This window comes from Stenotrophomonas sp. GW821-FHT09E08, assembly GCF_059416125.1.
On the sequence record NZ_JBWKOO010000007.1, the window covers coordinates 172,181 to 229,182 of the forward strand.

49 protein-coding genes (2 of these 49 running past the window's edge) are annotated in these 57,002 nt (G+C 66.5%); 19 read left to right on the forward strand and 30 right to left on the reverse strand.

The window, feature by feature from the left end; genetic code table 11:
- The 11 genes from AC07M7_RS11480 to dnaA all read right to left on the reverse strand — a co-directional run.
- A protein-coding gene (locus AC07M7_RS11480; protein ID WP_004132666.1) for an ExbD/TolR family protein crosses the window boundary here: on the reverse strand, positions 1-290 show its 5' portion. It extends 124 nt beyond the left edge of the window; only the first 290 of its 414 coding nucleotides appear in the window; it begins with the start codon at positions 288-290; its stop codon lies off the left edge, out of view.
- Positions 291-293: 3 nt separating this feature from the next.
- Complete coding sequence (locus AC07M7_RS11485) at positions 294-719, reverse strand: ExbD/TolR family protein (RefSeq protein ID WP_012509603.1); 426 nt, start codon at positions 717-719, stop codon at positions 294-296.
- A gap of 60 nt (positions 720-779) precedes the next feature.
- A complete protein-coding gene (gene exbB / locus AC07M7_RS11490) occupies positions 780-1,541 on the reverse strand; it encodes a TonB-system energizer ExbB (RefSeq protein ID WP_004132614.1) in 762 nt (253 codons plus the stop codon).
- A gap of 95 nt (positions 1,542-1,636) precedes the next feature.
- Positions 1,637-2,305, reverse strand: a complete 669-nt coding sequence (locus AC07M7_RS11495) for an energy transducer TonB (protein ID WP_012509602.1) — start codon at positions 2,303-2,305, stop codon at positions 1,637-1,639.
- Between the two features lie 143 nt (positions 2,306-2,448).
- Positions 2,449-3,642 (reverse strand): tetratricopeptide repeat protein, encoded by a 1,194-nt coding sequence (locus AC07M7_RS11500; RefSeq protein ID WP_046983847.1) that lies wholly within the window; start codon positions 3,640-3,642, stop codon positions 2,449-2,451.
- 132 nt (positions 3,643-3,774) lie between these two features.
- Complete coding sequence (locus AC07M7_RS11505) at positions 3,775-4,581, reverse strand: M48 family metallopeptidase (protein ID WP_046983846.1); 807 nt, start codon at positions 4,579-4,581, stop codon at positions 3,775-3,777.
- A gap of 71 nt (positions 4,582-4,652) precedes the next feature.
- A complete protein-coding gene (locus AC07M7_RS11510) occupies positions 4,653-5,498 on the reverse strand; it encodes a CPBP family intramembrane glutamic endopeptidase (protein WP_495207428.1) in 846 nt (281 codons plus the stop codon).
- 67 nt (positions 5,499-5,565) lie between these two features.
- Entirely contained in the window at positions 5,566-8,025 is a 2,460-nt protein-coding gene (gene gyrB / locus AC07M7_RS11515) for a DNA topoisomerase (ATP-hydrolyzing) subunit B (RefSeq protein WP_253077912.1), read from the reverse strand.
- 112 nt (positions 8,026-8,137) lie between these two features.
- On the reverse strand, positions 8,138-9,232 hold the full coding sequence (gene recF / locus AC07M7_RS11520) for a DNA replication/repair protein RecF (RefSeq protein WP_295381836.1): 1,095 nt from the start codon (positions 9,230-9,232) through the stop codon (positions 8,138-8,140).
- 999 nt (positions 9,233-10,231) lie between these two features.
- Entirely contained in the window at positions 10,232-11,332 is a 1,101-nt protein-coding gene (gene dnaN, locus AC07M7_RS11525; protein WP_006404569.1) for a DNA polymerase III subunit beta, read from the reverse strand.
- A 276-nt stretch (positions 11,333-11,608) separates the two neighbouring features.
- The gene (gene dnaA, locus AC07M7_RS11530; protein ID WP_046983842.1) at positions 11,609-12,940 is read right to left on the reverse strand and encodes a chromosomal replication initiator protein DnaA; all 1,332 of its coding nucleotides are present in this window, start codon (positions 12,938-12,940) and stop codon (positions 11,609-11,611) included.
- Between the two features lie 254 nt (positions 12,941-13,194).
- On the opposite strand from dnaA, the gene rpmH reads away from it, so the two are divergent.
- From rpmH to AC07M7_RS11560, 6 genes are all read left to right on the forward strand, one after another.
- The gene (rpmH, locus tag AC07M7_RS11535) at positions 13,195-13,335 is read left to right on the forward strand and encodes a 50S ribosomal protein L34 (RefSeq protein ID WP_006404565.1); all 141 of its coding nucleotides are present in this window, start codon (positions 13,195-13,197) and stop codon (positions 13,333-13,335) included.
- Between the two features lie 5 nt (positions 13,336-13,340).
- Positions 13,341-13,835, forward strand: a complete 495-nt coding sequence (gene rnpA / locus AC07M7_RS11540) for a ribonuclease P protein component (protein WP_495207429.1) — start codon at positions 13,341-13,343, stop codon at positions 13,833-13,835.
- A complete protein-coding gene (gene yidC, locus AC07M7_RS11545) occupies positions 13,835-15,550 on the forward strand; it encodes a membrane protein insertase YidC (protein WP_046983841.1) in 1,716 nt (571 codons plus the stop codon). The genes rnpA and yidC overlap by 1 nt, the downstream gene beginning before the upstream one ends.
- A gap of 119 nt (positions 15,551-15,669) precedes the next feature.
- A complete protein-coding gene (locus AC07M7_RS11550) occupies positions 15,670-18,342 on the forward strand; it encodes a polysaccharide deacetylase family protein (protein WP_046983840.1) in 2,673 nt (890 codons plus the stop codon).
- A gap of 3 nt (positions 18,343-18,345) precedes the next feature.
- Positions 18,346-19,695 (forward strand): tRNA uridine-5-carboxymethylaminomethyl(34) synthesis GTPase MnmE, encoded by a 1,350-nt coding sequence (gene mnmE, locus AC07M7_RS11555; RefSeq protein ID WP_495207430.1) that lies wholly within the window; start codon positions 18,346-18,348, stop codon positions 19,693-19,695.
- 292 nt (positions 19,696-19,987) lie between these two features.
- Positions 19,988-21,103, forward strand: coding sequence for a glycerophosphodiester phosphodiesterase (locus AC07M7_RS11560; RefSeq protein ID WP_046983838.1), 1,116 nt, complete (start codon positions 19,988-19,990; stop codon positions 21,101-21,103).
- A gap of 127 nt (positions 21,104-21,230) precedes the next feature.
- On the opposite strand, the gene AC07M7_RS11565 is transcribed toward AC07M7_RS11560, so the two are convergent.
- The gene (locus AC07M7_RS11565; RefSeq protein WP_495207431.1) at positions 21,231-22,001 is read right to left on the reverse strand and encodes a rhomboid family intramembrane serine protease; all 771 of its coding nucleotides are present in this window, start codon (positions 21,999-22,001) and stop codon (positions 21,231-21,233) included.
- 94 nt (positions 22,002-22,095) lie between these two features.
- Entirely contained in the window at positions 22,096-23,058 is a 963-nt protein-coding gene (locus AC07M7_RS11570; protein WP_495207432.1) for a TerC family protein, read from the reverse strand.
- Between the two features lie 348 nt (positions 23,059-23,406).
- Between AC07M7_RS11570 and AC07M7_RS11575 the strand changes: the two genes are divergently transcribed.
- Both AC07M7_RS11575 and AC07M7_RS11580 read left to right on the forward strand, forming a co-directional pair.
- On the forward strand, positions 23,407-24,576 hold the full coding sequence (locus AC07M7_RS11575; RefSeq protein ID WP_046983836.1) for a class I SAM-dependent rRNA methyltransferase: 1,170 nt from the start codon (positions 23,407-23,409) through the stop codon (positions 24,574-24,576).
- A gap of 94 nt (positions 24,577-24,670) precedes the next feature.
- On the forward strand, positions 24,671-25,912 hold the full coding sequence (locus tag AC07M7_RS11580) for a dipeptidase (RefSeq protein WP_495207433.1): 1,242 nt from the start codon (positions 24,671-24,673) through the stop codon (positions 25,910-25,912).
- A gap of 58 nt (positions 25,913-25,970) precedes the next feature.
- Here the strand turns inward: AC07M7_RS11580 and AC07M7_RS11585 are convergent, their stop codons facing one another.
- The 4 genes from AC07M7_RS11585 to AC07M7_RS11600 form a co-directional block, all read right to left on the reverse strand.
- Positions 25,971-27,398, reverse strand: coding sequence for an amino acid permease (locus tag AC07M7_RS11585; protein WP_046983834.1), 1,428 nt, complete (start codon positions 27,396-27,398; stop codon positions 25,971-25,973).
- Positions 27,399-27,556: 158 nt separating this feature from the next.
- The gene (locus tag AC07M7_RS11590; RefSeq protein ID WP_495207434.1) at positions 27,557-27,979 is read right to left on the reverse strand and encodes a hypothetical protein; all 423 of its coding nucleotides are present in this window, start codon (positions 27,977-27,979) and stop codon (positions 27,557-27,559) included.
- A complete protein-coding gene (gene leuE, locus AC07M7_RS11595) occupies positions 27,976-28,605 on the reverse strand; it encodes a leucine efflux protein LeuE (RefSeq protein WP_046983831.1) in 630 nt (209 codons plus the stop codon). Before leuE ends, AC07M7_RS11590 begins: the two co-directional genes overlap by 4 nt.
- A 15-nt stretch (positions 28,606-28,620) precedes the next feature.
- The gene (locus tag AC07M7_RS11600) at positions 28,621-29,592 is read right to left on the reverse strand and encodes a LysR family transcriptional regulator (RefSeq protein WP_495207435.1); all 972 of its coding nucleotides are present in this window, start codon (positions 29,590-29,592) and stop codon (positions 28,621-28,623) included.
- A gap of 91 nt (positions 29,593-29,683) precedes the next feature.
- Here AC07M7_RS11600 and AC07M7_RS11605 point away from each other — a divergent pair, with 91 nt between their 5' ends.
- Entirely contained in the window at positions 29,684-30,691 is a 1,008-nt protein-coding gene (locus tag AC07M7_RS11605; RefSeq protein WP_253077903.1) for a zinc-binding alcohol dehydrogenase family protein, read from the forward strand.
- Between the two features lie 121 nt (positions 30,692-30,812).
- On the opposite strand, the gene AC07M7_RS11610 is transcribed toward AC07M7_RS11605, so the two are convergent.
- On the reverse strand, positions 30,813-31,418 hold the full coding sequence (locus tag AC07M7_RS11610) for a glutathione S-transferase family protein (protein ID WP_495207436.1): 606 nt from the start codon (positions 31,416-31,418) through the stop codon (positions 30,813-30,815).
- 45 nt (positions 31,419-31,463) lie between these two features.
- Between AC07M7_RS11610 and AC07M7_RS11615 the strand changes: the two genes are divergently transcribed.
- The 3 genes from AC07M7_RS11615 (at position 31,464) to AC07M7_RS11625 (ending at position 34,173) form a co-directional block, all read left to right on the forward strand.
- Positions 31,464-33,020: a DNA recombination protein RmuC gene (locus tag AC07M7_RS11615; RefSeq protein WP_046983827.1), complete on the forward strand. Its 1,557-nt coding sequence runs from the start codon at positions 31,464-31,466 to the stop codon at positions 33,018-33,020.
- 71 nt (positions 33,021-33,091) lie between these two features.
- Entirely contained in the window at positions 33,092-33,490 is a 399-nt protein-coding gene (locus AC07M7_RS11620; protein ID WP_046983826.1) for a hypothetical protein, read from the forward strand.
- A gap of 137 nt (positions 33,491-33,627) precedes the next feature.
- On the forward strand, positions 33,628-34,173 hold the full coding sequence (locus AC07M7_RS11625) for a glutathione peroxidase (protein ID WP_046983825.1): 546 nt from the start codon (positions 33,628-33,630) through the stop codon (positions 34,171-34,173).
- Positions 34,174-34,273: 100 nt separating this feature from the next.
- Here AC07M7_RS11625 and AC07M7_RS11630 read toward each other — a convergent pair whose 3' ends face one another.
- From AC07M7_RS11630 to AC07M7_RS11655, 6 genes are read right to left on the reverse strand one after another with little or no spacing between them, the layout of a single operon-like run.
- Complete coding sequence (locus AC07M7_RS11630) at positions 34,274-35,284, reverse strand: MlaA family lipoprotein (RefSeq protein ID WP_426354619.1); 1,011 nt, start codon at positions 35,282-35,284, stop codon at positions 34,274-34,276.
- Position 35,285: 1 nt separating this feature from the next.
- A complete protein-coding gene (locus AC07M7_RS11635) occupies positions 35,286-35,597 on the reverse strand; it encodes an STAS domain-containing protein (RefSeq protein WP_012512544.1) in 312 nt (103 codons plus the stop codon).
- Positions 35,587-36,249: an MlaC/ttg2D family ABC transporter substrate-binding protein gene (locus tag AC07M7_RS11640; RefSeq protein WP_046983823.1), complete on the reverse strand. Its 663-nt coding sequence runs from the start codon at positions 36,247-36,249 to the stop codon at positions 35,587-35,589. The genes AC07M7_RS11635 and AC07M7_RS11640 overlap by 11 nt, the downstream gene beginning before the upstream one ends.
- On the reverse strand, positions 36,246-36,770 hold the full coding sequence (mlaD, locus tag AC07M7_RS11645) for an outer membrane lipid asymmetry maintenance protein MlaD (protein ID WP_010487482.1): 525 nt from the start codon (positions 36,768-36,770) through the stop codon (positions 36,246-36,248). The genes AC07M7_RS11640 and mlaD overlap by 4 nt, the downstream gene beginning before the upstream one ends.
- Positions 36,771-36,829: 59 nt before the next feature.
- Positions 36,830-37,579, reverse strand: a complete 750-nt coding sequence (locus AC07M7_RS11650; RefSeq protein ID WP_046983822.1) for an MlaE family lipid ABC transporter permease subunit — start codon at positions 37,577-37,579, stop codon at positions 36,830-36,832.
- Positions 37,579-38,367 carry an ABC transporter ATP-binding protein gene (locus AC07M7_RS11655; protein WP_046983848.1) on the reverse strand — a complete coding sequence of 263 codons (789 nt, stop codon included), beginning with the start codon at positions 38,365-38,367 and terminating at the stop codon, positions 37,579-37,581. The genes AC07M7_RS11650 and AC07M7_RS11655 overlap by 1 nt, the downstream gene beginning before the upstream one ends.
- Before the next feature lie 193 nt (positions 38,368-38,560).
- On the opposite strand from AC07M7_RS11655, the gene recC reads away from it, so the two are divergent.
- Genes recC through recD form a run of 3 tightly spaced genes read left to right on the forward strand, consistent with a single transcriptional unit; the run spans position 38,561 to position 47,459 of the window.
- Entirely contained in the window at positions 38,561-41,905 is a 3,345-nt protein-coding gene (gene recC, locus AC07M7_RS11660) for an exodeoxyribonuclease V subunit gamma (RefSeq protein WP_495207448.1), read from the forward strand.
- Positions 41,902-45,582, forward strand: a complete 3,681-nt coding sequence (gene recB / locus AC07M7_RS11665) for an exodeoxyribonuclease V subunit beta (RefSeq protein ID WP_495207437.1) — start codon at positions 41,902-41,904, stop codon at positions 45,580-45,582. The genes recC and recB overlap by 4 nt, the downstream gene beginning before the upstream one ends.
- Positions 45,579-47,459, forward strand: coding sequence for an exodeoxyribonuclease V subunit alpha (recD, locus tag AC07M7_RS11670; RefSeq protein WP_495207438.1), 1,881 nt, complete (start codon positions 45,579-45,581; stop codon positions 47,457-47,459). Before recB ends, recD begins: the two co-directional genes overlap by 4 nt.
- 106 nt (positions 47,460-47,565) lie before the next feature.
- Here the strand turns inward: recD and AC07M7_RS11675 are convergent, their stop codons facing one another.
- The 6 genes from AC07M7_RS11675 to AC07M7_RS11700 form a co-directional block, all read right to left on the reverse strand.
- Positions 47,566-47,964: a hypothetical protein gene (locus tag AC07M7_RS11675; protein ID WP_495207439.1), complete on the reverse strand. Its 399-nt coding sequence runs from the start codon at positions 47,962-47,964 to the stop codon at positions 47,566-47,568.
- Between the two features lie 94 nt (positions 47,965-48,058).
- Entirely contained in the window at positions 48,059-50,098 is a 2,040-nt protein-coding gene (locus tag AC07M7_RS11680; protein WP_046988843.1) for an FUSC family protein, read from the reverse strand.
- Positions 50,099-50,101: 3 nt separating this feature from the next.
- Positions 50,102-51,562 carry an efflux transporter outer membrane subunit gene (locus tag AC07M7_RS11685; RefSeq protein WP_495207440.1) on the reverse strand — a complete coding sequence of 487 codons (1,461 nt, stop codon included), beginning with the start codon at positions 51,560-51,562 and terminating at the stop codon, positions 50,102-50,104.
- Entirely contained in the window at positions 51,559-52,476 is a 918-nt protein-coding gene (locus AC07M7_RS11690) for an efflux RND transporter periplasmic adaptor subunit (protein ID WP_495207441.1), read from the reverse strand. The genes AC07M7_RS11685 and AC07M7_RS11690 overlap by 4 nt, the downstream gene beginning before the upstream one ends.
- Positions 52,473-52,682 (reverse strand): DUF1656 domain-containing protein, encoded by a 210-nt coding sequence (locus AC07M7_RS11695; RefSeq protein WP_010487502.1) that lies wholly within the window; start codon positions 52,680-52,682, stop codon positions 52,473-52,475. The genes AC07M7_RS11690 and AC07M7_RS11695 overlap by 4 nt, the downstream gene beginning before the upstream one ends.
- A gap of 108 nt (positions 52,683-52,790) precedes the next feature.
- On the reverse strand, positions 52,791-53,246 hold the full coding sequence (locus AC07M7_RS11700) for a MarR family winged helix-turn-helix transcriptional regulator (protein ID WP_012481667.1): 456 nt from the start codon (positions 53,244-53,246) through the stop codon (positions 52,791-52,793).
- A 598-nt stretch (positions 53,247-53,844) separates the two neighbouring features.
- On the opposite strand from AC07M7_RS11700, the gene folE reads away from it, so the two are divergent.
- The 4 genes from folE to AC07M7_RS11720 form a co-directional block, all read left to right on the forward strand.
- Positions 53,845-54,456, forward strand: a complete 612-nt coding sequence (gene folE / locus AC07M7_RS11705; protein ID WP_004141296.1) for a GTP cyclohydrolase I FolE — start codon at positions 53,845-53,847, stop codon at positions 54,454-54,456.
- Positions 54,457-54,568: 112 nt separating this feature from the next.
- On the forward strand, positions 54,569-56,038 hold the full coding sequence (locus AC07M7_RS11710; protein ID WP_046985163.1) for a DUF3375 domain-containing protein: 1,470 nt from the start codon (positions 54,569-54,571) through the stop codon (positions 56,036-56,038).
- Positions 56,025-56,726: a DUF4194 domain-containing protein gene (locus tag AC07M7_RS11715; RefSeq protein ID WP_046985162.1), complete on the forward strand. Its 702-nt coding sequence runs from the start codon at positions 56,025-56,027 to the stop codon at positions 56,724-56,726. The genes AC07M7_RS11710 and AC07M7_RS11715 overlap by 14 nt, the downstream gene beginning before the upstream one ends.
- Positions 56,727-56,742: 16 nt before the next feature.
- Positions 56,743-57,002 carry the 5' portion of an ATP-binding protein gene (locus tag AC07M7_RS11720; RefSeq protein WP_046985161.1) on the forward strand. 3,121 nt of this gene lie beyond the right edge of the window, so the window shows 260 of its 3,381 coding nt (coding positions 1-260); its start codon is at positions 56,743-56,745; the stop codon falls past the right edge of the window.

The window sequence follows — 57,002 nt, forward strand, 5'->3', positions numbered from 1 at the left end:
TCACGCTGGACCTCCTGCTCCATCCGCTGCTGCAGCTCGCTCGCATTGATCGGGCTGTTGTTCCACGAGACCTGGTTGCTGGCGTCGATCTTCAACTCGATCGGCGGCGGCGGTTCGACCAGCTGCGGCGGTGGGTTGAGCACGCGCTGCGGCAGGTCCACGGCGATCGGGTACGTCATGATCGGCGCGGTCACGATGAAGATGATCAGCAGCACCAGCATCACGTCCACGAGGGGCGTGACGTTGATGTCTGCCATGGGGCCCTTGCCACCACCACTACTGAATGCCATGGCTTATTGCCCCTTTTCTTTGGTCGCAACGAAGCCGACGTCCAGCATGCCCTGTTCCTGCGCGATCTTGGTCATCTCGTTGATGACGCGCATCTTGGTGGTGCGGTCACCACGCAGGTTCAGCGGCGGCTGCGGGGTCTGCTGGGCGGCGGTCGCCAAGCGCGACTCGAGAGTCTGCTTGTTGATTTCTTCGTCGTTCCAGTAGATCGAGCCATCTTCCTTGACTGCCAGGGTGATGGGACCCTTGCGATCGTTGGTGTCGTCCGGCTTCTGGACCAGGTTGGCCTCCGGCAGATCCACCTTGACCTTGTGGGACATCAGGGGCGCCGTGATGATGAAGATGATCAGCAGCACCAGCATCACGTCCACGAGGGGCGTAACGTTGATGTCGGCCATGGGGCCGCCGCTGTTACCACTACTGAAAGCCATAACGGGCTCCGTCTAGATCTTGGTGACTACTTACTTCGTCGCAGGTACAGCGCGTCGCAATTAGCGGACGCGCGAACCGGTGGCGAAGAAGTCGTGCAGGTCGTGCGCGAAGGTATCGAACTTGCTGATGGTCGCGCTGTTGATCTTGCTGAAGAAGTTGAAGGCGAACACGGCCGGGATCGCGACGAACAGACCGATCGCGGTCATGATCAGCGCTTCACCCACCGGGCCGGCAACGGCGTCGATCGAAGCGGAGCCGGTGGCACCGATCTTGATCAGCGCGCCGTAGATGCCCCACACGGTACCCAGCAGACCGACGAACGGAGCGGTCGCACCGACGGTGGCCAGCAGGGTCATGCCCGACTGCAGCTTGTTGCTTTCGCGGGTCACGGCCTGGCGCAGGGCGCGGTCGACGAACTCCGAGCGGCTCAGGTTCTCACCCACGCCACCGGTGGCGCCGCCTTCAGCGCGCTGGTGGTGGGCAGCTGCCTGGGCAGCGTCCAGAGCGATCTTCGAGAACGGCTCCGAAGCCGGCTGCTCTTCCATCGCACGGATGGCGTCCTGCGCGTTCGGGGTATCCCAGAACAGGCTGACGACGCGATCAGCGGCGCTCTTCAGGCGGGTAGCACGGAAGATGTTGATGACGGTCCAGTACCAGGACATGGCCGACATCACGACCAGGGTCAGCAGCACGACCCAGGAGACCGCGAAATCACCCGGCTTGGTGGTCATTTCGTGGATCAGATGCTCGAAGCCCATCTGCGACAGGGCGTTGGACGGATTGCCCCCGGCAGCAGCGGCGATGAAAATTTCCTGCAGCATGACGCTTACCTTTGTTGTGTGTGGTGATAAAGGGTGTAGCTAAGCTAAACAATCGAACCAGGGGCGAGGGTGGCCAGCTGGCCACCCGGGCCGCATCAGTTCAGTGCAAAGTTGACCGGGACGCGGACGCGGCCAGCAGCCTTCTTACCGCCAGCTTCGGCGGCGTTGAAACGCCACTTCCGGGCAGCTTCCATCGCAGCACGGTCCAGGTCGCGGTTACGGCTGGACTTTTCCACCGTGACATTGGTGACGTTGCCGCTGGCATCGACATCAATGATCAGGATCACTTCGCCCTGGATACCAGCGCGGAAGGCTGCCGGCGGGTAGCGCGGCGGGTTCATGGCCTTCGACGAGATGTCCACGCTGGCCTCGATCGAGGTCGGCGGAGCCGGCGGCGACGGCGGCGACGGCGGGGTGACGATGTCGCTTGGGCGCGGCTCCGGCACGTCCACGACCGGCGCCTGCGGCGGCGGCGGAACCGGCGACGGCTTCGGCGGCGACAGGTTCTTCACCGGCGGCGGCGGAGTATCCGTCGGCGGCGGCGGCGGCGGCGGCGGGGGTGGCGGCGGCGGCGCGTCTACGATGGTCACCATGACGTTACGCTCCTTCTCAGCCACGGCCTTGGGAGCCACGGCGGGGATGAGGAGCATCATGAAGGCGGCCAGATGCAGGGCAATTACAAACGCGATGCCGACGATGCGAGGCCAGCTCAGCCCCTTGTCATCGGGTTGTTCGTACCGGTGAACGACTAGTTGTTCCGTCATGCGCCAAGAGCTCAATAGTGGGGCCGGGATGCCGGGGGCGGAATCCCTGATCAGCGGTGCATGACACCGCAGGAACCTCCAAGCTTATACCAATCCTGAGCGCCTGCGCATCAACTGTGCAGGCATTCAGGCGTTATTCCTACTTACTTCAGGTTGATGATTTTCTTGGCATCAGCCTGGTTCTTCACGCCCTTCGCCAGCGCCTGCTGGGCGGCCTGCCTGGCCTCGGGGACGCGACCTTCGGCATGCAGGACGCGTGCCAGGTTCAGGTAGGTCTCACCGTCCTTGGAAAGCGGGGCGGCCTTCTGCCACGCATCGATCGCCTGCGGCACCTGGTCGGAGTAGTAGTAGGACTGGGCCAGCGCCAGGTAGACCTGGTAGTCCGGCTTCAGGATGCCCTTCTGCAACCCTTCGTTGATGACCGCGATGACGTCCTTTTCCTTGTGCTCGGTATTGGCATAGATCGAGTACAGCTGCTTGTACTCGCGCTCTTCGGTGAGCTGGCCGCTGCTGCGCAGCTTGTCCATCACCGTGGCAGCCTTGTCCATCTGATCGGCCTGCATGTACATGTTGGCCAGGTTCAGCTGGGCCTTCTTGTCATTCGGATTCTTGGCGGCCAGCGCCTCGGCTTCCTTGACCGCTTCGCCGGACTGGCCGGCTTCGGACAGGGCCGCCATCAGCAGCTGGTTCCAGTTGTCCTTCGGCTCGGCGGAGCCGGCGATGGCCTGCTTCAGCACCGGGATCGCTTCCTGGTAGCGCTCCAGCTGGTACAGCGCCTGGCCCTTGGCAATCAGTTCTTCCGGCTTGGTGGACTTGCTCTCGGCGAAGTACTTGTCCAGGGTCGCCAGCCCTTCGGCGGTCTTGTCTTCCTGCAGCTCCAGCTGGCCGAGCATCAGCATCGACTGGAAGTGGCCGTTGTTGTCCAGGCCGTTGAACTGCAGGACCTGCTTCAGGTAGGCGACGGCAGCCGGGGTGTCGTCGGTCTGGTAGGCGGCCTGCGAGGCCAGCTGCGCGGCCAGCGACTTGTCGTACTCGTTCGCGGCGCTGTCAGCCAGGATTGCGTCGGCCTGGGTACGGGTCTCCGGGAACTTTTCCTTGTTGTAGCTGTCGATCATTTTCTGCAGCTTGCTGCCCATCTTGGCCGAGGCCTTGACCGACGGCTCCTGGCGGGTCGCGTTCGGGTACAGCGCCTCGGCCTTGGCCTGCTTGCTGCTGCCACCGCGGTTGCCGCGCTCGGAGGAACGCGAGGACTGCGCGAAGGCATCGGTGACCACGGCGCCGGTCAGGGCGGTCGCGACGAGGACGGAAAGCACTGCTTTGTGGTTACGGAAAATCATCGTTCACCTCGATCGAACCGCCGGTTAGCGGCAAAGTCGGACTGTCAGAAAAATCTGAGCCGCCAAACGTATCAGAAACAGATGGCGTGAGAAATCGTTTTATGTGCTGCAATACAGCATGAAACTGCGCACTCATCCGCACTTTGGCCGCAGCCCACCCGCCTGCGCCTGCTGATAGACCGGGGTCAGGCCCGGTGCATCGCGTCGCAGTTCCTGGATCCGGTTGGCCGGATCAGGGTGGGTGGACAGCCATTGTGGGCTACGACCGCCACTGGCGGCCATCATGTTCTGCCACAGATCGACGGCCTGCGCCGGGTTGAACCCCGCCTGCGCCATCAGCCGCTGGCCGATCACGTCGGCTTCGCTTTCCTGGGTGCGCGAACCTGGCAGCAGGAAAGCGGTCTGCGCACCCATGCCACCGAGCTGGTTGACCGTACTGGCGGCGCCTTCCCCGTAGGCGGCACCGGCCAGCGCACCGAGCACGGCCAGGCCGGTCTGTGCGCCCATCTGGCGGGTGATGCGTTCTTCGTGATGGCGGGCGATAACGTGGCCGATTTCATGGCCGATTACGGCAGCCAACTGATCCTGGTTCTTGGCCACGGTGAAGATGCCGGTGTTCACACCAACCTTGCCACCGGGCAGGGCGAAGGCGTTGGGCTCCTTGTCGACGAACACCGCCGTCTCCCACCGTACGCCACGGTATTGAGGCGGCAGCTGCGCGACAAGGGCGTTGACCACGCACTGCACATAGCCGTTCTGGCGGCCATCGGTGCTGATCTTTTCCTTCTGCTTGGTCTCGGCGAATGCCTGCGCACCGAGCTGGTCCAGCTGCGCCTGTGACACGCCACCGACCATCTGCCGACGGCCAGTGGGTGACGTCGTGGTCGCACAAGCACTGACCAACGTGGTGATGACAAGGGCCAGCAGCAGGTGTTTCATGGGTGCACCCCCGTGTTCATATGCGCAGTGTGTAGCGTAACGGCTTAATCTTTCGTCAAGCGGACACGGCGTTACGTTGATCCCAGGAACACCATAGCGGCAAGTGCAACAGCGTTGTTCAGTGCATGGGCTGTGATCGCCGCCCACAGCGTGCCGGTGCGCTGGTACAGCCAGCAGAACGCGGCGCCCATGCCGCCGTAGACCAGCCACAGCTGGGCCATGCCCAGCAGTGAATTCCTGCTCAGCCCTGGTACTTCGTGGACCAGCGCGAAGGCCAGGCTGCTGAGGATGACACCCAGCCAGGGACGGCCAGCCTGCCACAGGCGGCCGAACAGCACGCGGCGGAACAGCAGCTCCTCGTAGGCAGGCGCCAGCACGACTGCGAACAGCACCAGGAACAACGGGAAACGCGCGATCGCGTTCTGCATCAGTTCCACGTTGGTGGGCACCGGCGCGATGCCAAACTGTTTGGCCAGAAAGGCGATGCCGTTGCTGCCCAGCACGATCAACAGGGCCACCAGCACGGTCCAGCCCCAGGTCGAGGGCCGCCGCAGCGCCTGTCGTGAAGCCAGGCGTTCGGCCGCATTGGCCGGGCGTCGCCAGAAGTACAGGAGCAGGGCGGCTCCACCGGTGGCGATGAGGGCCATCAGGATCTGCGCCAGGGCCCCGGGCTGGCCGACGGCCGCTGTTGTTTCTGCCGGCGACAGGGCGCCGCCATTTGCCTGTGCATTGGCATAACCAACCACGATGGCGCGATAGAAGCCCCAGAGCAGGCCGGTGACCATGCTCAGGCCGAACAGGGTGACCGCGGCAATGCCCAGATCGATGAAGAAGCCCGCCAACGGGGAACCCGCGCGCGGCGCGACTGAGGCCGGCGGAACCGGGGGCGGGGCGGAAACCGGGGCGGAAGCGGACATCAGGTACCTGCGTTCAAGGGTCGAAAGCCGGTGCACCTCCCCGCGCACCGGCCATGATCCGATTGTGTCAGATATCCAGGTTTGCGACCTTCAGCGCGTTGTCTTCGATGAAATCGCGACGCGGTTCGACGACATCACCCATCAAGGTGCTGAATATCTGGTCAGCTGCGACGGCATCTTCGATACGCACCTGCAGCAGTCGGCGGGTCTCCGGATTCACCGTGGTGTCCCACAACTGCTCCGGATTCATTTCACCCAGACCCTTGAATCGCTGGATCTGACGGCCGCGCTTGGCCTCCTCGAGCAGCCAGTTCTGTGCCTTGGCGAACGTGTCCACTTCGATGGACTTGGCGCCACGGGAAATGATCGCGCCTTCGCGGACCAGGCCATGCAGCAGCGTCGACGCCTGGTGGATCGCACGCAGTTCACCGCTTTCGAAGGCCGACAGCGGCAGCACCTGGATGAGCTCTTCGCCCATGTGACGGCGGGTCACCAGCACGGCTGCCGGGCGCTGCTCGTTGGCTTCCTGCAGCTCCAGGGTGAAGCGCGGGCTGCCCAGGCTGCCCTGGTTGAGGCGCTTGGCCAGTGCATCCAGGCCTTCGCCTTCGCCAGCATTGCGCAGGCTGTCCATATCCATCGGCACGAAGTCGACCAGTGCTTCGAGCACGTTGCGGTCGTAGCGGTGCGCGTTGCGCTCGATCGAATCCTGCGCGGCGGCGTAGGTCAGCAGCAGCTTTTCCAGCGCCAGGCCTTCGATGCCCGGTTCACCGGTAGCCGGAACCAGCGCAGCGTTTTCCACCGCACTGCTGGCCAGGTAGCTGTCCAGCGCCGGGTCATCCTTCAGGTACAGCTCCTGCTTGCCCTGCTTGATCTTGTACAGCGGCGGCAGGCCGATGTAGACGTAACCACGCTCGATCAGCTCCGGCATCTGACGGTAGAAGAACGTCAGCAGCAGCGTGCGGATATGGGCGCCGTCAACGTCGGCGTCGGTCATGATGATGATCTTGTGGTAGCGCAGCTTGTCCGGGTTGTACTCGTCACGGCCAATGCCGGTACCCAGCGCGGTGATCAGCGTACCGACCTGGTCCGAGGCCAGCATGCGGTCGAAGCGCGCGCGTTCCACGTTGAGGATCTTGCCGCGCAACGGCAGCACCGCCTGGTTCTTGCGGTTGCGGCCCTGCTTGGCCGAGCCACCTGCCGAGTCACCCTCGACGATGAACAGTTCGGACAGTGCCGGATCCTTTTCCTGGCAGTCGGCCAGCTTGCCCGGCAGGCCGGCGATGTCCAGCGCGCCCTTGCGGCGGGTCAGGTCGCGGGCCTTGCGCGCGGCTTCACGGGCACGCGCGGCGTCGACGATCTTGCCCGCGATCGCCTTGGCTTCGTTCGGGTTTTCCTGCAGGAACTCTTCCAGCCGCGCGCCGAAGGCGTTTTCCACGGCGGGGCGCACGTCGGAGCTGACCAGCTTTTCCTTGGTCTGGCTGGAGAAACTGGGATCGGGCACCTTCACCGACAGCACCGCGATCATGCCTTCGCGCATGTCGTCGCCGGTCAGGTTGATCTTGGCCTGCTTGGCGATGCCGTTCTGCTCGATGTAGTTGTTGAGCACACGGGTCAGCGCGCCACGGAAGCCGGCCAGGTGGGTACCACCGTCCTTCTGCGGGATGTTGTTGGTGAAGCAGTACATCGTCTCCTGGTAGGAGTCGGTCCACTGCAGCGCCACATCCACCACGATGTTGTTGTGCTCGCCGGTGACCGAGATGACATTCGGGTGCAGCGGGGTCTTCAGCTGGGCCAGATGCTCGACGAAGCTGCGGATGCCGCCTTCGTAGTGGAAGTCATCGCGACGGCCATCACCACGCTCGTCGGCCAGCACGATCTTGACGCCGGAATTCAGGAACGACAGCTCACGCAGGCGACGGGCCAGGATGTCGTAGTGGTATTCCACGTTGTCGTGGAACGCCACGGTCGAGGGCCAGAAGCGCACGGTGGTGCCGCGCTTGGTGGTGCTCTCCAGCTTTGCCAGCGGGGTGACCGCGGCGCCGTTGCTGAATTCCTGCTGGTAGTGGAAACCGCCCTGGAACACGTCCACCAGCAGCTTCTGCGACAGCGCGTTGACCACGCTGACGCCGACGCCATGCAGGCCGCCGGAAACCTTGTAGCTGTTGTCGTCGAACTTGCCGCCTGCGTGCAGGACGGTCATCACCACTTCGGCAGCGGACACTTCCCGGCCAAGCTTGGCGCTCATCTGCTCGTGCTTGCCCGTCGGAATGCCGCGACCGTTGTCGGACACCGAAACCGAGCCGTCGGCGTGGATCGTCACCGCCACGTGGTCGGCATGGCCGGCGAGGGCTTCGTCGATGGAGTTGTCGACCACCTCGAACACCATGTGGTGCAGGCCGGTGCCGTCATGGACGTCACCGATGTACATGCCTGGGCGCTTGCGGACAGCCTCCAGGCCTTCCAGGGCCGTAATGCTGTTGGCGTCGTAGTTGCCGTTGTTTGCCGGGGTGTTCTGTTCGTCGCTCATTGCGCTTGCCGTAGGCTCCGCAGGTCGGGCACCGCTTTGGGCGATGCGCCGAGAATGAAAGGATTCCAACCCGAATTATACCAGCCGGGGTCGAGCGGCCCTGTTGTGCCCACTATGGCACAGCCACGATCTGTGCATGTTCCACGTGGAACCGGGCGATGTGGGTCAGTTCCTGCAGCGCCACCGGGGTTTCGGTAGCGGTGACGAAAATCTGGGCCGGCCCGCCAAGCAGCCGCTCCAGTACCCGTGCCTGGTGGGTGCGATCCAGCTCCGAGGCCAGATCATCCAGGGCGATGACCGGCCACTCCCCGCGCTGTTCCGCATAGTCTTCGGCCTGGGCCAGCAGGCAGGCCAGGGCTGTCAGCTTGGCCTGGCCACGGGACAGCGCATCACGGCCAGGAATACTGTGGAAGTCCACGCTCCAGTCCGCCCGGTGCGGCCCAACCGAGGTATAGCCCGCTTGGCGGTCGCGTTCGCGGGCCAGCAGCAGCGCATCGGCCAACGGCAACTCGTGGCGACGCCAGCCCGGACTCAGTTCCATCGCTTGGATACCCAGCTGGGGAGCCAGTTCCGCCGCAAGTGCCACGGTTCGTTGCTGCAGCCGTTCCAGATAGTGCTGGCGGCGGCTGGTCAGCGGTTCGCCTGCCTCGGCCAGCTCGTGGTCCCAGGTATCCAGCATCCGCGAAGGCCCGCCCTGTTTGAGCAGTGCATTGCGTTGCTTGAGCGCCCGGGAGTAGCGGCGCCACAGGGATAGAAAATCCGGTTCCACGTGGAACAAGCCCCAATCGAGGAACCGGCGGCGGGGTTCGCCGCCCCCGCTGACCAGTGCGTGGCTGCCTGGTTCAAAGGTCACCACCGCCAAGGCAGCACAGAGGTTGCCGAGCTGGGCAACGTCTTCGCCATCCAATCGTCCCTTCCAGTCCTGGCCACTGTGGCGCAGACCGGCCTTTCGCCGATGAGGAGGGTGGCTGGCGCGCTGTTCATCCCATTCCACGAAGATCTCCAACGCTTCCTGCCCCTGGCGGACCAGGCCATCACGTACCCGGCCGCGGAAACTGCGCCCATAGGCCATCAGGTGCAGGGCCTCAAGAATGCTGGTCTTGCCGGCGCCATTGTCTCCGGTCAGCAGGTTCAAGCCCGGCTGCGGAGAGAGGTCCACCGCATTGAAGCGACGCAGTTGGTGCAGGGCGAGGCGGCGGATCTGCATGGGGCGCGAAGGACCATCCGCACAGGGCGGTAGAGGAGCGGGGAATCCATCAGCTTACTGCATCGGTCAAGCCCAGCGGCTGCAGCTGGATGCTTGGCACACAGGACACCGTTGGCGCTGACCCAATGCTGGGTTCCACGTGGACAACGGTTGCCGTAGCGGCGATGCCAAGGCCCGCACCCAGCGAAAAATCCTTCAAATCTGTGCGCCGTGGCAGGGGGTTGACCCGCAGTTTTCAACGATTTCAGTGCCACTTACAGGATCTTCAGCAGCCAGCACCAGCCGCCACCGGATCTACACCTGCAGATTCCTTGAAATCCGGGAAGCCCTGGCCCGCGAGGTTCCACAGATTTCAAAGAAATTCGCATTGCCGTTTCACGCTATCCACAGCAGGACTGTATGACTTATACACAAGGTATGGGCAATCTGTGGATAAAAAAGGCCTTCAGCGCTCAGTTCGAAACTATCCACAGGTTCCCCCCCAGCCCCAGGGCCCGCTATACAGGGGGTTTCAGGCCAACAAATCTCTTTTAAATCATAAAGATAGGCTGTTTTTCCACGAAATCTGGCCCTACCATCACCACCATGCTTTAGATTTATACCCAGATTTAGAAGCTTGGCAGGGCCCGAATCTCCCGGAATCAACCCTGTGGACAGTCGCGTCAGCAGGCACTGCAGATCGATCGTTGAGCCATACCCAAATCGTCGCGACTTCCACTTTCTTGGAAGCGCTCCCTCGATCTGCGGATTCACCCGCACAACTCGCCCTCGACATGATCGCAATTGCGTTGGAAGCAGGCCTCGAGGTGAGTGAAGCTCTTCGTCAATGCAGGCAGCACTTCACGCCACGAGTGATCGAAGAGAAGCGGAGCATCTGAAAGAACCAGCGGGCATGACTCAGCTCCGCAAAGATCCAGGTGACGATGCTCCACGTGGAACAAAAAAAACGCCCGGGAAGATCCCGGGCGTCGTTCGGTTCCACGTGAAACAGCGCTGATGTCAGAGACGCAGCGGCATCACCACGTGGCGCGACTTCTCGCTGCTGGATTCACGCACCAGCGCCGAGGAGTTGGAATCGCGCAGCTGGATGATGACTTCCTCGTCGCGCAGGGCGGACAGGGCATCCAGCAAGTAGTTCACGTTGAAGCCGATGGCCAGGTCGCTGACGGTGGTGTCCGCTTCGATCTCTTCCTGGGCCTCTTCCTGCTCCGGGTTGTGCGCGCTGATCTTGAGGTTGCCCGGCGAGACTTCCACGCGAATACCGCGGTACTTTTCGTTGGACAGGATCGCCGCACGCTGCAACGACGCACGCAGCGACTCACGGTTCACCTTGACCTCGCGATCGGCGCCGATCGGGATCACTGCTTCGTAGTCCGGGAAGCGGCCATCGATCAACTTTGAGGTAAAGGTGACATCGTCGCGCTTGACGCGCACGTGGCTGCGACCGACTTCCAGCTCGATCTCGCGGTCGCCGCTTTCCAGCAGGCGTTGCAATTCGGTCACGCCCTTGCGCGGCACGATGATCTGGCGCTTGGAACCGCTGGGCTTGGCCAGATCGGTTTCGCACAGGGCCAGGCGATGACCGTCAGTGGCAACCGTACGCAGCGCATCGCCACGCAGGTCGAACAGCAGGCCATTGAGGTAGTAGCGCACGTCCTGCTGGGCCATCGCGAACGCAGTGCGTTCGATCAGCTCCTTCAGGGTCGCTTCGCCGATCGCAACGCGCTCGGTCGCTTCCACTTCATCCACCGACGGGAAGTCGTTGGAGGGCAGGGTAGCGAGCGTGAAGCGGCTGCGGCCTGCCTGCACGGTGATCTTGTCACCGGTCTGCGAGACGGTGATCCGGCTGCCATCGGGCAGGGCGCGGATGATCTCAAACAGCTTGCGGGCTGGGATCGTGGTTTCGCCGTCCTGCGCATCTTCAACCGCGATCCGCGACACCATTTCGACTTCCAGATCGGTACCGGTCAGCGACAGCTGGCCGTTCTGCACCTGGACCAGGAAATTGGCCAGAACCGGAAGGGTCTGGCGGCGTTCGACCACGTTGACGACCTGTGCCAACGGCTTGAGAAAGGCTTCGCGCTGCAGTGTGAAACGCATGTGGTTCCGTGCCCCTATGCTTTAAAAAGATGTGGAATAAATCAAAAGCTTGGTGGTGATGGTAGAGCCAGAATCGCTGGAAAACACAGCTAAGTCTTTGTAATAAAAGAAGTTTCAGGCCTCGAAACCCTCTGCACTACCAGCCCCCAAGGGGTGGGGAAAGCTGTGGATAAATTTACCGCGAAATCGAACGGCTTTTTTATCCACACCCTGTCCCGCGCTTGCTACCGGATTTTGCACCGTTTTATGCGATGACGCCTTATCGGCGGACGTGCATCATTCGCTCAGCTTCCGGATCAGCTTGTCCCAGTCCTCGCGGAGCTTGCCGTCGGCCTCCATCAGGGTGCGGATCTGCCGGCAGGCATGCAGCACCGTGGTGTGGTCGCGACCGGCGAAGGCGTCGCCGATCTCGGGCAAGCTGTGTTCGGTCAGCTCCTTGGTCAGGGCCATGGCGACCTGGCGCGGACGAGCCAGCGAACGGGTCCGGCGCTTGGACAGCAGATCCTTGATCTGCAGGCCGTAGTAGTCGGCAACCGTTTTCTGGATGTTGGGAATGCTGATCGCCTGCTGCTGGGCGCGCAGCAGATCGCGCAGGGTTTCCTGGGCGAATTCGGTGGTGATCGCACGGCCGGTGAAATTGGCACGGGCAGTCAGGGTATTCAGCGCGCCCTCGAGGTCGCGCACGTTGGAGCGCATCTTCTTGGCGATCAGGAACGCAACATCATCGGGAATCTCGGCACCGCGTTCGCGCGCCTTGGCCAGCACGATCGCGGCGCGGGTCTCGAAGTCCGGCGGTTCGATCGCGACCGACAGGCCCCAGGCAAGCCGCGACTTCAGGCGCGCTTCCAGGCCTTCGACTTCGCGCGGATAGCGGTCGCAGGTGAGGATGATCTGCTGCTTGCCATCGAACAACGCGTTGAAGGTGTGGAAGAACTCTTCCTGGGTGCGGTCCTTGCCGGCGAAGAACTGGATGTCATCGATCAGCAGCGCGTCCACCTGCTGGAACTGCCGCTTGAACTGATCCATGGTCTTTTCCTGCAGGGCCCGGATCATCGCGCTGAAGAACTGTTCCGAGCGCAGGTACAGCACCTTCGCCCCCGGGTTGGCCTGGCGCATGGCGTTGCCGGCGGCGAACATCAGGTGGGTCTTGCCCAGGCCGGTGCCTCCGTACAGCAGCAGCGGATTGTGCGCACGGTCGCCCGGCTTCTGCGCCGCCTGGAAGGCAGCGGCCAGGCCCAGCTGGTTGCTGCGGCCTTCGACGAAGTTGGCGAAGGTGTAGTGATTGTCCAGGTTGCCGGCGAACGGCACCTGCGGTTCGCTGGAAGCATGTCCCGACGGCGTGGAAACCGGCGCGTTCTGCGCCTCCACCGGCCGCGGGCGCGAGCCGATTTCAAGAAAAACGTCGCTGAAACCGGCGAAGTGGGCCAGCAGTTCGCGGATCCGGGCCAGGTACAGTTCGCGTACCTGGTCGACGATGAAGGCATTCGGTGCATACAGCACCAGGCTGTCCACGCGCAGATCGGCCTGCAGTGGCTTCAACCAGGTGTGAACGTCTTCCGGCGGGAACTCCGCTTCGAGGCGCTCGAGACTACGGGACCAGGCATCCATCAGCAATAATCGTCCGGTGGCCGGGGCATGGACGCGACAAGGCGCCCAAACACAGGCCGGAAAGGGGGGAAATGGATGGCTCAGACTACCACCGAGCGCAGGGCTTCGGAATGCTTGTCCCCTACTTATTCACAAAAACATCCACAGCTATTGCACAGGCCGGTGAATTCGCGTAGCTCCAAGGGGTTGACGCGGGGTGGGGTACCTCTCTAAAATTTCCGGTTCTTTCCGTCCCATTCATACGAGAGGCCCACATGGCCACCAAGCGCACCTTCCAGCCCAGCAACCTCAAGCGTAAGCGCGACCACGGCTTCCGTGCCCGTATGAAGACCGCTGACGGCCGCAAGATCCTGTCGCGTCGCCGCGCCAAGGGCCGCAAAGTCCTGAGCGCCTGATTGCCATGCCGCATCCAGCGGCAGACGCAATCCATTCGACAGTGAATACTGCAGACCCGCGCAAGCGATTCCCTCGCTCTGCGCGGGTTCGCACGCGTGCCGAATATTCAACGGTCTTCAACGGCGCCCGCCGTGTGTCCGATCCGCTGATGACCCTGCACTGGCTGCCGGCTGACCGGCCGGCCAGGCTGGGTCTGGCGGTTTCCCGCAAGGTCGATCCGCACGCCGTTGGGCGTAACCGGATCAAGCGCGTCCTGCGCGACGCCTTGCGTCAGACACGAACCGATATGCAGCCAGGCGACTTCGTCGTCGTGGCTCGTAGTGCTGCGCGTAACGCCAGCAACGACGATATCCGCCAGGCCTTCCTGCGCCTGTTGCGGCGCCTGCGTGCATTGCCCACGCCGGGCGTGGACGGCACAATGCCGCCGCCTGATGGCATCGCAACTCCCTCTTTGACCGAGCCGGCACCGCGTTCCGGCATCGCTGAGCCTGCCCGCTGATGAACCAGACCCGCGTATTCCTTATTTTTGCCTGGCTGATGGTGGCCGTGCTGCTGTGGATGGAGTGGAGCCGCGAAAAGGCTGCCCCGACTCCGGCACCGGCGACCACGTCGGCTCCGGCCGCTGCACAGAATGTTCCGGGCGCGACCCCGGGTAGCATCCCCAGCGCGCAGGTTCCCGGTGCCCCGGGTCAGGCCGCAGTACAGGCCCAGGCCAGCGCCACCCCGTCCGCACAGACCGTGACCGTCACCACCGACGTGCTGCGCCTGAAGCTCGATGGCGGCCGCGTGCTCGACGCCGAACTGCTGCAGTTCCCGCAGAGCAAGGACGAAGGCAGCCCGCCGGTGCGCCTGCTGACCGAAGATCCCGCGCATCCGTACAGCGCGATCAGCGGCTGGGCCAGTGAAGACAAGAACACCCCCGTCCCCGGCGCTGACGGCTTCAAGCTGGTCGGCGACACCAAGGACTTCGTGTTGGCCAAGGGCCAGAACGAACTGCAGATCCCGTTCGTGTGGACCGCCGACAACGGCGTGACCATCAAGCGCACCCTGACCGTCTCCCGCAACGAATACGCCGTTCGCTTCAAGGACGAGGTCAGCAACACCGGCGCCGCGCCGTGGAACGGCTACGTCTACCGCACACTGGACCGCAGCCCGACCATCCTGTCGCGGAGCATGACCAACCCGGACTCCTTCAGCTTCAACGGCGCCACCTGGTACGACAACGACAAGAAGTACCAGCGTCGTGCGTTCAAGGACTACCTGGAAGACGGCACGCTGAACCAGAACATCACCGGCGGCTGGCTGGCGATGCTGCAGCACCACTTCTTCACCGCCTGGATCCCGCAGAAGGACCAGACCGCACACTACGTGCTGTCGCAGGTGGCCGGTCGTGACCTGATCGAAGCGCGTGGCCCGGCCTTCACCGTGGCCCCGGGCCAGTCCACCAGCACCGAAGCCCGCCTGTGGGTCGGCCCGAAGCTGGTCAACCTGATCGCCAAGGAAGACGTGCCGGGCCTGGACCGCGTGGTCGACTACAGCCGCTTCTCGATGATGGCGGTGATCGGCCAGGGCCTGTTCTGGGTGCTGAACCAGGTGCACAAGCTGGTTGGCAACTGGGGCTGGGCGATCGTCGGCCTGGTGGTGCTGCTGAAGCTGGTGCTGTACCCGCTGTCGGCGACCCAGTACAAGAGTGGCGCCAAGATGCGTCGCTTCCAGCCGCGCATCGCGCAGTTGAAGGAACGCTATGGCGATGACCGCCAGAAGTTCCAGACCGCGATGATGGAGCTGTACAAGAAGGAAAAGATCAATCCGATGGGCGGCTGCCTGCCGATCCTCATCCAGATGCCGATCTTCTTCGCGCTGTACTGGGTGCTGGTGGAATCGGTCGAACTGCGCCAGGCGCCCTGGTTCGGCTGGATCCAGGACCTGACCGCACGCGACCCGTACTTCATCCTGCCGGTGATCAACGTGGCGGTGATGTGGTTCACCCAGAAGCTGACCCCGGCACCGGGCATGGACCCGATGCAGCAGAAGATGATGCAGTTCATGCCGCTGGTGTTCGGCGTCATGATGGCCTTCATGCCGTCCGGCCTGGTCCTGTACTGGGTGGTCAACGGCGGCCTGGGCCTGCTGCAGCAGTGGTGGATGACCAAGCGCCACGGTGGCGAGCCGGTTCCGGCCACCACCGCACCGGCCCCGGTCAAAAAGAAGTAATCGGTAGAGCCGGCCGCTGGCCGGCTGACCTCAGCAAAAGCCCGCCGCAAGGCGGGCTTTTCGCATCCGGCGTTAGAATCGCCGGCACACACACCGTTCCTGCATCCATCGAGTCCGCCATGCCGCGTGCGTCGTCGTTCCGCCTGTTCCTGCCCTCGCTGTTGTTGACCCTGGTCGTTGCCGGCTGTGGCGACAAGGACGCGAAGGCGCCGGCGACCACGGTCACCCAGCCCAGCGCGCAGGCCGCGGCCGCCGCCGATCCCGCCGCTGCGCCGTTGCTGGCTGTGTTGCAGAAGCAGCTGGATGGCTACCGCCGGATCATCGTGCTGCTGGCCGACGAAGAAAGGCAGTCGGCCGCCGACCGCAGCACCTCCACCCAGATTGGCCAGCAACTGTTCCACGATGGGCTGGAGCAACGCGCGGCCATCGCCGCGCAGTTCGACAGCCTGCTGCGCGGTTCCAGCCCGCAGCGCTTCGCCACCCTCGGCACGGTGCTGGATTACATCGAATCCGCACCGGAACTGTTCGATGCCGATCGCCTGGCCTTCCGCGAAGTACTGCGTGATCTGCACGAGCGGGTCGGTACCGATTCGTCGCTGCCGGCGGTGAAGCTGCACCAGCGCATCGGCGAGGACCTGGAGGCGCTCGACGAAATCGAACGCAACTACAACCAGGAACTGACCCGCATCTTCAGCCGCTTCGAGCGCACCCGCGCCATCGAGCTGAAGCGCGAGAAGTGGGATGACTACATCGCCCACCTGCACAAGGACTACAGCCGCGAAGCGATCCTGCGCGACTACGGGGTGATCGAGCCGTACCCGATGTCAATGAAGGACAGCGACCGCGAGATCTTCGGCCGCGACCTGCCAGCCAAGACAGTGGTGCTGACCTTCGACGATGGCCCGCACAAGGCCTACACCGATGAAGTGGTGGCGATCCTGAAGCGCTACGACGTGCCGGGTGTGTTCTTCGAAGTCGGCCGCAACCTCGGCAAGGTCGAGAGTGATGGCAAAGTCAGCCTCGGGCCGATGGCGAAGATCAGCCGCAGCCTGATGGAAGATGGGTACGCCGTGGGCAACCACAGCCTGACCCACGCCCAGCTGTCGCGTACCACCGGCGACGCACTGCGCCAGCAGGTGCTCGACACCGATACGCTGTTGAAGGATGTCGACAGCAAGCGCGCACCGCTGTTCCGCTTCCCGTACGGCGCGCGCAATGCCGAAGGCCTGCAGCTGCTCAACGAGGCCGGGCTGAAGTCGATCATGTGGAACATCGACTCGATGGACTGGGCCGACCCGGTGCCGGAGTCGATCGTGCAACGCGTGCTCGACCAGGTGAACAAGGAACAGCGCGGCATCATCCTGTTCCACGACATCCACGATCGTGCGGTGAAGGCGTTGCCGCAGATTCTCGACCGGCTGATTGCCGACGGCTACCAGTTCGCCGGTTGGAATGGCCGTGAGTTCACTGTCGCCCGCGCGCGCAAGGGCGAGGCCAGTGCCGCCACCGTCACCACCGGCTACGAGAAGTCGTGGGCGATCGTGGTCGGCATCGACACCTACGCCAAGTGGCCGAAGCTGGAATACGCCAGCCATGACGCACAGGCGGTGGCCGATACCCTGACCGGGCAGTTCGGCTTCCCGTCCTCGCAGGTGATCGTGCTGAAGAACGAGCAGGCCACCCGCAACAACATCCTGGCCGCCTTCCACGACCGCCTCGCCGACGACCGCACCGGAAAGAACGACCGCGTGTTCGTGTTCTTCGCCGGCCATGGCGCTACCCGCCAGCTCGCCTCCGGGCGCGACCTCGGCTACATCATCCCGGTGGACTCGGACCCGAAGGAATTCGCCACCGACGCCATCGCGATGACCGACATCCAGAACATCGCCGAAAGCATGCAGGCCAAGCACGTGATGTTCGTGATGGATGCCTGCTACAGCGGCCTCGGCCTGACCCGCGGCGGCCCATCGTCGTCGTCGTTCCTGCGCGAGAATGCGCGTCGCAGTGCGCGGCAGATGCTGACCGCCGGTGGTGCGGACCAGCAGGTGGCCGATGCCGGCCCGAACGGCCATTCGGTGTTCACCTGGGTGCTGCTGCAGGCGCTGGCCGGCAAGGGGGACCTCAATGGCGATGGCCTGATCACCGGCACCGAACTGGCCGCCTACGTGGCGCCGGCGGTGTCCGCGGTTTCACACCAGACACCGGCCTTCGGCAGCCTGCCCGGTTCGCAGGGCGGCGAGTTCGTGTTCCAGGTGCCGGACAGCCAGGAATTCCTCAATGCCGACACGCGCCAGCTGACTGCCGATGCGATCGCGCTGAACAGCAAGGTGGATGCCGCCAGCGAAGCCAAGGGCAGCCAGGCACCGGTGACCGTGGCCGACCTGCAGGGCGGCAAGGCCAAGCTGGTGGTGCCCACTGCCGGACCTGCCTCCGACCGCCAGCGCGCGCAGCAGGCCAATGACCGTGGCCTGCAGCTGTACCGCGAGAAGCAGTACGACGAAGCAGTGGCGCAGTTCACCGAAGCGCTGAAGCTGCGCCCGGATTTCGCCCAGGCTGCCAACAACCTGGGCTTTGTCTACTACCGTCAGCAGCGCTACGCCGAAGCCGCGCGCTGGCTGGAGAACACGCTGAAGATCGACCCCTCGCGTGCGGTGGCCTATCTCAACCTGGGCGATGCCTACTTCAACGCCGGCGACAAGGCCAAGGCGAAGCAGGCTTACACCACCTACCTTGCGCTGCAGCCGCAGGGCAGCGGCGCAGCACAGGCGCGCGCGCAGCTGGAGAAACTCTGAGCCATGAACGAAGCGATCCGCACCGACACCATCGTGGCCATCGCCAGCGCACCGGGCGCTGGTGGTGTCGGCCTGCTGCGCCTGTCCGGTCCGCGCGCCGCGGCCATCGCCAACGCGCTGGGCGCGCCTGCACTGCGCCCGCGCCACGCGCATTACGCACGCCTGCGCGATGCCGACGGCGAGGTCATTGATGATGGCATCGTGCTGTGGTTCCCGGCACCGAACAGCTTCACCGGCGAAGAAGTGGTGGAACTGCAGGGCCATGGCAGCCCGGTGCTGCTGCAGCAACTGGTCGCGCGCTGCATCGCGCTCGGTGCACGCCAGGCGCGGCCGGGTGAGTTCAGCGAACGGGCGTTCCTCAACGGCAAGCTCGACCTGGCCCAGGCCGAGGCCATCGCCGACCTGATTGCCGCCGGTGACAACCGCGCCGCGCGCGCTGCACGCCGTTCGCTGGACGGCGTGTTCTCGCGCCGCATCGACGCGGTGATCGAGCAGTTGGTACTGCTGCGCATCCATGTGGAAGCAGCCATCGACTTCGCCGACGAACCACTTGATACGCTTGGTGGGGCACAGGTACGGCGTGGGCTGGAGCAGGCGCGCAGCGACCTGGCCTTGCTGCGCCGCGATGCAGAACGCGGTCGTCGCCTGCGCGATGGCCTGCACGCGGTGCTGATCGGCCCGCCGAACGCGGGCAAGAGTTCGCTGCTGAACGCCTTGGCCGGCAGCGAGCGTGCCATCGTCACCGACATTGCCGGTACCACCCGCGACACGCTGCGCGAGACCATCCGGCTGGATGGCCTGGAACTGACCCTGGTCGACACCGCCGGCCTGCGCGATGGCGGCGACGCCATCGAACGCGAAGGCATGCGCCGCGCCCACGTGGAAATCGAGCGCACCGACCTGGCGCTGATCGTGCTGGACGCGCGCGACCCCGTTGCAGGTGAAGCCGCGCTGGGCGAAGCCGTGGCCGCGGTGCCGCACAAGGTCTACATCCACAACAAGTCGGATCTCTTGGATGCGTTGCCGGGACTGGACGATCCTGATCGCGTGTTCGTCTCTGCTGCGACCGGCGCCGGGCTGGAAGACCTGCATGCGCGCCTGCGCAGCATCGCCAGTGCCGGGGCAGGGGAGCAGGTGGATGGCGAATTCTCCGCGCGTACCCGCCATGTGGATGCGATCGAGCGTGCGCAGGAACACGCGCAGCGCGCGGATGGCGAGCTGGCGCACGAGCACCTGGAGCTGGCGGCCGAGGAGCTGCGTCTGGCGCACGACGCGCTGGGCGAAATCACCGGGCAGATGAGTGCCGATGATCTGCTGGGCAGGATTTTCTCCAGCTTCTGCATCGGCAAGTAACTGTAGAGCCGAGCCCATGCTCGGCTGGGGCAGCACCTCGGGGTCAGATCCCCGAAGGGATCTCTGACCCCGTCATCGATCAATCGCGCGGCTCACGCTCTGGTAGGTGCCAACCTTGGTTGGCACAGGCCGTCTGGGGTCGTGAACGCCCGCTGGCAGAGCGCCGACCAAGGTCGGCGACTACCGGATACATGAGGCCGGGCCCCCTTCGGGGATCCGAGCCCGGGGTCCCCCACCTGTCACATTGCCGCCGCATACTGACGCCCATCACATACCGCTTGGGGAAGTCGCAGTGAAGTCGTGGGGTTGTGCATTGCTGTTGTCGCTGGCCGTGGCACCATCGGTGGCCATGAGTGCTGAATCCTCCACCCCGGCCGCGCACAAGGTGTCGGTCTACGGCCACCGCGGTGCAAGCGCATTGCTGCCCGAACACACGTTGGCAGCCTATGCGCAGGCCATCGCCGATGGCGCCGACTACATCGAACCGGACCTGGTGATGACCAAGGACGGGGTGATGGTGGCCCGCCACGAGAACGAGATCAGCGGCACCACCGATGTCGCCTCGCATCCCGAATTCGCCAGCCGCCGGACAAGCAAGGTCATCGACGGGCAGAAGGTCGAGGGCTGGTTCACCGAAGACTTCACCCTGGCCGAGCTGAAGACACTGTACGCGCGTGAGCGCCTGCCGGAATTGCGCAGCACCGCTTACGACGGCCAGTTCCGCATTGCCAGCCTGGACGAGATCCTGGCCTTCCTGGTGCAGCAGGCCGGTCGTGCCAACCGCGGCATCGGCCTGGTGCCGGAGATCAAGCACCCGACCTACTTCCAGTCGGTCGGCCTGCCGATGGAAGACAAGCTGCTCGCCGCGCTGCGCGGCAATGCCTATACCAACGTTGGCCCGGTCACCATCCAGTCGTTCGAGACCGCCAACCTGCGCTACCTGCGCGGCAAGATCCCGCGCGGCAGCAACATCCGCCTGCTGCAGCTGCTGTGGAAGGGAGACACCCAGCCGGCCGACATCGTCAATGCAGGCGGCAAGCTGACCTACGCGCAGATGATGACCCCGTCTGGGCTGAAGGACATCGCCGTCTACGCCGACAGCATCGGCCCGGAACTGCGCTCGATCATTCCGCTGGACGCCAAGGGCGCACTGGGGACGCCAACCACGCTGGTACAGGATGCACATGCGGTGGGCCTGATGGTGATCCCGTACACCTTCCGCCCGGAGAATCATTTCCAGGCCAGCAACCTGCGCAGGGGCGCCGACAACGCGCGCAACGCGGAAGGCTCGATCGCCGAGATGCGTGCCTATCTGGCAACCGGCATCGATGCCTTCTTCACCGATGACCCGGCATTGGGCCGGCAGGCGGTGGATGGGATGGGCGCGGCGGGGAACGCGGCGAACTGACCCGCTCTGGTAGATGCCAACCTTGGTTGGCACACGGCAGGAGTGCCGACCAAGGTCGGCCACTACCGGGTCATGAAAATGCCGGGTGGGGTCGGAGCCCCTACGGGGATCCGACCCCGTCACCGTTTCAACCGCGCGGCTCTTCCGGCCGGCGGAACGGGATCACCACGTAGTCCTGCCCCTCGCGCGGCTGCCACAGCACCGGCACGCGCTGCGGCGACGGCGGCTCGAGTTCGTCGTCGGACAACGGCTCGATCGCGTCCTCTTCGTCTTCCCAGCTGTAGCGCTGGCGTGGCGGCAGCGGATCGGCGTTGCGGAACAGCAGCGCGGCAATGATGCCGGCGAAGGCGCCGCCCATGTGCGACTGCCAGGACACGCCGTCGGCGTGCGGCAGGATGGTCATCAGCATGCCGCCGTAGAACAGCATGCCGATCAGTCCGGTGGCGATTGCTGCGCGGTCGCGGCGCAGCAGGCCGAGGCTGGCCAGCAGGAACATCAGGCCATGGGTCACGCCGCTGGCACCCAGGTGCACGCTGCCCGGATTGCCGAGCATCCACGCGCCGATCCCCGAGCCCAGCCACAACAGCGGCAGCGCGCGGAGAGTAGCCCTGGGGTAGACGCTGCCGGCCAGGGTACCGAGGATCAGGATGGCGATGCTGTTGGCGGCGATGTGCTCGACCGAGGCATGCAGCAGCGGGCCGCCGATCAGGCCAAGCAGGCCCTTCGCTTCCAGTGGCGCGACCGCCCATGGCCGCCAGTCGAACGTGCCCTGCAGTGCGAACACGGCGATCAGTACCAGCACCGCGGCCAGGCTGACGTTGAACGCCCGCAGGATACGCATGCGGTCATTGCGGGGGGCTGGCGCGTCGCCAGCGGGCAGGGGCGCGTTGCTGTTCATACCTCAGCAATGGCGGTGACTGGCGCGAAACCAAGGCCACCGCCGCGGGAGAGTGGGGTGCGGCCGGCGGGACAATCCCGCCGGCCGGCCGTGATCAGGCGTGGCCGGAGCCTTCCTTCGGCGGGTATTTCAGGCTCAGCACCACGGTCGCGGCGATGATCACCGCTACCACGCCCAGCGACACCGGGGTCGGGATCTTGAACAGGTCGATGATCATCATCTTGATGCCGATGAAGCCCAGCACCAGCGCCAGACCGTACGGCAGCAGGTGGAAGCGGTCGGCCATGCCAGCCAGCAGGAAGAACATCGCGCGCAGGCCCAGCACCGCGAACACGTTGGAGGTGAGCACGATGAACGGGTCGGTGGTGATGGCGAAGATCGCCGGGATGCTGTCCACCGCGAAGATCACGTCGGTCACCGCGATCAGGATCAGCACCGCGAACAGCGGGGTGAACCAACGCACGCCGTCGCGCTTCACGCTCATTGCGTTGCCGGCGTAATCCGGGAGCAGGCGCAGGTGCTTGCGCATCCAGCGCAGGGCGGGGTTTGCCTCCAGATCCGGCTCCTGGCCGGCGGCGAACCACATCTTCCAGCCGGTGAACAGCAGGAAGGCACCGAACACGTAGAGCAGCCAATGGAACTGGGTGATCAGCACGCTTCCGGCGAAGATCATGACCGTACGCAGCACGATCGCGCCCAGGATGCCGATGATCAGCACCTTCTGGCGCTGCTCCTCCGGCACCGCGAAGTAGCTCATGATCATCAGGAAGACAAAGATGTTGTCGACCGCCAGCGCCTTCTCGACCAGGTAGCCGGTCAGGAATTCGAGCCCGACCTTGTTGGCCACCACCTGGCCGGCGGTCTCATTCAGGTAGTACCAGAGGCCCGCATTGAACAGCAGGGCCAGCACGACCCAGCCGATGGACCACCACAGGGCTTCCTTGAAGGTGACCTTGTGCGGTCCACCATGGCGCATCAACACGAGGTCGACCAGCAGGGCGATGACCACCACCGCCGCGAAGCCGCCCCACAACCACACGTTACCGATCGTCTGCATTGGGAATGTCCGTTGGAAAGATGAATGCCAGGCCGGACGGCGAGGATCTGCAACGGAGGATCGGGAGGGGATCCAGGGACAGAGCTTCGCCAGTACGGCGAAGGTCTCGCTCGCAGTTCCAGTCGGCTGGAACTGCCGTTGCACCGGAGCCTGCGGGCTCGAAATGACGGCGACAACGTCTGGGAGCTACTCCCCTTCTGGCGCCGATTCTGCGGCCTGGCCGGGCCGCAGTCAAATGGCGGGTGACCGGGGTCCCCGCTCTGGTAGATGCCAACCTTGGTTGGCATACCCGCCGGGGTCAGCGCCCCTGCGGGGATCTGACCCCGGCGCCCGGTTTACAATAGGTGGATGAATACCCCCCTTCCGATTGTCCGCCTCAAGAATGCGTGGCGTTCCAGCCACCCGTGGATCTTCCAGAAACTGGTCGAGAAGCCGACCGTCCGGCCCAAGCCCGGTTCCATCGTCGACGTGGTCGGCGTGGACGGGGAGTTCATCGGCCGCGGGTTCTACAACGGGCACTCGCGCATCGCCGTGCGCATCCTCGAAACCGATCAGAACGTGCCGGTGGATGCCGGCTGGTTCTCGCGCAAGATCGCCCAGGCCGTGTCGCTGCGCCGTGAGGTGCTGAAGCTCGATGCGGTGTCCGACGCCTGGCGCGTGGTGCACAGCGAAGGCGACGGCCTGTCCGGCCTGGTGGTGGACCGTTACAACGATCTGGTGGTGGTCGAGTTCTTCGCCGCCGGCATGTTCCGCCATCGCGAATGGATCTACGAAGCGCTGCGCGAGCAGTTCCCGGGTTGCCGCTTCCACAGCTTCGCCGACGAGCACGTGCAGAAGCAGGAGAGCTTCGACTTCCACGGCAACACCACCACCGAAGCGTCGGTGATCACCGAGTACGGCATCAAGTTCCGCGCCGACCCGGCCGGTGCCCACAAGACCGGTTTCTTCGCCGACCAGCGTGAGAACCGCGAGTGGCTGAGCCAGCAGGTGGAAGGCAAGAGCGTACTGGACCTGTGCTGCAACACTGGCGGTTTCGCGGTGTATGCGGCGGCGCGTGGTGCTTCGGAAGTGGTCGGCATCGACATCGATGAAGACGTCATCCAGATCGCCAAGGGCAATTCGCGCCTGAACAACGTGCGCCCGAAGTTCGTCCAGTCCGACATCTTCCCGTGGCTGCGCGATGCTGCCAACCGCGGCGAACAGTACGACGTGGTGATCCTGGACCCGGCGAAGATGACCCGCGACCGCGACCAGGTCATCACCGCGCTGAAGAAGTACCTGGACATGAACAAGCTGGCGCTGGGCGTGGTGAAGCCCGGTGGCCTGTTCGCCACGTTCTCCTGCACCGGCCTGGTGGCCGAGGACCAGTTCCTCGACATGCTGCGTCGTGCGGCGTACTTCTCCGGCCGTACGATCCAGATCCTGAAGGTGGCCGGCGCCGGCCCGGACCATCCGTTCATGGCCCACGTCCAGGAATCGCGTTACCTGAAGGCCGTGTTCTGCCGCGTGGTCGACTGATCGCGTGATGCCGTAGCGCCGGGCGCGGCCCGGCGCTACCCAATGCGTGGCCGCAGCGCTATGGTCGGGCTCTTCCCATTCGCGGTGAGAGCCCATGTCTTCGTTGCGCCATCTGTCCGTCGTGCTTGCTCTGGCGCTGTGCGCGCCGCTGTCCGCCCACGCCATCGAGTTCAGTGCGCAGGAACTGGCCCGCGCCAAGGCCCTGCAGCAGCGCCTGGTCACTCTCGACAGCCACTTGGACACGCCGGCCAATTTCGGCCGCACCGGCTTCGACATCGAGCAGCGCCACGACCGCAACGCGCTGTCGCAGGTCGACTATCCGCGCATGGTCGAAGGTGCGCTGGACGGCGGTTTCTGGGCGATCTACACCGATCAGGGTGACCGTAGTGCCGCTGCGCACCTGGCCGAGCGCGACCACGGCCTGCAGCGGCTGCTGCAGATCCGCGAGATGCTGGCGGCCAACCCCGAGCGCTTCGCGCTGGCACTGACCGCCGATGACGCCGCGCGGATCAAGGGCGCCGGCAAGCGCGTGGTCTACATCAGCATGGAAAACGCCAGCCCGCTGGTGGCCGATCCCAGCCTGCTGTCCTTCTACCATCGCGCCGGCCTGCGCCTGCTCAGCACCGTGCACTTCGCCAACAACGAGTTCGCCGATTCGGCCACCGACCCCAAGGGCGCGGAGTGGAAGGGGCTGAGCCCGACCGGCAAGGATCTGGTGCGTCAGGCAGTGAAACTGGGCATCGTGATCGACCAGTCGCACGCCTCCGACGCCGTGTTCGATGACCTGTTGGCGATGATGCCGGTGCCGTTCGTGCTGTCGCACAGTTCGGCCAAGGCGGTCTACGACCATCCGCGCAACCTGGATGACGCGCGCCTGCGCAAGCTGGCCAAGGCCGGTGGCGTGATCCAGGTGAATGCCTATGGCGGCTATCTGATCGACACCGCAAAGACGCCCGAGCGCAAGCAGGCCGAGGAAGCGCTGAGCAAGCAGCTGGGCGGCTGGGAAGGGATGGGCATCGAGCAGGGCGTACAGCTGCTCAAGGCCGAGCAGGCGCTGGATCACGAGCATCCGGTGCGCCACGCCAGCTTGGATGACTTCTTCGCCCACTTCGAGCACATCCTCAAGGTGGTCGGTCCCGAGCACGTGGGCATCGGCCTGGACTGGGATGGTGGCGGCGGCCTGAGCGACCTGCCCGATGTCAGCCAGCTGCCGAAGATCACCGCGTGGCTGCTGCGCAAAGGCTATACCGAGAAGCAGATTGCCGGCATCTGGGGCGGCAACCTGCTGCGGGTGATGCGTCAGGCGCAGGATTACGCGGCAAAGCAGGGCGGCTGAGCGCCCTGCGTGCATCCGGAATTCCGCCGGGCATGGCCCGGCGCTACCGGTGATCCGTTTATTTCGCGATCAACGCGTGGCGGCGGCTGTACAGGAAGTACAGCACCAGGCCGGCCACGTTCCACAGCAGGAAGTACAGCTGGGTGCGGTGCGGCAGGCTGATGAACAGGTAGATGCAGCCCAGCGCGGCCAGCGGACCGACCACGAAGGCCAACGGCGTGCGGAAGCTGCGCTCACGGTCCGGTTCGCGCAGGCGCAGCACCACCAGGCAGATACCCACCGCAGTGAACGCGGCCAGGGTACCGGCGTTGGCGAGTGCGGCGATCTCGTCCAGGCGCGCCACGCCGGCCAGCGCCGACACCACCACGGCGGTGAACAGCGTGGTTGCCACCGGCGTGCCGGTGCGTGCGTTGACCTTGGACAGGCCGCGCGGCAGCAGGCCATCGCGGCTCATCACGAAGAAGATGCGGCTCTGGCCATACAGGAAGGCCAGCAGTACGGTCGGCAGGGCGATGATCGCGATCACACCGATCACCATTGCTGCAGTCGGGTGGCCGAGCTGGCGCATGATCAGCGCCAGCGGCTCGGCGCTGTGGCCGAACACGGCGTAGCTCATCGCACCCACGGCCGCCAGCGCGACCAGCACGTAGACGATGGTGCAGCCGATCATCGATCCGATGATGCCGATCGACAGGTCGCGGCTGGGGTTCTTGGTTTCCTCGGCTGCGGTGGAGATCGCATCGAAGCCGTAGAAGGCGAAGAAGATGATCGCCGCTGCTGCCATCACACCGTGCTCGACGCCGTCAGGGCCCATCGACTTGGCAAAGCCATACGGCATGAACGGCTGCAGGTTGTTGCTGTCGAAGGCGGGAAGGGCCACGGCCACGAAGATGGCCAGCGCGATCAGCTTGAACACCACCAGGATGGCGTTGAGGGTGGCGCTTTCCTTGGTGCCTGCCATCAGCATCAGTGCCACCAGCCAGGTGATGACGATCGCCGGCAGGTTGATCATGCCGCCTTCCACGTGCGGGCCGGCAGCCAGCCAGGCAGGCAGCTGCACGTTCCAGCCGAACTGGGTGTGGACCCATTCGAGGAAGCCGACGAAGTAGCCCGACCAGCCGACCGCCACCGTACTCACCACCAGCGAGTACTCCAGGATCAGGCTCCAGCCCACCACCCAGGCGAACACTTCGCCCAGCGCGCTGTAGCTGTAGGTGTAGGCGCTGCCTGCGGCCGGCATCATCGTCGACAGTTCGGCGTAGGACAGCGCCGCGCAGGCGCACACCGCACCGGCGATGGCAAAGGAGATCAGCACCGCCGGGCCGGCCAGGTTGGCGCCGACGCCGATCAGCGTGTAGATGCCGGTACCGACGATGGCGCCGATACCCAGCGCGATCAGGTGCGGCCAGCTGAGGGTCGGGACCAGGCGCCTGCCGGCTTCGTGGACGGTGACGGAATCTAGGGACTTGCGCCGGAACAGGGACATGCAGGCCTCGGAAGGGGTGACTGAGAACGACAAGTTCCCGAGTGTGACCGAACGCAGCGCAGCATTACCACTGACGGGGGTCATACCCGGCAAGACGCGCGCTGCACCGCGACCAGGCTGCCGGAATCGGCATAAAGGGAGGCCAGTCCGATCCTGGCTCAGGAGGCTCCGGGCCAGTGGCAGCCGTCTTCCTGCCAGGCCTCGATGTCATCGTGGAAGGAGGTACGACGGCCATCGCGGGCGCGTTCGTAGCGCAGATCCAGCACCAGCGCCCCCTGCGTGCTGATCGTGTAGCGACCGTTGAGGCGGCCGTCGACGTGCTCTTCCCAGACGCTGTCGAACTGGTAGGGGCGGTCTTCGGCCAGCACCGTGGTCTCCATCGAAACCCGGCGCAGCAACAGGCGTTCACGCTGCCCGGCATAGCGAACGTCGGCCTGGCCGTCATCCAGCCAACGCCATTCCAGATGGATGCCGTCATTGCGGCCGCCGCTCAGGCAGCGATGATCCTGCGCGGTGGCCGCCGGGGCGGTCGTGTTGGCCAGAAGCAGCAGGGCGCCCATCGCCGTCGGCCAGGGTTTCATCCGTTCAGCCCCAGCCGGATGCCGAACCCCACCAGGAACAGGCCAGCCACGCGGCGCAGCGCATCGCTGATCCGTGGGTGCTGGATCAGGCGGCGACGGGCCAGGTTGCCGACCCCGATCAACATCGAGCAGTAGGCGATGCTGACCACCAGGATGATGCCCGCCAGCGCTGCGAAGGTAGCGATGCCCTGGTGCGCCTTGGGATCGATGAACAACGGCAGGAAGGCCATGTAGAACAGGATTGCCTTCGGATTGAGCAGGCTGACCAGGATCGCCTGCTGGAAGTAGCGGCCCGGCTGCATGCGGATCGGGCCGGCGTCACCGCCGTCATGCTTGGGCGTGCGCAGCAGGCTGATGCCCACCCACACCAGGTAGGCCGCACCCAGGTACTGCACCGCGTGGAACACCAGCGGGTTGGCCTTGAGCAGTGCGGCCACGCCGGCCAGCGCAAGCCACATCAGGATCTGGTCACCGACCAGCAGGCCGGCCAGCGCGGTATAGCCGCCACGCACGCCGCCACGGCCGGTGGCGGTCAGCAGGGTGAAGGTGCCGGGGCCGGGCAGAGCGAGAAACACCAGCACGGCGACCAGAAACGTCCACAGGTCCTGGATGCCCATCCACGGCATGGCGGCGTTCTCTTGTTACTGGGGGCCGCCATTGTCGGCCAGCGCCGCAGTTGGCGACAGGGGGCGGGTGAGGCCACTGGGCATGCCAGACAGCAGCGGTTGCAGGTGCTGCCGCAGCTGCGCGTGCAGTTGCCGTACCGCCGGCGAGAACTGCTTGCGGTGCGGGCACACCAGCTGCAGCGGAATGCTGCTGCCAACACCGCCCAGCAGCAGCTGCAGGCGCCCGGCCAGCACGTCCTCGCGCAGGTCCAGCCAGGATTTGTAGGTGATGCCTTCGCCGGCCACCGCCCAGCGCCGCACCACGTCGGCATCGTCGCAGACCAATGGGCCGCGCACCGGCATCACCACGCGGCGTCCATCCACATCGAACGACCAGCGATCGTAAGCGCGGCCATTGAGTTGATAGACCAGGCAATCGTGCTCACGCAGATCCTCCAGGCGGGTGGGCGTGCCACGCCGCTGCAGGTAGTCGGGCGAGGCTGCCAGCACGCGCCGGTTGCCTTCCAGCAGGGGCAACGCCACGTAGCTGGCGTCGTCGAAGTGGCCGATGCGGATCGCCACGTCGACCGGGTCGCGGAACACATCGGCCACTTCGTCGGACAGGCGCAGGTGCAGGCGCAGGCGTGGATGCGCGGCGCGGAAGGCGCTCAGCCACGGCAGCAGCAGGTTGCGGCCGAGGTCCGAGGGAGCCGACAGCTGCAGGGTGCCGTGCAGCTCGGTGTCCTCGCCCTGCACGCGCGCCTGGCCCTCGCGCAGGGTGGCCAGCACCTCCTGCGCGTACGGCAGGTACAGCGCGCCCTCGCCGGTCAGGCGCAGGCTGCGGGTGGTGCGCACGAACAGGCGCAGGTCCAGCTCGCGTTCCAGCCGCGCCACAGCTGCAGCCACCTGGCCGGGCAGCAGGTCGGCCTCGCGCGCGGCCTGCGAGAAGCTGCCCAGCGCGGCAGTGCGGACGAACAGCTGCAGATCGTCGAAGCGGATCATCTTCATTGCCAGAGTGAAAGTGCTGACCGATTCTGCGCCTTTCTGCGGGAGCGCGCGCGGCGCAACCTGTCGCCTCCTTCCCCACTGGACCGCTGCCATGCGCGCCATTGCCTACACCCAAGCCGGCCTGCCGATCGATGATGCCCAGGCCCTGATCGACATCGAACTGGAGCTGCCGCAGCCTGGCCCGCGTGATCTGCGGGTGGCGGTGCGCGCGGTGGCAGTGAACCCGGTCGACACCAAGGTCCGCCGCGGCGTGGCCACCGATGGCCCGCGCGTGCTGGGCTGGGATGCGGTCGGCATCGTCGACGCAGTGGGCAGCGAGGTCACCCTGTTCCAGCCTGGCGATGCGGTCTACTACGCCGGCGTCATCGACCGCCCGGGCAGCAATGCCGAGTACCAGCTGGTGGACGAGCGCAGCGTCGGCCGCAAGCCGGCCAGCCTCGACGATGCGGCCGCCGCCGCGTTGCCACTGACCGCAATCACCGCCTGGGAGCTGCTGTTCGACCGCCTGCGCATTCCCGAGGGCGGCGGTGAAGGCCAGACCCTGCTGGTGATCGGTGCTGCCGGTGGCGTTGGTTCGATCCTGGTGCAGCTGGCGCGGAAGCTGACCAAGCTGACCGTGATCGGCACCGCCTCGCGTCCGGATACCCAGGACTGGGCGTACGCAATGGGCGCACACCACGTGATCGACCATAGCCTGCCGCTGGCCGAGGGACTGGCGCGATTGGGCATCAGCGAGGTGCAGCACGTGGCCAGCCTGACCCACTCCGACCAGCACTACGCGCAGATCGTGGAACTGCTGGCGCCGCAGGGCCAGTTGGGGCTGATCGATGATCCCGGCCAGGTCGACGTGATGGCGCTCAAGCGCAAGGCGTTGTCACTGCACTGGGAATCGATGTTCACCCGGCCGCTGTACCGCACCGCCGACATGCAGCGCCAGCACGACCTGTTGAACCGGGTGGCCGAGCTGATCGACACGGGCGTGCTGCAGACCACCCTGGGCGAGCACTTCGGGCGCATCGATTCCGCCAACCTGCGGCGTGCCCACGCGCTGCTGGAAAGCCATCGCGCCAAGGGCAAGATCGTGCTGGAAGGCTGGTAAGGCCCGGTTTCTCCTGTAGAGCCGAGCCTGCGCTCGGCTCTACAGCGCTTCATCCACGCATGGCGCGGATCAGCCGTGTCGACCAAGGTCGACACCTACCAACAGCTGCGGAAGCCACTGCTCAGGCCACACCGTTGTCGACGTGGGCGGCGAAAACCGGCTGCTGGCGCAGGCGTTCGAACCACGCCGCGAGGTGTGGCAGCACGGGCTTGTTGCCAGGCGTGCTGCGCCAGCGTTGGGTCGACAGCCCGAGCACGATGTCAGCGAGAGTAAAGGTGTTGCCTGCCACGTAGCCGTCGGTAGCGCCCAGCTGTGCATCAAGCACCGCCATCAGCCGGTTCCACTGCACCAGGCTGGCCTCGGCGCGGGCGTCATCCGGATAGTCCGGATGCTGGCGCACGCGCGCCATGAACACCTGTCGCCAGGCACTGTTGAGGTCGCTGGCCTGCCAGTCCATCCATTGCTCCACCCGTGCACGGGCCTGCGCCGCGGCGGGCAGCAGGTCCTCGCGTCCGGCGCGCGTGGCCAGGTAGCGGCAGATGCTGTTGGATTCCCACAGCACGAAGTCGCCATCGCGCAGCACCGGGACCTGCCGGTTCGGGTTCAGCGTGGCCAGCAGCGCCGACGATGGCGTCGGTTCGTGGTGGAGCGGGAGATCCAGCACGGCGCCCAGCCACAGTACCTTGCGGACGTTGATCGAGGTCGCCTTTCCGTACAGGGTGAGCATGGTCCTGACGCAGCAGTTGAGACTCGGCCAGCCTACACTTGCCCCATGCAAACCGAATATCTGCTTATTGGCGCCCTTCTATTGGCCGTGCTCATCCTGCAGCTGGTCGCCCTGCTGCGCCGCCCGCCGCACGATCGCCTGGAACAGGCGGTGCGTGAGGAAGCGCGCTCCGGGCGCAGTGAACTGCGTGAACAGCTCGATGGCTTCGCCCGCGCGCTGACCGATCTGTCCACCCGCACCGACCAGCGCCTGGACCTGCTGCGCGAAGCGCTGGGCGAAGACGCGCGCAAGGCGCGTGCCGAAGCGGCCGAGAGCCAACAGCGGGGCGCGGCGTTGATGGGACAGCGCCTGCAGGAACTGCGCGCGCAGCTGGAAGTGTTCGGCCAGCAGCAGGAGGCCCGCATCCATGCCTTTGGCCAGCAGCTGCAGGAACTCACCGGGCGCACCGATACCCAGCTCGGCGCGCTGCGCCAGACCCTGGTGGACGATGCGCGCAAGGGGCGCGAGGAAGGTGCGCAGTCGCAGCAGCGCCTGACTGAAAGCCTGGGCCTGCGCCTGCAGGAACTGACCCAGCGCAACGAACAGCGCATCGCCGAGATGCGTACGACCCTCGAAGAACAGCTGCGCGCGCTGCAGAACGACAATGCGCAGAAGCTGGAGCAGATGCGCCACACCGTGGATGAGAAGCTGCAGTCGACGTTGGAAACCCGCCTGGGCAATTCCTTCAAGCTGGTCTCCGAACGCCTGGAGCAGGTGCAGCGCGGCCTCGGCGAGATGCAGCAGCTGGCCACCGGCGTCGGCGACCTCAAGCGCGTGCTGACCAACGTCAAAAACCGCGGCAGCTGGGGCGAAGTGCAGTTGGAGAACATTCTCGAGCAGACGCTGACCCAGGAGCAGTACGCGCGTGCGGTGAAGGTGCGCCCGGACAGCGGCGAGATGGTTGATATCGCGGTGCGCCTGCCGGGTCGCAGCGGCGACGACACGCCGGTGTGGTTGCCGATCGACTCCAAGTTCCCGCGTGAGGACTACGAGCGGTTGCTGGACGCGCAGGAGCAGGGCGACGCCGAGGGTGTGCGCCTGCAAGGCATCCAGCTGGAGCGCGCGGTACGCGTGCAGGCGAAGTCGATCTGCGACAAGTACATCGCGCCGCCGCACACCACCGACTTCGCGGTGATGTTCCTGCCCACCGAAGGCCTGTATGCCGAAGTGATCCGGCGCCCGGGCCTGGTTGATCTGCTTCAGCGCGAGCACCGCGTGGTGGTGGCCGGGCCAACCACGGTCACCGCCCTGCTCAACAGCCTGCAGATGGGCTTCCGCACGCTGGCCATCGAGCAGCGTTCCAGCGAGGTGTGGAGCCTGCTGGGTGCGGTGAAGAGCGAGTTCGGCAAGTTCGCCGGCATCCTGGAAAAGGCCGAGAAGCAGATCACCACGGTTGGTCGCAGCATCGGCGAGGCCAGCCGCAAGACGCGTACGATCGAACGGCGCCTGCGTGGCGTGGAGTCGCTGGCATCCGAACAGGCGCAGTCGCTGCTGGGCGATCTGGCCGAGAGTGATGCGGCGGGCGAGGACGAAGGCAGCGACGGCGACACCGACGAGGCCTGAGTCACGCGGATACGCCGCCTGCATCGTCGATGCGTATGCTGGCGGCCTGTCCGTCTCGATCAGGTACCGCCATGCGCCTGTGCCTCTGTACCAGCCTCGTCCTGACCGCGTTGCTTGCCGCCTGCAGCAGCGCACCACCGGCTGCCGATACGGCGGCGACACCTGCCGCAGCCACCAGCCCTGAAGCAGCCGAGGCGTACCGCGAAGCGCGTGACGTCGACTGCCAGGCAGCGGGTGGCACCCTGCAGCGGCTCGGCCGGCTGCAGCGCGAGCAATGCGTGATTCCCCATGCTGATGCCGGCAAGGCCTGCAGCCGCAAGAGCGACTGCACCGGCCAGTGCCTGGCCACGGGCGAAGTGGCCGCCGGCAGTGCCGCCACCGGTACATGCCAGCGCGATGCCAGCCAGAACTTCGGTTGCCGCCAGCGCATCGAGGATGGAAAGGCGCTGGGCACGATCTGCGTGGATTGATCGTAGTGCCGGCCGCTGGCCGGCAACCGCATGAACCCTTGCGAACGGTCGCACGATTGCCGGCCAGCGGCCGGCACTACCGGCATCGCGCGGCGCTATGCTGGTGGGCCATTCCCCGCTGTTGCCGGAGCCCCCGCGTGAGCACCCCGATCCAGGACATTTCCCTCACCACCATTGACGGCCAGCCGTCCTCGCTTGCCGACTACCAGGGCAAGGTGCTGCTGCTGGTCAACGTCGCCTCCAAGTGTGGCCTGACCCCGCAGTACGAAGGCCTGCAGGCGCTGTATGCGGAAAAGCACGCGCAGGGCCTGGAAGTGCTGGGCTTCCCCGCCAACAACTTCCTCGGCCAGGAGCCGGGCAGCGAGGCGGAAATCCAGCAGTTCTGCCAGCTCACCTACGACGTCAGCTTCCCGATGTTCTCCAAGATCAGCGTGGCCGGTGACGACACCCACCCGCTGTACCAGCAGCTGACCGCCGCACAGCCGCAGTCGATCGGCGAAGGCCCGCTGCGTGAGCGCCTGGCCAGCAAGGAGATCCCGATCCATCCGGCACCGGCGGTGCTGTGGAACTTCGAGAAGTTCCTGATCGGCCGCGACGGCAAGGTCATCGCCCGCTTTGCCCCGGACGTGGCCGCTGACGATGCGCGCGTGCGCGAGGCCATCGAGGCAGCGCTGGCTGCCTGAGGAAAGCGTGCCAACCAAGGTTGGCACCTACCGGAAAAGAATCTCGCTGAAAAAGAAAACCCCCGCCGAGGCGGGGGTTTTCATGCGTCGATGGAAGGACTCAACGAGTCCACTGCGGCATCGGCATCGCATCGACCGGGATCGGCGAATTGGCGTCGTCGTGACCACGGTCGCGCTTGCTGCGCAGATCGTTCTCGATCTGGTAGTTGCGGCGCTGCATCCACGCGTCGCGGACCAGCGAGTACTCGTCCACGGCGGTGTCGCGAAGGTCGTCGATCGCCAGCAGCTGGGCGCGGGTATCGACCAGTTGCAGGCCCTGCAGGCCGATGCGCAGCTTGTCCTCTTCGATGCGGCGGATCGGCGACAGCGGAATGTCACCGGCCAGGCCGAACACATCGCGCACGGTGCGCGGGCCGAAGAACGGCAGTTCCACGTAGCGCGAACGACGCCAGCCCCAGGCACCCAGGGTCTGCCCGAAGTCTTCATTGCGACGCGGCACCATCGCCTTGCTGGCCGGATCGAACAGGCCACCGATACCCAGCGTGCTGTTCATCAGGAAGCGGCCCAGGCTGTCCCAGGCATCGCCACCGCGGCCCTGCAGCAGCTGGTTGGTGATGGTCACCGGCGCACGCAGGTTGCTGAAGAAATTGCTGACACCGGTACGCGCGAAGCGCGGCACCACGTGGGTATAGGCGGTGGCCAGCGGGCGGGCGATGCCGCGGTCAACCGCGTTGTTGAACTTGTGCACCTTGCGGTTGAACGGTTCCCACGGGTCGTAGGCCGCTGCACTGCCGGTGTTGCCGGCACCACCGTAGAGGGCATCGAAGTCGTCGTCACCGCCCGGTGCGGTGGCGGCTGCAGCCTTCGCAGCGTCGGTGTCGGCGCTGGACGCGGCCGCTGCCGGAGGCAGACTGGCCGCAGCCGGCGGGCTTGCGACGGGTGCGGCCGAGCCGGCTTCGGCCGCCGCAGTATCGACGGCAGGGGCCTCGGCGGTGGTGCTGGCCGGGACCACGGTGCTGGCCACCGGTGCATCGCTGCGCGCGGGTTTGCCGGCGCAGGCGGTGAGGGCGGTGGCCAGGACGATCAGGGGGAGAGTGCGTACGACGTTCATGTCAGCTCGCAGCAGAAGTAGCGTTGAAATCCAGGTCGGGCGACAGCCGGTAGGCCGCGCTCAATTCGTTGTAGCCGGCCGGCGCGCCGGAGATCGCCAGCGGATGGCCGCTCGTGCGTGCACGCGCGGCCAGCTCAGCCAGCAGGGCCAGGCCGGCGCTGTCCACGCGCTCGACCTCGCCCAGCTCCAGCCGTGCCAGTTTCGCCGGCAGTGCCTGAAGTTGCGGCCACAGTGCGATCACCGCGGCACGGTCGAGCACCCCGCGCAGGCGCAGGGTGTCGCCTTCCAGCAGCGCCAGCGCGTTACTTGCCATTGCCCGCGGGCCCGGCCTGCATGCTGCCGCTGTGCAGTTCGGTGGCCACCTGCTTGATGCCCTTCTGGCGCAGCGGGGTGTCAAACTGGTTGCGGAAGGTCTGCACGTAGGAGATGCCTTCGATGTTGACGTCGAAGATCTTCCACTGGCCGTTCACGTTGCGCATCCAGTACTCGACCGGGGTCGGCTCGTTGCCGGCGCGCACCAGTTCGGTGCTCACGCGCACGCCACGATTGCCCGGCAGCGGGCTTTCACCCTTCAGGCGGAAGCTCGGCTTGCCCTGGATGTTCAGCAGGGTCGAACCGTAGCGCTGCATCAGGCTGTCGGCCATCGCATCGGCGAACAGCTTGATGTCAGCATCGGAAGCACCGCGGGCGTGCGGGCCCAGCACCAGGCGCGCGGCATAGTCGCGGTCGAAGGTGCGGGTCAGCTCGCTGTCTATGTAGCTGCGCAGGCTGGCCGGGTTGCTGGTGAATTCGCTCTTGCGCTGCTGCAGGGTGCTCAGGATGCGGCTGCTGGCATCGATCACCACCTTGCCCGCCTGCCCCTGAGCCGCGGCTGCGGCGGGAGCGGCGGCCTGCGCCTGGGCGAGGAACGGAGTAGCTGCCAGCAGCGCCGAGGCGAGCAGGGCCGGGATCAGTTTCATCTTCATGGTTGCGGTTCCGTTGCAGGCGCCTGCGCGCCATCGTTGGGCTTCTGAGCAGCGCCACCACCGGCGCCACCACTGAACATGTACTTGCCGACCAGCTGGATCAGGTCCACGGCGGGCTGGGTGAAGACGATCTCGTCGCCGGCCTTGAGCACGTCCGGATCACCGCCCGGCTGCAGACCGATATAGCTCTCGCCCAGCAAACCGCTGGTGAAGATGCCGGCCGAGGTGTCCGCCGGCAGGTCCTTGACCTTGCTGTCCATGCGCAGGGTCACGATCGATTCGAACTTCACCGGGTCCAGGTCGATCGAAGCGACCTGGCCGACGGTGACGCCGCCGATCTTCACCGGCGCCTGCTTGCGCAGCTGCCCAACCTGGGAGAAGCGTGCCTTCAGGTCGTAGCCTTCGCTGCCCCAGCTCCAGCGCTGGTTGGTCGAGGCCACGGCCAGCACCATCAGCGAGGCCAAGGCCAGCAGCAGGAAGGCGCCGACGGAGAATTCGAGTCTGGGACCGCGGATGGCCATGTGGATTACCTGATCGAGTCGTTGTGGCTGCGCGCCGATGCGCACCGCCGGTGGAGGGGTTAGGTGAACAACATTGCCGACAGCACGAAGTTGAACATCAGCACCAGCAGCGAGGCGTTGACCACCGCACGGGTAGTGGCGACAGAGGTGCCTTCGATGGTCGGTTCGGCATGGAAGCCGACGTAGGACGCGACCAGTGCCGCGGTGCCGCCGAAGATCGCCGACTTCAGCATCGCCACGCCGAAGTCGTCCCAGAAGTCCACGCTGTTGCGCAGCGCCGACCAGAACACGCCATTGTCCAGGCCCAGCACGTGTACTGCTTCAAAGTAGCTGGCGCTGATCGCCAGCGAACAGAACACGCCGGTCAGCAGCGGCACGGTCAGCACCGCCGCCCAGAAGCGCGGCGCCACGGCCTTGGCCACTGGATCGATGGCCATCAGCTCCAGTGCCTTGATCTGGTCGGTGGCACGCATCAGGCCCAGTTCGGCGGCGATCGAGCTGCCGGCGCGGCCGATGAACAGCAACGCGGTCAGCACCGGTGCCAGTTCGCGGTACAGCGACAGGCCGAGCAGGGTCGATAGTGCGTCGGCCGCACCGAAGGTGGTCAGCGTGCGGTAGCCCTGCAGGGTCAGCACCAGGCCGACGAAGGCACCACCGACAGCGATGATCGGCAGCGAGCGCGCACCGATCTTGTAGATCTCGCGGGTCAGCTCGCCCAGGAAATCACGGGTCGGCAGCGAACCACGCAGCACGGTCAGCGAGAACAGGCCGGCACGGCCCAGCGAGCGGGTGGCTTGGACGAACGGCATCAGGCGACCCTCGCGCGCGGCGCGGCATCGAACGGAATGGGGCCATCGGGCTGGCCATGCAGGAACTGCCGCAGCAGCGGGTCCTGGCTGGACTGCAGCGCTTCGGGAGACCCCTGGAACACGACGCCGCCATTGGCGATCGCGATCACCTGGTCGCAGATCGGCAGCGTCTCGTGCACGTGGTGGCTGACGATGATGCTGGTCAGGCCCAGGCTGTGGTTGAGGCGCTGGATCAGGCTCATGATCACCCCCGAGGCGATCGGGTCCAGCCCGGTCAGCGGCTCGTCGTAGATCATCAGTGGTGGGTCCAGTGCCAGCGCGCGGGCCAGCGCTACGCGCCGGGCCATGCCGCCGGACAGCTCACGCGGCCAGGCATCGGCAGCGGCCAGCAGGCCCACCGCATGCAGCTTCATCTGCACCAGCCGGCGCAGTACCGCAGCGGGCAGGCGGGTGTGGGTGCGCAGCGGCAGCGCCACGTTCTCGGCCACGGTGAGGTCGGTCAGCAGGCCATTGCCCTGCAGCAGCACGCCCACGCTCTTGCGCATTTCCAGCAGCGCGCCGCTGTTGTGCGGAATCGGCTTGCCGAACAGGGTGACCTCGCCGGCGACCGGGCGCAGTTCGCCGGTCAGCGCCGCCAGCAGGGTCGACTTGCCACTGCCGGACGGACCGAGCACCGCAGTGATGCTGCCCTTGGGCACCTGCAGCGACACGTCGCGCAGGATCGTGCGCCCGCTCCGGTCGATGCGGACGTTGGATAACTGCACCAGACTGGAGGCGGAAGCCGACATGGGCACCATTAACGTTTTTTAGACATCGAAGGATCGGGCCCGTCTGCTGAACATAAGCAGACTGGACGGTCCAGTATTGTTGCACGGCAAGCCCTCGCGCAGGCCGGGACAATCGACAGGGGTCCCGGAACAATCCGTACCGGCGATGGCCCGGATCATTGAATACTGCGTGCCGTGCTGCACACTGTGCACGATGAGTGACCCGGGCAGCGATTTCCGCCTCTACCATTCCAATTCCCTGGACGTGCTGGCCGCGCTGCTGGCGCGCAACGTGCGTGCGCCGGTATCTGGCCAGCCGTTGCTGGCACCGGAAGTGGTGCTGATCCCGCAGGTGGCGATGCGGCGTTGGCTGCAAGCGACACTGGCGGCTGAGTTTGGCGTTGCCGCCAATCTTGAATTCCTGACCCCGGGCGAGTTCGTGGCCCGTGCGCTGAAGGCCAATGTCAGCGGCGAGCAGGACGACCTGGACGCGGCCGGCCTGCACTGGAAGCTGTACCAGGCACTGCGTGACCCGGTACTGCTGGCGCAGCCCCCGATGCGCGCGCTGCAGTCCTATCTTGCCGGTGGCGACGCGTTGAAACCGTGGGCGCTGGCCGGCGAGCTGGCCTCGGTGTTCGAGAAGTACCAGGCCTGGCGTCGTGACTGGCTGCTGCGCTGGGCCGCCGGTGCCGATCCGGCCGACCCGCAGGCGATCCTGTGGCGCACCATCACCCATGGCCACGACTATCGCGCGCGCCGCATCCAGGAATACCTGGACCGCTTCGAGGGTGCCGGTAAGCCGCTGCCGCAGGGCTTGCCGCTGCGCATGTCCGCGTTTGCGACGCTCAACATCTCGCCCGACGTGCTGCGGGTGATGGCCACCCAGGCGCGTGTCGGCGAGCTGCACTTCTATATGCCCACCCCGGTGCAGTCGTACTGGGGCGATCTGCAGACCCTGGCCGAGCGCCTGCGCAGCGGCGCGCCGGACCCGTTCGGCGAGGCCGCAGGCGAGAACCGCCTGCTGGAAGCCTGGGGCGCGGCGGGCCGCGACTTCATGGCGGTGCTGGGCAGCTACGAGGTGGTGCACCCGGCCGGTGAGATTGCGGCCTATTCCGATCCGGAGGAGGACACACGCCCGAGCCTGGACCAGGGCGGCCTGTCCGACAGCCTGCTGCATCGCCTGCAGCGCGATCTGTTCCACCGCCGCGCGCTGCCCTCGGGCGAGCTGCGCGACGGGCTGCGCAGCGACGACCCCAGCCTGCAGGTGCACGCCTGCCACACCCGCCTGCGTGAGCTGCAGGTGCTGCACGACCAGCTGCGCAGCCTGCTGCAGGACCCGCGCTTCGACCCGCCGCTGCAGGCGCGCGAGATCGCGGTGCTGGCGCCGGACATCGATCCCTACGTGCCGTACCTGGAAGCGGTGTTCGGCGGCCGTGGTGGCGAGGAGGAGCACATCCCCTATGCGCTGGCCGACAGCAGCCCGCTTGCAGGTGAACCACTTGCCGATGTGTTCGTGCACCTGCTGGGGCTGCCGGTATCGCGATTCGGGCTCAATGAAGTGCTGGACCTGCTGGCCAGTGCACCGCTGGCCGAAGCGGCTGGGCTGGAAGCGGTGGACTTCGACCGCCTGCATGGCTGGCTGCAGCAGGCCGGTGCACGCTGGGGCCTGGATGCGAAGCACCGCCACCAGCACCAGGCGCCGGCCGACGACGCCTACACCTGGCAGTTCGCGCTGGACCGCCTGGTACTCGGTCACGCCACCGGCAGCGAGACCGACCTGGCCGGCGTGGCGCCGTGGATCGAGCTGGAAGGGGGTGCGCTGGAAGCGCTGGACCGGCTGCTGCGCCTGCTGCGCGTGCTGGCGATCTACCAGCGTCGCCTCGGCGAGCTGCTGACCCCGGCGCAGTGGCGGCAGCGGCTGCTGTCGCTGCTCGATGCACTGTTGCCCACCGCGCCCAGCTCGCCCAACAGCCAGCGCGCGCTGGAGCGCCTGCGCAAGCTGCTCAACCAGTTTGCCGACGATGCCGCCAAGGCCGGTTTCGAAGACGGCGTGCCGCCGGAGGTAGTGCGTTCGCATTTCGCCGGTGCGCTGGGCGAGGCCGATACGCGCGCACCGCTGCTGACCGGTGGCATCAGTTTCGGCCGCATGGTGCCGATGCGCCTGCTGCCATTCCGGGTGATCTGCGTGCTGGGCCTCAATGACGGTGATTTCCCGCGCCGTGACCCGGCTGCCGGTCTCAACCAGCTCACCGCCGAGCTGGATACGCCGCGCCGCCGTCCGGGCGACCGCTCCACGCGCGAGGACGACCGCTTCCTGTTCCTGCAGCTGTTCGCCGCCGCGCAGGAGGTGTTCTATCTCAGCTATCTCGGCGCCGATCCGCGCGATGGAAGCGTGCGCGAGCCGTCGGTGCTGGTCAGCGAACTGATCGATGCCGCCGCTGCGTATCACCTCGATCCGCCTCTGGCGGTCCGCGACTTCACCGTGCGCCACGCACTGCAGCCGTTCTCGCCAGCCGCGTTTGGTGATGGCGATCCACGCCGCTTCAGCTATCGCCGCCAGTGGCATCCGGCGGCCGGTCGCCTCACCGGCCAGCGTGGTGGACTGCAGCCGTGGTTCGATGCACCGTTGCCACCGCCGCTCGACGATGCGGTGGAAGACGAGGTCGCGCTCGATACCCTGCGCCGTTTCCTGTGCGATCCGGCCGGGCAGTTCCTGGCGCAGTCGCTGGGCCTGCGCCTGGCTGACGAGGTCGAGGAGGTCGATGACCTGGAACCGCTGGTGCTGTCTTCGCGTGGCCCGGAAAAGCGCAGTGTGCAGGCGGCGGTGGTGCGCGCTACGCTCAGTGGCGATATCGAGCCGTTGTACCCGCGCTTGCGCGCACGCGGCCTGCTGCCCTCGGGTCCATTGGGCGAGCGTCAGTTCGAGGTGGAGCAGTTGAAGACGCGCCCGTATGCCAGTGCATTGCTGGGCTGGATGCAGGGCGAACCACTGGAAAGCCGTCGCTATGAGGTGGAGATCGATGGCGTGCGCCTGCATGGCCGCGTGGCCGATCGACATCCCGAAGGGCTGGTACGCCTGCGCGCCGGCACGCTCAATGGCAACGCAGTGATCCGTCAGGGCCTGGACTGGCTGCTGGCCAACGCCGCCGGCGACGCATTGCCCCTCGTGCAGTTCCACGATGGCGGCGATGCCGGTCCGGGCCCGCATGTGCTGCCGGCACTGAGCGTTCCCGCTGCACGGGCGGCGCTGCGTGCACTGCTGCAGCTGCGCCAGCGTGGCCTGCGTGAACCGCTGCGCTTTGCCCCGTATACCGGCTGGGTGCTGTACAACGCGCCGGCAGAAAAACAGCGCAGCGAAGGCTGGAAGCAGTGGCACGGCAGCGACCGCAGCTGGGGCGAAGCCAGCAGCGACGCCTGGCAGCTGCTGCTGCGTGGCGCCGACCCGTTCGCCACCGATGCCAGCTATGCCGACCTGCTGCGCAACAGCCAAGTGGTCTTCAGCGCGGTGCGCGAAGGCCGCACCCTCGGCGCCGAAGCACGCCAGGAGGGCGGCGCATGAACACCGCCATCGCCGAAGACGGCATCGAATCCCTCAACCGCGATCCCTATCTGGCCCTGCCGCTGGACGGCATCCGCCTCATCGAAGCCAGCGCCGGCACCGGCAAGACCTTCACCCTGGCCACGCTGTTCACCCGGCTGGTGGTGGAGCAGGGCCTGCGTATCGGCCAGATCCTGGCAGTGACCTTCACCGATGCCGCCACCCAGGAACTGCGCAAGCGCATCCGCGAGCGCCTGGCGCTGGCCGCGCGCCTGGTCGATCTGGAAGCGGCCGAGGGTGAAGCACCGGACGTGCGATTGACCCGCGAGGTACTGCAGCGCCATCTACAGGTCGGAACCGAGAGCGCGGCCGCATTGAAGCGACGCCTGCAGGTGGCCGCCGATGAGATCGACCTGGCTTCGATCTTCACCATCCACGGCTTCTGCACCCGCGTGCTGCGTGAGCATGCGCTGGAAAGCGGCCATACCTTTGATCCGCCGGAACTGCTGGCCAGCGATCGTGAACTGCTGGAGGAGCTGGCCGCTGACCTGTGGCGCGTGCATGCCAACGACCCGGCCACGCTGGAGCCGCTAACCTGGCTGTGGTCCAACCCGGATGCGCTGGCCGCCGATCTGCGCGCGCTGCTGGCTGCGCCGCCACTGCACCCGTTGCCACAGACGGTGGCGCTGGCCGATCCACATCCGGCATTGCAGTGCGCGGCGGAAGCACTGTCGGCAAGCGTGCGCGAGCATGGCGAGCAGTTCTTCATCGACCTCTGCGATGCCGTCGACAACAAGTGGATCAACGGGGTGTCCTACAAGCTGGGCTGGCTGCACCCGCTGGGCCGGCAGCTGCTGGCCTGGGCCGAGCGTGCCGACCCGCGCGAACTTCTGGCCAGCGAACGCCTGCCAGCACTGCTGCCGGATGTACTGGCCGAAAAGACCAACAAGAAATTCCCCGATCGCACGCCGTCGTCGCCATTGCAGGCGCCGTTGGCGCGCTATGTCGCGCTGCTGGCCGAACGCGATGCCTGGTTGCGTGCCACTGCATTGAATTTCCTGCACGTGCTTCGCGCCGAAGCCACGCAGCGGCTGCAGGCGCTGAAGCGCACGCGCCGGGTGCAGACCTACGACGATCTGATCGATGGCGTGGCGGTGGCGCTGGAAGGCCCGCAACGGCTGCCACTGGTGAAACAACTGCGCGCGCAGTACCGCATCGCGCTGGTCGATGAGTTCCAGGACACCGACGACCGCCAGTGGGGCATCTTCCACACCGTGTTCGGCGATTCGCCGGAGGTACGCGAGCTCGGCCTGGCACCGGCGCTGTTCCTGATCGGCGACCCCAAGCAGGCGATCTATGGTTTCCGCGGCGGCGATATCCATACTTACCTGAAGGCAAGGCAGGTGGCGCAGCAGGCGCCTGTGCTGGACCAGAACTTCCGCTCGCGCCCGGCTGTACTGCGTGCGCTGCAGGCGCTGTACGACAACGGTGGTGAGGACGCCTTCCTCGAACGCGACATCCAGTTCGAGCCGGTGCGGCCCGGTGGCGTGCGTATCGATACGGACTATCTGCGCAACGGTGATGCCGCCGTGGCGCTGACCCTGCGCGTGCTGCGCAGTGGCGGTGACAAGGCAATGAGTGCCGATGCCTCGCGCGATGCGGCCACCCAGGCCTGCGTGGCCGCGATCCATCAGACCCTGGTCGCTGCGCGGGCCGGCAATGCCGTGTTGCGTGGGCGCCCGGTGCAGCCTGGTGACATCGCGGTGCTGGTGCGCTCGCATCGCGAGGCCACCCTGGTACAGCGCGCGCTGGCCGCGGTCGGCATTCCCGCGGTGGCAGCCGGCAAGCAGAGCCTGTTCGCCACCGCTGAAGCGCGCGATCTTCGTGCGCTGCTGCTGGCACTGCTGCAACCCGCCGACGAAGGCCGCCTGCGTGCGGTGCTGGCCACCGTGCTGCTTGGCCAGCGGGCAAGTGCGATCGCCGCGATGGAACGCGAGGGCGACCTGCAACGCGAGTTCCAGGCGCGGCTGCTGCATTGGCGCGAGCGCTGGCAACGCGGCGGGCCGTTCGCGGTGATTGCCGATGTCTGCGCCGCACAGGGCGAACGCCTGCTGGCGCTGATCGACGGCGAGCGCCGTCTGACCAATTACCTGCAACTGGGTGAACTGCTGCAGGAAGCCTCGGCGCAGGCGCTGGGCATGCACGGCCTGCTGGACTGGCTGCAGGGGCAGATGGCCAGCGCCGACCAGGATAACGAGCAACAGCTGCTGCGCTTGGAATCGGACGCGCGCCGCGTGCAGATCATAACCCTGCACAAGAGCAAGGGCTTGGAGTATCCGCTGGTGTTCCTGCCGTTTGTCGGCATCGACGGTGGCGCACCGAACACTGCCTCGCACTGCACGGTGCATGTGGGCGGCCAGCGCCAGCTGCACTGGAAGCTGGACAGGGACGAGGCCTGGGAAGCGGCGAGTGCCCAGCGCGAGCGTGAGCAGCGTGCCGAGGATGCGCGCCTGCTGTATGTGGGACTGACCCGTGCCGAGCATGCGCTGTGGATCGCAGTGGGCGATCTGGCGAGGCTCGGCAAGACGCGTCTGGCGCCGCTGCTGGGTGACCTGCAGGCGCTGCGCTCGCACGCCGATGTGTACATCGATGACAGTGAGGCACCGTCCTCGCTGCCACCGCTGGCGGCCGAAGTGGAAGGTGACCTTCCGGCGGTGCGTGCCCTGACCCGGCGCGTACCGCACGATTGGTGGGTGTACAGCTTCACCCAGCTCGCCCATGCCGATGCCGGCGCGGGCAGTGATATCGAAGCCGCCGCGACCGAGCTGCCGGCGCCCGCTGCTGACGAACCCGCTGGCCCGGAACTGCCACTGGAACCGGCGTTGCCGGAAGCCGCGGCGGCGGCCGAGGACAGCACACCGATCGACCCGCGCTTCATGGGCAGTCGTTTCGGCAACGTGCTGCACGAAGCCATGGAGAACGTCGATTTCGCTGCCTGGGGCGATTGGCAGCCCGGCCAACAAGCGCCAGAAGGCCAGGCCGAGGTGCTGCGCAAGGCGCTGCACGATGAGGGCTATGCCGATGCCGATCTGGACGATGGCGTGGCGGTGCTGGTGCCGCTGGTCGGCCACACGCTGACCGTACCGCTGCCCGAAGGCGGCGCGCTGCACAGTCTGGGCGAAGGCGAGCGCCGCGCGGAAATCGACTTCCATTTCGCCATCGAACCGACCACGGTGCCGGCGCTGCTGCAGGTGCTGCATGCGCACGGTGTTTCCAGCACGCGACGCGGCTTCGGCCAGCGCCGCCGGTTGGAAGGGCTGATGACCGGCATGATCGACCTGACCTATGTGCGCGACGGGCGCTGGTACGTGCTCGACTACAAGTCCAACCGCCTGCCTGGTTACAGCCCGGACCTGCTGGCCATTGCCATGCGCCACAGCGAGTACGACCTGCAGGCGCTGATCTACACCGTGGCCCTGCATCGCTGGTTGCGTTTCCGCCTGGGTGCGGCCTACGACTACGAGCGCGACATGGGCGGCATCCGCTATCTGTTCTGCCGCGGCCTGGATGCCGCCGGCAACGGTGTGCATGTGGACCGCTTCCCGTTGGCGCTGGTGGATGCCCTGGATGCGTTGTTCGCCGGTGGCGAACAGGCCCAAGCCGAACTGGCCGCGCGTGCCCGTGGAGCCGGCGCATGAGCCTGTTGAAGGAGCTGCACAAGAAAGGCTTGCTACGCACCCTGGACCATGCATTGGCGACCAGCCTGCAGCGGCTGCGCGACGACACGCCCGAGAGTGTGGCACTGGCGGCCGCCCTGGCTTCTTTGGCGGTATCGCAGGGACACGCAGCGTTCGATCCGGCACATCCGCAGCGGTTGCTGGAAGGCGGTCCCGAGTGGCCTGCCGCGCAGGACTGGCTGGCACAGTTGCGCGCATCGCCCTGGATCGCGACGCCGGAGCAGGCCGACGCCATCGCCGAGGATGCACCGCTGGTGCTGGAAAACGGGTTGCTCTACCTGCGCCGCTACCGTGAGTACGAGCGTCAGCTGGCGGCTGGGCTGCAGCGCATCGGCCGGCATCCGCTGCCGGCGCCGGACATGGCAGCGTTGGCGCCGTTGTTCGCGCAGCTGTTCCCACAGGCACTGGGCGGCGAGGATCACCAGGCACGCGCCGCCGGCGTGACCCTGCGCCATCCGCTGGCGCTGGTCACCGGCGGCCCCGGCACCGGCAAAACCACCACCATCGCGCGCCTGTTGCTGCTGCTGGCCGCGCAGGCCCGGCAGGCCGGCCAGCCGCTTCCCGAGGTGGCGCTGGCTGCGCCTACCGGGCGCGCCGCCGAGCGCATGGCCGAGAGCCTGCGCGTGGCCGTGCAAAGGCTGCAGGAACAAGGACTGGACCCGGCGTTGTGCGCGGCGCTGCCCAGTACCGGCACCACCCTGCATCGCCTGCTCGGCGTGATTCCCGATTCACCGCGCTTCCGCCATCACGCCGATAACCCGCTGCCGGTGGACGTGGTCGTGGTCGACGAAGCCTCGATGATCGATCTGCCGATGATGGCCAAGCTGGTCGATGCGATCGACAGCGGCACCCGGCTGATCCTGCTCGGCGATCCCGACCAGCTGCCGTCGGTCGAAGCCGGCGACGTGCTCAGCGCGATCCTGCGTGCCAGCGGCGACGGCATCGGCACCCGTGCCGACGACGCGCAGGCGTTGCACGGCCTGCTGGCGCAGGCCACCTTGCAGCCGCAGGCCTCGCCACGCGCCTTCGCCGGCCGCCGCGTGCAGCTGCAGCGCGGTTACCGGCAGAGCGATGCGCTGGACCTGGCACCGCTGGCACATGCCGTGCGCGAGGGCGACAGCAGCACCGCGCTGCAGCTGCTGCGCAGTGGTGAACTGGCCGGCGTGCATTTCCACGGAGGCGAAGCCGATCCGCTGCGTGGCCAGCGTGAGCACTTGCTGGGCCATTGGCGCGCGCTGGCCGACGCCGCCGATCCGGCACGGGCCCTGCAGCAGGCGGGTCGCCTGCGCGTGCTGACCGCCTTGCGCGAAGGCCCGCAGGGCGCGCGCGGGCTCAACAGCCGTATCGAACAGCTGCTTGCCGGCAACACCCCCGGCTACTTCCAGGGCCGCCTGCTGCTGGTCACCGAGAACAGCTACCGGCATCGCCTGTTCAACGGCGATATCGGCATCTGCCTGCGTGATGGCAGCGGCGCGATGGTGGCCTGGTTCCCCGGCGACAGCGTCGATCAGCCGCGCGCCTTCCACCCGGCCGCACTGCCCGCGCACGAAAGCGCCTTCGCGATGACCGTGCACAAGGCGCAGGGCTCGGAGTTCGACGAAGTGTGGTTGCAGCTGCCGCGCCAGGACAGCCGCGTGCTGTCGCGCGAACTGGTCTACACCGGCCTGACCCGCGCCCGTCAGGTCCTGCATGTGGCCGGCAGCGCAGAGGTGCTGCAGGCCGCGCTGAAGCGCCACGCCAGCCGGTTGGGTGGCCTGGCCTGGCGACTGGGTGCGGAAGCGGTGGTCGAAAAATCGGCGCGTACTGAACAGCCTACGGTGCAGGGCACATTGTTCTGAATCGGGGTCGGATCCCGTTCCAAATGGGAACGGGCTCTGACCCTCGTCGCCGAGGCACGCGTGCTCCGGGTCAGAGCCCTCCCTCCGGGAGGGGTCCGACCCTGCGTCATTCCGCGATCAGTACCAGCCCATCGGGGAACACGATCGCCGCTTCGTCCGCACTGATATCGAAGAACCCAACGCCGTGCTTCTCGGCCAGGTCCTGCACGCGGCCATGCGCGCGCTCGGCCACCGAATAGGCGAATGCACCGTAGATCACCTGACTACCGATGCTGTACTCGGTCACCTCGGCACGATCATCGTCGTCATTGCTCAACGGCCCGTTCATTGGCGGGAACTCCTGTGCCATCTCCGCGAACCACGCCTGCAACGCGGGGCTGCTGACCACTGGGTCGTCGTACTCGTGGCGCTCGTTCCACTGCGTCTGCTTCTCGAACCAAGCGATGAAGGCCGCGGCCTCGCGTGGGGCGGCACTGGCCTCGAACACCATCATGTCGTAACTCATTGAACCGTCCTGTTGCAGCGGCAGGGTCGGATCCCTCTCTGCAGGAGAGGGCTCTGACCCCTGCGCGGAGTCTGTGGTCGCACAGGGTATCGCGCTACGGCTGTGCGTCCGCACTCATCGCCAGCCCCGGCGCCAATGCCTTGGCCTCCGGGAACAGCGCGAAGCGCAGGCCGATCAGGCCCATCAGGGCTTCATCGCGGGCCTTGCAGGCAGCCACGCTGCCGACCCGGCCCAGCGAGGTATCCAGCCGCTCGCGCAGCGCTTCGGCCGCCACAATCGGCTTGCGCGCGGCAATCTGTCGCCGGTAGTGCACGGCCACTTCTTCCAGGATGTGCTCGACCGCTTCGCGGCTGCGCTCGGGCAGTTCCAGTCGCGCGCGGCGCAGCTGCAGGATGTTCAGGCCGATGCGCGCTTCGTTGAGCATATCCACCGAGGCGATGTCGCTGCCCTCCGGCGTCGCCGCCAGTCGTGGGGCGAGCAGGCCCAGCAGGTCGAGCATGCGTGCGGCGAAGCGCTGCCGATCCTGCTGGCCCCGCCCCTCGGCGGCTTCGGCCAGCGTGGTCCAGCCCTGCCGCACCAGTCGGCGTGCGGTCCACTCGGCACCCACCGAACGGAACAGGCGGGTCATCACCACCGCAAAACCAATGCCGATGAACATCGCGATCGACGAGTTGAGGAAGGTCTGGATGTTGGCGCTGTAGGTGTTCTGCAGGCTCAGCAGCGCGGCCAGGTTCACCGTCAGCGGCAGTGCGAACAGCGCGCTCTTCGGATGGTGCAGCATCAGCCCCAGCGGCAGGAACGCAACCGCCAGCACCAGTGCCAGCAGGCCGAAGTCGTGCACCGCCGGGAACACGCCGAACAGGTACACACCGGCCACCACCGAGGCAACCATCGCCCACACAAGGAACGACACCATGCTCGGTGCCGGGTCGTCCTGTGCGGCGAAGAACGCGGCGGTCACCGCGGCCATCATCGCGCCGTTGCCGCCGCCTTCCCAACCCAGGCCGATCCACAGCACGCAGTAGCTCATCAGCGCCACGCCGGCGCTGAGCGCGGAGAACAGCGCCATGCCGTAGTCGACGTGCTTGTCGGCGGGCACGCGTTCGGTGCGGATGCGGTAGTGCGCGCGGTCCAGCGGCGCAGTGCCGTGGTCGATCGCATGCTGCAGGGTACGGCAGTCCTGCCACAGGTCCACCAGCTCCTCCAGGCGCAGCAGCAGGCTGGCCAGCTGCAGATGCTGCAGGTCGCGGTCCACCTGCGGCTTCAGTGCGCTGATGCGCGCGCGCAGGCGGGCGTACTCGCTGGCGTTGGTCGGCCCGTCCAGCCAGTCGTGGATGTCATCGACCAGCGCCGGCAGGCCTTCGGGCAGGGCGTGGCCATCGCTGCGCAGCGCGCTCAGGCGGTCGGCAATCGAGGACAGCACCGGCAACAGCAGCAGCATGCGCTCGCGCAGGCGCTCCATCGACACCGCCGAACCGGCATGGCGCGGATCATCACGGCGCAGGAATTCGATCAGCGCCTCGAACTGCACCAGGTCGGCGGCCAGCCGGTTGCGTGGCGCATGCGCGCGGCCACGTTCAAGGATCTGCCGGCACCACTGCGCGGCGTCCTCCATCCAGTTGCCGATGCGCGCGCGCAGCATCGGGCGTACCGAGGCCGGGAACAGCAGCGAAGCAAACAGCACTGCCACCACCGTGCCGAGGATGATCTCCTCGCTGCGTGCCACCACCGTGTCGAAGATGGTTTCCGGCGAGGTCACTGCCGGGAAGCCGATGAAGGCGGTGGTGTAGCCGGCCAGCAGGAATGCGTAACCGCGCGGGCCACGGTTGAGCAGGGCCATGAACAGGCAGCCGGCCAGCCAGATCGACATCGCCGCGCTCAGCACCAGCGGCGTTTCCACCAGCGCCGGCAGCACTAGCAGGGTGGCCAGGCCCGCCACCAGCGTGCCGACGATGCGGTACACGCCCTTGGCCCGGGTGGGGCCGAGCAGCGGTTGGCTGACGATGTACACCGTGCCCATCGCCCAGTACGGGCGCGACAGGTTGCCGGCCATGGCGATGTACAGCGCGGCTACCGCGGCCAGGTAGGTCTTGATCGAGAACAGCCAGGCCTGGCGGTCGGTCAGCGCGTTCATGGCTTACTTCGCTGCGGTCGGGGCGTTGGGCGCGGCGGCGCTGGCCTGCCAGCCACCACCCAGCACCAGGAACAGGTGGATCTGGTCGCGCGAGACCTGCGCTTCGGCGGCGGCCAGGGTGGCGTCGCTGGTGGCCAGGCTGCGGTCGGCATCCAGACTGGACAGGTACGGCGTGCGGCCGCCCTGGTACAGCCGGCGGTTCTGCTCGGCGGCCAGCGCGGCCTGCTCCTGCGCGATGCGCAGCGACTGCAACCGGCGCAGGTCCTGCGCATAGCGATCCAGCGCGGTCTGGGTCTCGCGCAGCGCCTGCAGCACGGTGTGGTCGAACTCGGCCAGGGCTGCATCGGCACCCGCCTCGGCGGCGTGGATGCGCGCATGCGTGCCCGAGGACGGCAGCGTCCACGAGATCAACGGGCCGATCGACCACTGCTGGGTCATCGGCGTGCCGAAGTCTTCCAGCAGGCCGGCGGCACCGAGCGAGGCACCCAGGCGGATGTCCGGGTACAGTTCGGCAGTGGCGACACCAATCCGCGCCGTGGCCGAGGCCAGCTTGCGCTCGGCCTGGCGCACGTCCGGGCGACGCTGCAGCAGCGCACGGCCATCACCGACCGGCAGCGGCTGCGCCAGGCTGGGGGCATGTGCACAGTCGATCACGCCGGCCGGCAGCTGACCCGGGGTCTGCCCGAGCAGGGCGGCCAGCGAATAGGCGGCGGCCGAGCGCTGCGCATGCAGCGGTGGCAGTGCGGCTTCCAGCAGCGCCACCTGCGCATTGGCGCGGGCCAGTTCCGGCGGTGTGCCGCGGCCAGCCGCGATCAGGCGCTCGGTGACCGTACGGCTGCGCTGCTGCAATTGCAGGGAATGCTCGGCCACGTGCAGCTCGTGGTTGGCGTGGCACATTTCCAGATAGCTGTCCGCCACCTGCGCGACCACGCTGACCTGGGCCAGATCGCGTGCTGCGGCGACCGACTGCTCGTCGGCACGCGCCGCTTCGGCGCCGCGCTTGAGCTTGCCGAACAGGTCGAACTGGTAGCTGACCGCGAACTTGCCATCGGCCAGGTTGATCACCGGCAGCTCGTGCTCCTGCAGGAACGATTCGGCCGACAGCTGTGCGCGGCTGACCCCGGCCTCGGCCTCGTACTCGAAGCCGCCAGCGTCCAGCGCCTGCTCGTACACCGCCGCAGCGCGACGCAGATGCGCATTGGCAGCCTTCAGTTCAACGTTGTCTCGCAGCGCCTGGGTGATCAGGCCTTCCAGTACCGGGTCGTTGTACAGCGACCACCAGCGGTCGGGCAGCGCCTGGTTGGCGGCAATCTGCGGGTTCTGCGTGTCGATGAAGGCGGCATTGGCCTGCGGACGCTTGAACGCCGAACCTTCCGGCAATGCGTAGTCGGGACCGACGGTCCTGCACGCGGCCAGGCTGGCCAGCGCGACGATCAGGCCGAGACGGGGCAGGGCGGTGTTCACAGGCCCGCCTGTGTCGGCGCGGTGCCGGCCTTGTCGTTGTGCGGATGGCGGCCGGTGTCCACGGTCACCGTGGCGGTGCGGCCGGCGATCAGTTCCACGCCCTTGGGCACCTCGTCGATGGCGATGCGCACCGGAATGCGCTGCGCCAGCCGCACCCAGTCGAAGGCCGGGGTCACGTTCGGCAGCAGGGTGCTGCCATTGCTGCGGTAACGGTCCTCGATGCCGGCGGCGATGCTTTCGACATGGCCACGCAGCGCGGTCGATTCGCCCATCAGGCGGATGTCCACGGCTTGTCCCGGGGCCACGCCACGCAGGCGGGTTTCCTCGAAGTAGCCGTCAATGCGGAACGAGCCGGTATCCAGCAGCGCCAGCACCGGCTTGCCGGCCACCACGTAGTCGCCCACGCGCATGGTGCGGTCGTTGACGCGGCCATTGGCCGGCGCACGCACTTCCGTACGGGCCAGGTTGAGTTCGGCCAGGTCGACCGCCGCCTGCGCGGTGGCCAGCGCGGCCTGGGCGGCCTGCAGCTTGGCGCGGCGTACTTCGGCATCCTCGGCGGCGACCAGGTCCTGCAGGCTGCGATCACGCCCGATCTCGCGGCGCAGCTGCGTTACCGATGCCTGGCGTTCGGCCAGGCTGGCGCGGCTCTGTTCCAGCGCGATGCGGTAGCGCGCCCGATCAATCACGAACAGCAGATCGCCCTTCTTCACCGCCTGGTTGTCGGCCACCTGCACTGTTTCCACCAAGCCGGACACATCCGGTGCGACCTGCACCACGTCGGCGCCGACATGGGCGTCGCGGGTCCATGGCTCATCCATGTAGTAGACCCACAGCTGGCGCAGCACCAGCAGGGCGACGATCACGGCTGCGCTGGTGAGCAGCACCGGCAGGGTCTTCTTCACGATCTTGTTCACGATTGCATCCAACGCAGAAGGTGGAACAGCAGGCCAAGCACGATCCCGTACAGGGCCAGGTTGAACAGCGCCGGGTGCCATACATGGCGATAGGCGCCGGCACGCTGCAGCAGCGCGTGCAGGCCGCTGTTGACCAGATAGGCCAACAACATCAACCCGAGCAGGGTCGGGACGAACACTCCGTGGAGACTGAATTCACCGGGCATCGGTAGGGGCGGGGGCGAGGTAGGGGAGGGGAGGAACAACGAAACAACGGCAACGGGTAAAAGCCGCTGGCGTGTGAACGGCAGCGGCGGTACTCGGGGGCAGCGGTCTTACGTGATGCGGTCGGCGGCCTCGGCCAGCAGGCGCCATGCCTTCAGCACGGCGTGCAGTTCATCCATGGAAAGCTCGCCGAACACGTCCTGGCGCAGGCCGATCAACTGGTCTTCCAGCTCGCTGACCAGCGCGTGGCCGGCGTCGGTCAGCCACAACAGGTTGGCGCGGCGGTCGCTGGCGTCGCTCTCGCGGCGGACCAGGTCGCTGGCGCACAGCTTGTCCAGCAGGCGGACCAGGGAAGGCCCCTCCATGCCCAGCTGCTGGGCCAGCGCCACCTGGCGGATGCCACCCCCCGAGCGGCCGATCATCAGCAGCGGCATGGTGCAGGCGGTGGAGATGCCATAGCTGCCGAGCCGGCTGTCGGCCAGGCGCTGCCACTGCCGCCCTGCGTACAGCAGGCCGGAGCTGAGCTGCATCTGCAGCACGGTGCGCTCGTCGAGGGGTCGGTCCATAAGTAATAGATAGGATACTACTAATTTCATTCCTATCAATAGATTTTACTGAATGGGTGGTGTGCTGAGGAAAGCGTTGCGCCTGCTGGCTATCGGTTGTGGTGGCGGAGGGCCAGGCGGGGTGGGACACGCTGCAAGTACGTCCCTGTAAGCTCGATCGGCGCATCCATGCGCCTCACGGTCCTACCCCGCCCGGCCCTCCGCCACCTACCCCACATCCCGCGGGCGCGGTGGGTTGGCTCTTTAAAGGCAATGGCAGAAGCAGTGCGAACCAAGGTCCGCACCCACCAGGGCAGTGGCGCGAGCCGTTTCCGAAGCCATGAACCCCAGCTTTTGACCCCGCTTTCGGGCGGTCCGGCCGCGCCCGCAGGAAACCGTCAAGGAGGGGGAGGGGGGGCTGCGCAGGACCGTTGGCGCCATGGATGGCGCCATCGAGCCCCCATGGACGGGTTTACGGCGTGTCCTGCGCAGCCCCCTCTCCCACTCCAGACCGATAGCAAGCACGCGCCGGAAGTACCCCCCGATGAACCGTCCCAACAGGACGACCCACCCCCCGGTCGGGTACGATGCTCGCCCCCCGATCGGGACGCTGTACGCAATGAGCAAGAACAACGAAAAGGCCGCCCCGCAGGGCGACGTGACCCAGGACCAGGCCGAGGATGCCGTGCGCACCCTGCTGCGCTGGGCCGGTGAGGACCCGTCCCGTGAAGGCCTGCTGGATACCCCCCGCCGTGTTGCCGAAGCCTATGGCGACTGGTTCAGCGGTTACCGCGACGACCCGCGCGCCTACATGGAGCGGACCTTCGAGGAAGTGGCCGGCTATGACGAACTGATCGTCCTGCGCGACATCGAGTACGAAAGCCACTGCGAGCACCACATGGCGCCGATCATCGGCCGCGTGCACGTCGGCTACCTGCCGGCCGGCAAGGTGGTGGGCATCAGCAAGCTGGCCCGCGTCGTCGAAGCCTACGCCCGCCGTTTCCAGGTGCAGGAGAAGATGACCGCGCAGATCGCCCAGTGCATCCAGGATGTGCTGCAGCCGATCGGTGTCGGCGTGGTCGTCGAAGGCGCCCACGAATGCATGACCACCCGCGGCATCCACAAGCGCGGCGTCAGCATGGTCACCTCGAAGATGCTGGGCAGCTTCCGCGACGACGCGCGTACCCGCGCCGAGTTCCTGCGTTTCATCGAAGTGGGCGGCAAGCGCTGAGCCGCTTGCCCGCACCCCGCTGGCCCCGCGTGGCCGGCATGCCCACGGCTGCCTGCACGGCAGCCGTGCGTGGCTGCTCGTCCCCGCCAGCCCTCATGACTCCTTTCGCTGCATGAAGCACCGCGAACGCATCTCCCGTTACCGCCATCTGCGCGAACAGCCCCAGTGGAAGCTGCTCGCCGCCGACCACGCTCCGGAAATCATCGGCCTGCTGCAAGGGCTGCTGATGGACGGCGAGCGCACGCTGTCGTCGTCGGTACTCAACGAGCGCCTGCAACGTGCGCTGGACCAGCTCAACGGCGACGAACTGTCGCGCGACCTGCCGCGCACCGCGCAGGCCTACATCGCGCACTGGCTGGCCCAGGGTTGGCTGGAACGCCGCCTGCCCGAGGGCGCCGACCAGGAGCAGTACGAACTGTCGACCGCGGCGCTGCAGGCCATCCGCTTCGCCGACGGCCTCGAGCAGGCCCGCGTGGCCGCCACCGAAAGCCGCCTGGCGCTGGTCATCGAACAGCTCTCGCAGCTGGCCGCACAGACCGAGTCCGATCCGGACGCGCGCCTGTCGGCGCTGCGCGACGAGCGTGACCGCATCGACGCCGAGATCGCCCGTGTCGGTGCCGGTCGTGTGATCGCGCTGGACGGCAAGCGCGCGCTGGAACGTGCGCGCCAGATCATCGGCCTCGCCGACGAACTGACCGAGGACTTCCGCCGCGTACGCGACGACTTCGAGCAGCTCAACCGCGATTTCCGCGAACGCATCATTGACGATGAGGGCGAGCGCGGCGATGTGCTGTCGCAGCTGTTCGAAGGCGTGGATGTGATCGGCGAGAGCGATGCAGGACGCAGCTTCCAGGCCTTCTGGCGCCTGCTCAATGACGCCGAACAGAGCGCTCAGCTCGATGCCGCGCTGGAAGCGGTGCTGGCGCGTGGCTTTGCCCGTCGCCTGGACCGCAACGAACGCAACTTCCTGCGTGGCTTCACCAGCACCATGCTTGAACGCGGTGGCCAGGTGCACGACGTGCTGCAGAACTTCGCGCGCAGCCTGCGCGGCTTCGTGCAGAGCCGTGGCTACCTGGAACAGCGCCGCCTCAACCAGTTGCTGAAACAGGCGCAGTCCGAAGCGCTGGCGCTGCGCGACGAGTTCCCCGCACAGCGTGGCATCGGCCGCGACCTGCAGCTGACCACCAGCCGCCTGCGTTCGTGGTCGCAGTGGAAGCTGCATGATCCGCGCAGTGCCCAGGTCGATGGCAACGTCGAATACAACGACGCGGCCGCGATCAGCCTGGAAAGCGTCGGCGACCTGGTCGCCTCGTCCGAAATCGACTTCCGCACCCTGCGCCGCGACCTGCACGACCTGCTCGATGCACAGCCGCGGCTCAGCATTGCCCAGGCGCTGTCGCAGCGTGAAGCGCCGCAGGGCCTGGGCAGCGTCATCGGCTACCTGTCGCTGGGCACGCGCTTCGGCAACGTGATCGCCGGCGAGCAGGAGCTTGCCGAATGGCGTGGTGGCGACGGCCAGATCCGTCGCGCCCGCATCCCGCTGGTTTGGTTCACCCAGGAGAGACGCCATGAGCTGGCATGAAGATCCCATCGACGCAGCGCAGGCCGACGTGGCGGAAGACGCCTACGAAGCCGAACCGGTGGCGACCGTGGCGCAGCCCCGCCGTGGCAACGACGTGTACTACCTCGGCGATACCGGGCGCCTGCCGCTGGATGCGCGCCGCGCGCTGTGCCAGCTGCTGATCGGCCCCAGCATCGACCAGCTGCGTCACGCCAAACTGTGGCCGGCGCTGATCCGCAGCGAAGCCGCCATCCGCTCGTCGCTGGCCGACCTGTTCCTGGAACTGGTGCTCGACCGTGACAGCGGTGTGGCCTTCACCCGCCAGGCCGATACCGAAGACGTTGATGCGCCGGTGCTGCTGCGCACCTCGCCGCTGACCTTCATCGATTCGGTGCTGCTGCTGTACCTGCGCCAGCAGCTGGCCGAGGCCGATGCGCGCGGCAATCGCGCGGTGGTTGCAGACGCCGAGATGGCCGAAGCACTGGCCATCTACGAGAAAAACCTGTCCACCGACCGCGCCGGCTTCAACCGCCGTGTCGCCTCGGCGGTGCAGAAAATGAAGGACAACCACATCCTGACCCGCCTCAGCGGCCAGGAAGACCGCCACGAAGTCTCGCCGGCGCTGAAGCTGTTGTTCTCCGCCGAAGACGTGTCCCAGCTTTCGGCGGTATACCGCCAGCTGCGCGAAACCCCGGCCGCCGAGGCCTGAGAGACCCGACCATCGCATGGCTATCTCCAAGCACACTCCCGCCCTGTTCAACGAAGGCCTGCCGGACCCGCGCCTGCAGCAGTTCCGCATGCGCCGCCTGCAGGTGCACAACTGGGGCACCTTCAATGGCCTGACCGAAGTGCCGATCGCCGAGCGCGGCTTCCTGTTCGTCGGCCGTTCCGGCTCGGGCAAGTCGACCCTGCTCGATGCCATGTCCGCGCTGCTGACGCCGCCGGCCATCGTCGACTTCAACGCCGCCGCGCGTGAAGCCGAGCG

Excerpts from the sequence above, each read along its gene's own strand:
- AC07M7_RS11590 (WP_495207434.1), bottom strand. The coding sequence starts at position 27,979 with ATGAAACCCTGGCCGACGGCGATGGGCGCCCTGCTGCTTCTGGCCAAC.
- AC07M7_RS11700 (WP_012481667.1), bottom strand. The coding sequence starts at position 53,246 with ATGGACCGACCCCTCGACGAGCGCACCGTGCTGCAGATGCAGCTCAGC.
- AC07M7_RS11605 (WP_253077903.1), top strand. The coding sequence starts at position 29,684 with ATGCGCGCCATTGCCTACACCCAAGCCGGCCTGCCGATCGATGATGCC.
- rpmH (WP_006404565.1), top strand. The coding sequence starts at position 13,195 with ATGGCCACCAAGCGCACCTTCCAGCCCAGCAACCTCAAGCGTAAGCGC.
- recD (WP_495207438.1), top strand. The coding sequence starts at position 45,579 with ATGAGCCTGTTGAAGGAGCTGCACAAGAAAGGCTTGCTACGCACCCTG.
- rnpA (WP_495207429.1), top strand. The coding sequence starts at position 13,341 with ATGCCGCATCCAGCGGCAGACGCAATCCATTCGACAGTGAATACTGCA.
- AC07M7_RS11575 (WP_046983836.1), top strand. The coding sequence starts at position 23,407 with ATGAATACCCCCCTTCCGATTGTCCGCCTCAAGAATGCGTGGCGTTCC.
- AC07M7_RS11710 (WP_046985163.1), top strand. The coding sequence starts at position 54,569 with ATGAAGCACCGCGAACGCATCTCCCGTTACCGCCATCTGCGCGAACAG.
- AC07M7_RS11550 (WP_046983840.1), top strand. The coding sequence starts at position 15,670 with ATGCCGCGTGCGTCGTCGTTCCGCCTGTTCCTGCCCTCGCTGTTGTTG.
- AC07M7_RS11715 (WP_046985162.1), top strand. The coding sequence starts at position 56,025 with ATGAGCTGGCATGAAGATCCCATCGACGCAGCGCAGGCCGACGTGGCG.
- AC07M7_RS11500 (WP_046983847.1), bottom strand. The coding sequence starts at position 3,642 with ATGATTTTCCGTAACCACAAAGCAGTGCTTTCCGTCCTCGTCGCGACC.
- gyrB (WP_253077912.1), bottom strand. The coding sequence starts at position 8,025 with ATGAGCGACGAACAGAACACCCCGGCAAACAACGGCAACTACGACGCC.
- leuE (WP_046983831.1), bottom strand. The coding sequence starts at position 28,605 with ATGCCGTGGATGGGCATCCAGGACCTGTGGACGTTTCTGGTCGCCGTG.
- exbB (WP_004132614.1), bottom strand. The coding sequence starts at position 1,541 with ATGCTGCAGGAAATTTTCATCGCCGCTGCTGCCGGGGGCAATCCGTCC.
- AC07M7_RS11695 (WP_010487502.1), bottom strand. The coding sequence starts at position 52,682 with ATGCCCGGTGAATTCAGTCTCCACGGAGTGTTCGTCCCGACCCTGCTC.
- AC07M7_RS11505 (WP_046983846.1), bottom strand. The coding sequence starts at position 4,581 with ATGAAACACCTGCTGCTGGCCCTTGTCATCACCACGTTGGTCAGTGCT.
- mlaD (WP_010487482.1), bottom strand. The coding sequence starts at position 36,770 with ATGGCCATCCGCGGTCCCAGACTCGAATTCTCCGTCGGCGCCTTCCTG.
- AC07M7_RS11585 (WP_046983834.1), bottom strand. The coding sequence starts at position 27,398 with ATGTCCCTGTTCCGGCGCAAGTCCCTAGATTCCGTCACCGTCCACGAA.
- AC07M7_RS11650 (WP_046983822.1), bottom strand. The coding sequence starts at position 37,579 with ATGCCGTTCGTCCAAGCCACCCGCTCGCTGGGCCGTGCCGGCCTGTTC.
- AC07M7_RS11570 (WP_495207432.1), bottom strand. The coding sequence starts at position 23,058 with ATGCAGACGATCGGTAACGTGTGGTTGTGGGGCGGCTTCGCGGCGGTG.
- folE (WP_004141296.1), top strand. The coding sequence starts at position 53,845 with ATGAGCAAGAACAACGAAAAGGCCGCCCCGCAGGGCGACGTGACCCAG.
- mnmE (WP_495207430.1), top strand. The coding sequence starts at position 18,346 with ATGAACGAAGCGATCCGCACCGACACCATCGTGGCCATCGCCAGCGCA.
- AC07M7_RS11655 (WP_046983848.1), bottom strand. The coding sequence starts at position 38,367 with ATGTCGGCTTCCGCCTCCAGTCTGGTGCAGTTATCCAACGTCCGCATC.
- AC07M7_RS11635 (WP_012512544.1), bottom strand. The coding sequence starts at position 35,597 with ATGGCAAGTAACGCGCTGGCGCTGCTGGAAGGCGACACCCTGCGCCTG.
- recC (WP_495207448.1), top strand. The coding sequence starts at position 38,561 with ATGAGTGACCCGGGCAGCGATTTCCGCCTCTACCATTCCAATTCCCTG.
- AC07M7_RS11640 (WP_046983823.1), bottom strand. The coding sequence starts at position 36,249 with ATGAAGATGAAACTGATCCCGGCCCTGCTCGCCTCGGCGCTGCTGGCA.
- AC07M7_RS11615 (WP_046983827.1), top strand. The coding sequence starts at position 31,464 with ATGCAAACCGAATATCTGCTTATTGGCGCCCTTCTATTGGCCGTGCTC.
- AC07M7_RS11485 (WP_012509603.1), bottom strand. The coding sequence starts at position 719 with ATGGCTTTCAGTAGTGGTAACAGCGGCGGCCCCATGGCCGACATCAAC.
- AC07M7_RS11495 (WP_012509602.1), bottom strand. The coding sequence starts at position 2,305 with ATGACGGAACAACTAGTCGTTCACCGGTACGAACAACCCGATGACAAG.
- AC07M7_RS11565 (WP_495207431.1), bottom strand. The coding sequence starts at position 22,001 with ATGAACAGCAACGCGCCCCTGCCCGCTGGCGACGCGCCAGCCCCCCGC.
- AC07M7_RS11620 (WP_046983826.1), top strand. The coding sequence starts at position 33,092 with ATGCGCCTGTGCCTCTGTACCAGCCTCGTCCTGACCGCGTTGCTTGCC.
- dnaA (WP_046983842.1), bottom strand. The coding sequence starts at position 12,940 with ATGGATGCCTGGTCCCGTAGTCTCGAGCGCCTCGAAGCGGAGTTCCCG.
- AC07M7_RS11600 (WP_495207435.1), bottom strand. The coding sequence starts at position 29,592 with ATGAAGATGATCCGCTTCGACGATCTGCAGCTGTTCGTCCGCACTGCC.
- AC07M7_RS11675 (WP_495207439.1), bottom strand. The coding sequence starts at position 47,964 with ATGAGTTACGACATGATGGTGTTCGAGGCCAGTGCCGCCCCACGCGAG.
- AC07M7_RS11510 (WP_495207428.1), bottom strand. The coding sequence starts at position 5,498 with ATGTCCGCTTCCGCCCCGGTTTCCGCCCCGCCCCCGGTTCCGCCGGCC.
- recF (WP_295381836.1), bottom strand. The coding sequence starts at position 9,232 with ATGCAGATCCGCCGCCTCGCCCTGCACCAACTGCGTCGCTTCAATGCG.
- AC07M7_RS11580 (WP_495207433.1), top strand. The coding sequence starts at position 24,671 with ATGTCTTCGTTGCGCCATCTGTCCGTCGTGCTTGCTCTGGCGCTGTGC.
- yidC (WP_046983841.1), top strand. The coding sequence starts at position 13,835 with ATGAACCAGACCCGCGTATTCCTTATTTTTGCCTGGCTGATGGTGGCC.
- AC07M7_RS11610 (WP_495207436.1), bottom strand. The coding sequence starts at position 31,418 with ATGCTCACCCTGTACGGAAAGGCGACCTCGATCAACGTCCGCAAGGTA.
- AC07M7_RS11680 (WP_046988843.1), bottom strand. The coding sequence starts at position 50,098 with ATGAACGCGCTGACCGACCGCCAGGCCTGGCTGTTCTCGATCAAGACC.
- AC07M7_RS11630 (WP_426354619.1), bottom strand. The coding sequence starts at position 35,284 with ATGAACGTCGTACGCACTCTCCCCCTGATCGTCCTGGCCACCGCCCTC.
- dnaN (WP_006404569.1), bottom strand. The coding sequence starts at position 11,332 with ATGCGTTTCACACTGCAGCGCGAAGCCTTTCTCAAGCCGTTGGCACAG.
- recB (WP_495207437.1), top strand. The coding sequence starts at position 41,902 with ATGAACACCGCCATCGCCGAAGACGGCATCGAATCCCTCAACCGCGAT.